General features: G+C 57.7%; 49 protein-coding genes and 2 pseudogenes (2 of these 51 cut by a window edge). 19 read left to right on the top strand and 32 right to left on the bottom strand.

All coding sequences use genetic code 11. The features are described 5' to 3' along the window. From CHY22_RS02780 to CHY22_RS02795, 4 genes are all read left to right on the top strand, one after another. A protein-coding gene (locus tag CHY22_RS02780; protein ID WP_089572333.1) for a carcinine hydrolase/isopenicillin-N N-acyltransferase family protein crosses the window boundary here: on the top strand, positions 1-213 show its final stretch. The gene continues 873 nt to the left of window position 1, outside the view; 213 of the gene's 1,086 nt are visible here — the last part of the coding sequence; its start codon lies beyond the left edge, outside the window; the stop codon is at positions 211-213. 141 nt (positions 214-354) lie between these two features. Next, entirely contained in the window at positions 355-1,434 is a 1,080-nt protein-coding gene (locus CHY22_RS02785; protein ID WP_089572334.1) for an ATP-dependent 6-phosphofructokinase, read from the top strand. 265 nt (positions 1,435-1,699) lie between these two features. Continuing rightward, positions 1,700-2,620: a helix-turn-helix transcriptional regulator gene (locus tag CHY22_RS02790; RefSeq protein ID WP_089572335.1), complete on the top strand. Its 921-nt coding sequence runs from the start codon at positions 1,700-1,702 to the stop codon at positions 2,618-2,620. 448 nt (positions 2,621-3,068) lie between these two features. Then, a complete protein-coding gene (locus CHY22_RS02795; RefSeq protein WP_089572336.1) occupies positions 3,069-3,389 on the top strand; it encodes a hypothetical protein in 321 nt (106 codons plus the stop codon). A gap of 54 nt (positions 3,390-3,443) precedes the next feature. Here CHY22_RS02795 and CHY22_RS02800 read toward each other — a convergent pair. From CHY22_RS02800 to CHY22_RS02810, 3 genes and pseudogenes are all read right to left on the bottom strand, one after another. Further along, a pseudogene (locus tag CHY22_RS02800) lies at positions 3,444-3,959 on the bottom strand (relaxase/mobilization nuclease domain-containing protein); the annotation flags it as partial. Beyond that, the gene (gene mobC / locus CHY22_RS02805) at positions 3,920-4,249 is read right to left on the bottom strand and encodes a plasmid mobilization relaxosome protein MobC (RefSeq protein WP_002569185.1); all 330 of its coding nucleotides are present in this window, start codon (positions 4,247-4,249) and stop codon (positions 3,920-3,922) included. The gene mobC and the pseudogene CHY22_RS02800, both read right to left, overlap by 40 nt. 269 nt (positions 4,250-4,518) lie before the next feature. Next, positions 4,519-4,872, bottom strand: a complete 354-nt coding sequence (locus CHY22_RS02810) for a helix-turn-helix transcriptional regulator (protein ID WP_089572337.1) — start codon at positions 4,870-4,872, stop codon at positions 4,519-4,521. Between the two features lie 381 nt (positions 4,873-5,253). Here CHY22_RS02810 and CHY22_RS02815 point away from each other — a divergent pair, with 381 nt between their 5' ends. From CHY22_RS02815 to CHY22_RS02835, 4 genes and pseudogenes are all read left to right on the top strand, one after another. After that, positions 5,254-5,439 (top strand): cysteine-rich KTR domain-containing protein, encoded by a 186-nt coding sequence (locus CHY22_RS02815; RefSeq protein WP_004607970.1) that lies wholly within the window; start codon positions 5,254-5,256, stop codon positions 5,437-5,439. After that, a complete protein-coding gene (rlmN, locus tag CHY22_RS02820) occupies positions 5,440-6,429 on the top strand; it encodes a 23S rRNA (adenine(2503)-C(2))-methyltransferase RlmN (protein WP_089572338.1) in 990 nt (329 codons plus the stop codon). Positions 6,430-6,966: 537 nt separating this feature from the next. Next, positions 6,967-7,407, top strand: coding sequence for a sigma-70 family RNA polymerase sigma factor (locus CHY22_RS02830; protein ID WP_089572339.1), 441 nt, complete (start codon positions 6,967-6,969; stop codon positions 7,405-7,407). Then, positions 7,388-7,465 (top strand): annotated as a pseudogene (locus tag CHY22_RS02835) (helix-turn-helix domain-containing protein); the annotation flags it as partial. The gene CHY22_RS02830 and the pseudogene CHY22_RS02835, both read left to right, overlap by 20 nt. A gap of 62 nt (positions 7,466-7,527) precedes the next feature. Here the strand turns inward: CHY22_RS02835 and CHY22_RS02840 are convergent. Both CHY22_RS02840 and CHY22_RS02845 read right to left on the bottom strand, forming a co-directional pair. Then, positions 7,528-10,293, bottom strand: a complete 2,766-nt coding sequence (locus CHY22_RS02840; RefSeq protein ID WP_233502816.1) for an FtsX-like permease family protein — start codon at positions 10,291-10,293, stop codon at positions 7,528-7,530. Positions 10,294-10,298: 5 nt separating this feature from the next. After that, the gene (locus CHY22_RS02845; protein WP_089572340.1) at positions 10,299-11,000 is read right to left on the bottom strand and encodes an ABC transporter ATP-binding protein; all 702 of its coding nucleotides are present in this window, start codon (positions 10,998-11,000) and stop codon (positions 10,299-10,301) included. A gap of 271 nt (positions 11,001-11,271) precedes the next feature. Between CHY22_RS02845 and CHY22_RS02850 the strand changes: the two genes are divergently transcribed. Beyond that, positions 11,272-11,910, top strand: coding sequence for a GyrI-like domain-containing protein (locus CHY22_RS02850; RefSeq protein ID WP_089572341.1), 639 nt, complete (start codon positions 11,272-11,274; stop codon positions 11,908-11,910). Positions 11,911-12,095: 185 nt separating this feature from the next. Next, on the top strand, positions 12,096-13,340 hold the full coding sequence (locus CHY22_RS02855; RefSeq protein ID WP_089572452.1) for a chloride channel protein: 1,245 nt from the start codon (positions 12,096-12,098) through the stop codon (positions 13,338-13,340). Between the two features lie 69 nt (positions 13,341-13,409). On the opposite strand, the gene CHY22_RS02860 is transcribed toward CHY22_RS02855, so the two are convergent. From CHY22_RS02860 to CHY22_RS02885, 6 genes are all read right to left on the bottom strand, one after another. After that, positions 13,410-14,084, bottom strand: a complete 675-nt coding sequence (locus tag CHY22_RS02860) for a TIGR00266 family protein (RefSeq protein WP_089572342.1) — start codon at positions 14,082-14,084, stop codon at positions 13,410-13,412. Positions 14,085-14,250: 166 nt separating this feature from the next. Further along, positions 14,251-15,618: an ATP-binding protein gene (locus CHY22_RS02865; protein ID WP_089572343.1), complete on the bottom strand. Its 1,368-nt coding sequence runs from the start codon at positions 15,616-15,618 to the stop codon at positions 14,251-14,253. Then, positions 15,615-16,304 carry a response regulator transcription factor gene (locus tag CHY22_RS02870; RefSeq protein ID WP_089572344.1) on the bottom strand — a complete coding sequence of 230 codons (690 nt, stop codon included), beginning with the start codon at positions 16,302-16,304 and terminating at the stop codon, positions 15,615-15,617. The genes CHY22_RS02865 and CHY22_RS02870 overlap by 4 nt, the downstream gene beginning before the upstream one ends. 228 nt (positions 16,305-16,532) lie before the next feature. Beyond that, positions 16,533-17,111 (bottom strand): methylated-DNA--[protein]-cysteine S-methyltransferase, encoded by a 579-nt coding sequence (locus CHY22_RS02875; RefSeq protein ID WP_233502817.1) that lies wholly within the window; start codon positions 17,109-17,111, stop codon positions 16,533-16,535. A gap of 454 nt (positions 17,112-17,565) precedes the next feature. Then, positions 17,566-18,591: an aspartate-semialdehyde dehydrogenase gene (locus tag CHY22_RS02880; RefSeq protein WP_089572346.1), complete on the bottom strand. Its 1,026-nt coding sequence runs from the start codon at positions 18,589-18,591 to the stop codon at positions 17,566-17,568. Between the two features lie 174 nt (positions 18,592-18,765). Further along, the gene (locus CHY22_RS02885) at positions 18,766-20,154 is read right to left on the bottom strand and encodes an aspartate kinase (RefSeq protein WP_089572347.1); all 1,389 of its coding nucleotides are present in this window, start codon (positions 20,152-20,154) and stop codon (positions 18,766-18,768) included. 104 nt (positions 20,155-20,258) lie between these two features. Between CHY22_RS02885 and thrC the strand changes: the two genes are divergently transcribed. Next, positions 20,259-21,776, top strand: coding sequence for a threonine synthase (gene thrC, locus CHY22_RS02890; RefSeq protein ID WP_089572348.1), 1,518 nt, complete (start codon positions 20,259-20,261; stop codon positions 21,774-21,776). A 201-nt stretch (positions 21,777-21,977) separates the two neighbouring features. Then, positions 21,978-22,859 carry a homoserine kinase gene (gene thrB / locus CHY22_RS02895; protein WP_089572349.1) on the top strand — a complete coding sequence of 294 codons (882 nt, stop codon included), beginning with the start codon at positions 21,978-21,980 and terminating at the stop codon, positions 22,857-22,859. 258 nt (positions 22,860-23,117) lie between these two features. Here the strand turns inward: thrB and yihA are convergent, their stop codons facing one another. The 9 genes from yihA to CHY22_RS02940 form a co-directional block, all read right to left on the bottom strand. Next, a complete protein-coding gene (gene yihA / locus CHY22_RS02900; RefSeq protein ID WP_089572350.1) occupies positions 23,118-23,708 on the bottom strand; it encodes a ribosome biogenesis GTP-binding protein YihA/YsxC in 591 nt (196 codons plus the stop codon). A gap of 38 nt (positions 23,709-23,746) precedes the next feature. Beyond that, the gene (gene mtnN, locus CHY22_RS02905) at positions 23,747-24,487 is read right to left on the bottom strand and encodes a 5'-methylthioadenosine/S-adenosylhomocysteine nucleosidase (RefSeq protein ID WP_089572351.1); all 741 of its coding nucleotides are present in this window, start codon (positions 24,485-24,487) and stop codon (positions 23,747-23,749) included. Positions 24,488-24,565: 78 nt separating this feature from the next. Then, positions 24,566-24,742, bottom strand: a complete 177-nt coding sequence (locus CHY22_RS10060) for a hypothetical protein (RefSeq protein WP_158551160.1) — start codon at positions 24,740-24,742, stop codon at positions 24,566-24,568. A gap of 43 nt (positions 24,743-24,785) precedes the next feature. Beyond that, on the bottom strand, positions 24,786-25,604 hold the full coding sequence (pflA, locus tag CHY22_RS02915) for a pyruvate formate-lyase-activating protein (RefSeq protein WP_089572353.1): 819 nt from the start codon (positions 25,602-25,604) through the stop codon (positions 24,786-24,788). A 187-nt stretch (positions 25,605-25,791) separates the two neighbouring features. Further along, entirely contained in the window at positions 25,792-26,646 is an 855-nt protein-coding gene (locus tag CHY22_RS02920; RefSeq protein WP_089572354.1) for a DegV family protein, read from the bottom strand. A 444-nt stretch (positions 26,647-27,090) separates the two neighbouring features. Then, positions 27,091-27,342 carry an autonomous glycyl radical cofactor GrcA3 gene (gene grcA3, locus CHY22_RS02925; RefSeq protein ID WP_055252439.1) on the bottom strand — a complete coding sequence of 84 codons (252 nt, stop codon included), beginning with the start codon at positions 27,340-27,342 and terminating at the stop codon, positions 27,091-27,093. Between the two features lie 85 nt (positions 27,343-27,427). Then, positions 27,428-29,479 carry a formate C-acetyltransferase gene (gene pflB / locus CHY22_RS02930; protein WP_089572355.1) on the bottom strand — a complete coding sequence of 684 codons (2,052 nt, stop codon included), beginning with the start codon at positions 29,477-29,479 and terminating at the stop codon, positions 27,428-27,430. A gap of 470 nt (positions 29,480-29,949) precedes the next feature. Continuing rightward, positions 29,950-30,963 (bottom strand): 2-keto-3-deoxygluconate permease, encoded by a 1,014-nt coding sequence (locus CHY22_RS02935; RefSeq protein WP_089572356.1) that lies wholly within the window; start codon positions 30,961-30,963, stop codon positions 29,950-29,952. Positions 30,964-31,071: 108 nt separating this feature from the next. Beyond that, on the bottom strand, positions 31,072-31,821 hold the full coding sequence (locus CHY22_RS02940) for an SDR family NAD(P)-dependent oxidoreductase (protein ID WP_089572357.1): 750 nt from the start codon (positions 31,819-31,821) through the stop codon (positions 31,072-31,074). A 249-nt stretch (positions 31,822-32,070) separates the two neighbouring features. Between CHY22_RS02940 and CHY22_RS02945 the strand changes: the two genes are divergently transcribed. The 3 genes from CHY22_RS02945 to CHY22_RS02955 are packed head-to-tail and all read left to right on the top strand — an operon-like array spanning position 32,071 to position 36,739. Next, the gene (locus CHY22_RS02945; RefSeq protein WP_089572358.1) at positions 32,071-32,520 is read left to right on the top strand and encodes a MarR family transcriptional regulator; all 450 of its coding nucleotides are present in this window, start codon (positions 32,071-32,073) and stop codon (positions 32,518-32,520) included. Then, positions 32,517-34,883 carry an ABC transporter ATP-binding protein gene (locus CHY22_RS02950; protein ID WP_089572359.1) on the top strand — a complete coding sequence of 789 codons (2,367 nt, stop codon included), beginning with the start codon at positions 32,517-32,519 and terminating at the stop codon, positions 34,881-34,883. The genes CHY22_RS02945 and CHY22_RS02950 overlap by 4 nt, the downstream gene beginning before the upstream one ends. Continuing rightward, positions 34,883-36,739, top strand: a complete 1,857-nt coding sequence (locus CHY22_RS02955) for an ABC transporter ATP-binding protein (protein ID WP_089572360.1) — start codon at positions 34,883-34,885, stop codon at positions 36,737-36,739. The genes CHY22_RS02950 and CHY22_RS02955 overlap by 1 nt, the downstream gene beginning before the upstream one ends. A 558-nt stretch (positions 36,740-37,297) precedes the next feature. Here CHY22_RS02955 and CHY22_RS02965 read toward each other — a convergent pair. Next, on the bottom strand, positions 37,298-38,329 hold the full coding sequence (locus CHY22_RS02965) for a 3-deoxy-7-phosphoheptulonate synthase (protein ID WP_089572362.1): 1,032 nt from the start codon (positions 38,327-38,329) through the stop codon (positions 37,298-37,300). A gap of 350 nt (positions 38,330-38,679) precedes the next feature. Here CHY22_RS02965 and CHY22_RS02970 point away from each other — a divergent pair, with 350 nt between their 5' ends. Continuing rightward, positions 38,680-39,330: a GNAT family N-acetyltransferase gene (locus CHY22_RS02970; RefSeq protein ID WP_089572363.1), complete on the top strand. Its 651-nt coding sequence runs from the start codon at positions 38,680-38,682 to the stop codon at positions 39,328-39,330. A gap of 374 nt (positions 39,331-39,704) precedes the next feature. Here the strand turns inward: CHY22_RS02970 and CHY22_RS02975 are convergent, their stop codons facing one another. From CHY22_RS02975 to CHY22_RS02990, 4 genes are all read right to left on the bottom strand, one after another. Beyond that, positions 39,705-40,874 carry an ATP-binding protein gene (locus CHY22_RS02975; RefSeq protein ID WP_199408734.1) on the bottom strand — a complete coding sequence of 390 codons (1,170 nt, stop codon included), beginning with the start codon at positions 40,872-40,874 and terminating at the stop codon, positions 39,705-39,707. A 251-nt stretch (positions 40,875-41,125) separates the two neighbouring features. Then, complete coding sequence (locus tag CHY22_RS02980; protein ID WP_089572364.1) at positions 41,126-42,502, bottom strand: MATE family efflux transporter; 1,377 nt, start codon at positions 42,500-42,502, stop codon at positions 41,126-41,128. A 96-nt stretch (positions 42,503-42,598) separates the two neighbouring features. Next, entirely contained in the window at positions 42,599-44,227 is a 1,629-nt protein-coding gene (locus tag CHY22_RS02985) for an amidohydrolase (RefSeq protein ID WP_158550994.1), read from the bottom strand. A 315-nt stretch (positions 44,228-44,542) separates the two neighbouring features. After that, positions 44,543-45,535 (bottom strand): helix-turn-helix transcriptional regulator, encoded by a 993-nt coding sequence (locus CHY22_RS02990; RefSeq protein WP_089572366.1) that lies wholly within the window; start codon positions 45,533-45,535, stop codon positions 44,543-44,545. 128 nt (positions 45,536-45,663) lie between these two features. On the opposite strand from CHY22_RS02990, the gene CHY22_RS02995 reads away from it, so the two are divergent. Beyond that, a complete protein-coding gene (locus tag CHY22_RS02995; RefSeq protein ID WP_089572367.1) occupies positions 45,664-45,855 on the top strand; it encodes a hypothetical protein in 192 nt (63 codons plus the stop codon). 35 nt (positions 45,856-45,890) lie between these two features. On the opposite strand, the gene CHY22_RS03000 is transcribed toward CHY22_RS02995, so the two are convergent. From CHY22_RS03000 to ptcA, 5 genes are all read right to left on the bottom strand, one after another. Continuing rightward, positions 45,891-47,300, bottom strand: a complete 1,410-nt coding sequence (locus CHY22_RS03000; RefSeq protein ID WP_089572368.1) for an APC family permease — start codon at positions 47,298-47,300, stop codon at positions 45,891-45,893. Then, entirely contained in the window at positions 47,290-47,472 is a 183-nt protein-coding gene (locus tag CHY22_RS09935; protein ID WP_143759205.1) for a hypothetical protein, read from the bottom strand. Before CHY22_RS09935 ends, CHY22_RS03000 begins: the two co-directional genes overlap by 11 nt. 499 nt (positions 47,473-47,971) lie before the next feature. After that, positions 47,972-49,177 (bottom strand): agmatine deiminase family protein, encoded by a 1,206-nt coding sequence (locus tag CHY22_RS03005; protein WP_089572369.1) that lies wholly within the window; start codon positions 49,175-49,177, stop codon positions 47,972-47,974. Between the two features lie 367 nt (positions 49,178-49,544). Beyond that, positions 49,545-50,984 (bottom strand): APC family permease, encoded by a 1,440-nt coding sequence (locus tag CHY22_RS03015; protein ID WP_089572371.1) that lies wholly within the window; start codon positions 50,982-50,984, stop codon positions 49,545-49,547. A gap of 132 nt (positions 50,985-51,116) precedes the next feature. Then, positions 51,117-52,190, bottom strand: a complete 1,074-nt coding sequence (gene ptcA / locus CHY22_RS03020) for a putrescine carbamoyltransferase (protein WP_089572372.1) — start codon at positions 52,188-52,190, stop codon at positions 51,117-51,119. A 329-nt stretch (positions 52,191-52,519) separates the two neighbouring features. Here ptcA and CHY22_RS03025 point away from each other — a divergent pair, with 329 nt between their 5' ends. Beyond that, positions 52,520-53,485: a LuxR C-terminal-related transcriptional regulator gene (locus CHY22_RS03025; protein ID WP_158551161.1), complete on the top strand. Its 966-nt coding sequence runs from the start codon at positions 52,520-52,522 to the stop codon at positions 53,483-53,485. A 328-nt stretch (positions 53,486-53,813) separates the two neighbouring features. Here the strand turns inward: CHY22_RS03025 and CHY22_RS03030 are convergent, their stop codons facing one another. Together CHY22_RS03030 and CHY22_RS03035 are read right to left on the bottom strand one after the other, a co-directional pair. Next, on the bottom strand, positions 53,814-56,015 hold the full coding sequence (locus tag CHY22_RS03030; RefSeq protein WP_089572374.1) for an ABC transporter permease: 2,202 nt from the start codon (positions 56,013-56,015) through the stop codon (positions 53,814-53,816). Then, positions 56,005-56,790 carry an ABC transporter ATP-binding protein gene (locus CHY22_RS03035; RefSeq protein ID WP_089572375.1) on the bottom strand — a complete coding sequence of 262 codons (786 nt, stop codon included), beginning with the start codon at positions 56,788-56,790 and terminating at the stop codon, positions 56,005-56,007. Before CHY22_RS03035 ends, CHY22_RS03030 begins: the two co-directional genes overlap by 11 nt. A 144-nt stretch (positions 56,791-56,934) precedes the next feature. On the opposite strand from CHY22_RS03035, the gene vsr reads away from it, so the two are divergent. After that, on the top strand, positions 56,935-57,671 hold the 5' portion of the coding sequence (gene vsr, locus CHY22_RS10175; RefSeq protein ID WP_233502818.1) for a DNA mismatch endonuclease Vsr. It continues 250 nt past the right edge of the window; only the first 737 of its 987 coding nucleotides appear in the window; it begins with the start codon at positions 56,935-56,937; its stop codon lies beyond the right edge, outside the window.

Raw genomic sequence — 57,671 nt, forward strand, 5'->3', positions numbered from 1 at the left:
CGCGCCGTCGCAATCGCCGATGTCCTCGACGCCCATGCCGGCGCCCAAGACGAGGCAGTCGCTTGGAAGGCCCTACGCGCTGCAGCGCAAGAGCCCAATCCGGAAGACATCACCAGCAACACGCAGTGGTCGGTTGTCTTCGACAACACTGAGCCCGCTGCCGCCATCACGCTGCGCCGCCACTGGGGCGACGTCGACGCCTTTGCGCTGTAAGGAGCCAGGCCCGTTGACCTTACGCTCGCCTGACGCTGCTTACATTTCTATACATTTGAGCTAACACGTTTTACCCCTGTATCAACAGTGTGCGGGGGGTAAACTTATGCGCATGTTATAACTTGCCCGGAAGGATTCATCATGCTCAGGATCGGTCTTCTTACCAGTGGCGGCGACTGCCAGGCGCTCAACGCCACCATGCGCGGCATCGTCAAAACACTCATGACCAATAGCGAAGAGCCTATCGAGATCTACGGTTTTGAGGACGGCTACCAGGGCCTTATCTACAGCAGGTTCCGCGTCATGACGCCCGCCGATTTTAGCGGTATCCTCACCCGCGGCGGCACCATCCTGGGCACGAGCCGTACGCCGTTCAAGCGCCTGGATACTCCCGAGGCCGACGGCGTCGAGAAGGTGCCCGCGATGGTCCACACCTATCACAAGTTGCAGCTCGACTGCCTGTTTATGCTGGGCGGCAACGGCTCCACCAAGACCGCCAACCGCCTGCGCGAAGAGGGCCTCAACGTTATCGCCCTGCCCAAGACCATCGATAACGACACCTGGGGCACCGAGTTGACGTTTGGCTTTACGAGCGCCATCGACGTCGCCACCAAGTGCATCGACGACATCCACACCACCGCTTCGAGCCACGGTCGCGTGTTTGTCATCGAAATCATGGGCCACAAGGTTGGCTGGATTCCGCTGTATGCCGGCGTCGCGGGCGGCGCGGACGTCATCCTGATTCCCGAGATCCCCTACGACATGGATAACGTCATCAAGACCATCGAGCATCGCATGGAGACCGGCAGCCGCTTTACCATCGTAGCCGTCGCCGAGGGTGCTATCTCCAAGGAGGACGCGGCGCTGTCCAAGAAGGAGTACAAGAAGAAGCTCGCCGAGCGTACGAGCCCGTCAATCGTGTACGACATCGCCAAGGAGATCGAGGCCAAGACCGGTCGCGAGACCCGCGTCGCCATCCCCGGCCACACGCAGCGCGGCGGCCAGCCCGACGCCCAGGACCGCATCTTTGCGACCCAGTGCGGCGTCGAGGCAGCGCTTGGCTGCCTACGCGGCGAGTTTGGCTACATGATTGCCCTGCGTGACGGCAAGATGTGCCACATGCCGCTCGAGGAGGTCGCCGGCAAGCTCAAATATGTCGACCCCCAGAGCGATCTGGTGCGCGAGGCCAAGGCGTTGGGCATCAGCTTCGGCGACGAATAACCTCGGCCGAAATTAAGTTGCGGCGAAATAGTTCCTGCTTAGCCCGCAAATGGCTGAATTTAGGAACTATTCCACCGCAACTTTTGAGCCGGGCTCTTAGCTGTTGCGCGCACTGACATTTGTCACATAATTGCTGGTCATGATGGTTGCTACCGGTAGTTGCGGTAGGGTTGGGGCAGATTCTAACTAGAAATGGTGGTCGCTACCGGTTGTTCTCGGCATACTCGCCTCATTCGATTATGGTCACCACACGAAAGGAACCACCATGGATCTTGCGATGGCGCAGCGACTCGTCGATCGCCGCAAGGCTGCCGGGCTTTCTCAGGAGGCGCTTGCTGTCCAGCTGGGCGTAAGCCGCCAGGCTGTGAGCAAATGGGAGCGCAGCGAGTCCTCACCCGATACCGATAACCTCATTGCGCTCGCCGCGCTGTATGACGTGTCGTTGGACGAGCTGCTATATGGGGAGGCGGCCAACGATGCCGTCGACCTGAAGGACGGTAGCGCCGACACCGAGACGGCGGATGTGGCTGACGAGGCTGAGGATTCTGCCGAGCACGCCGATTGCGGCGACAAACCACTTATCGATATTTCCCTCGCGCGCGGTATCCACGTCATTGATCCCAATAAAGGCGAGGAAGTCCATGTTGGTTGGAGCGGCATCCATGTGACCAACAAGCGCAAGGGCGAAGAGGTGCATGTGGGGCCGGGCGGCGTGCATATCGATACGCTTGAGGACGATGGACATAGCGTGCGTACCAATGACGACGGCACCGTCACCATCGACGGCGAGACGTTCTCCAGCTGGAAGGAAGCACACGACAAGCTCGACCATCATGGCAAGTATTTCCACACCAAGGTCGGACGTGCATGGAACAAGTTTCCCTTCCCCGCACTTGTCACTCTCGCCTATCTGGCGCTCGGCATTGTCTACGGCACATGGGGCATGGGGCTTTTCCTCGTCTTTTTGGTTCCCGTCTACTACGCAATTGGTGACTTTATCGATCGACGCCATTTGTCAAAGCTCATTGAATGCGTCTATCCAGCAGCCGCCATTGCATGGTTTCTCTATATGTGGCTTTGCCTGGGGCAGCCCCATCCCGCATGGGCCATCCTCATCACGATTCCCATCGTAAAGGCGCTCATGCGCTGGTGTCGCAAACAATGGAAGTGCCGCAAACAGGCCTAAACCACCCCAACCAGCCAGCGCCACTCATCCGACACCGCCCGCCCCTTTCAAGTTGCGGTGATATAGGGACTGTTTTGAGGCTCCAAAGCGCCAAAACAGTCCGTATATCACCGCAACTTACAAACAACTGGGTCAGTTCCGGCACGGAGATTAGCATTGAGCTGACCGCGCGCCAAGAAAAGGGCCTATTTACTACGTTTAACTCGAGAGGGCCGACCATACCCGCTTTTTTGAAAATTGACAAGCCCTCTACCTGCGGTTTTAATTTCATAATCTTTGTCATGGTCGAGGGTGTGGTAGCAAACGTAGTAGATAGGCCCATTTTGTGGCATACCACCCATTCAAGCCCAATCTCGAAGGCTAAAGGGAGCCTCTCATCCACGCCTGCGAGCGAAAACCAAATAGAATGAAAGGCAACTGGAAAGCCCGTTTGACGAGCGGAGGACATATGCGCGACGTAGCCGAAAGCGACTGGAAGCTGTTTAAGAAAATGCTTCCTCAATGGCAAGAACGTTATATGGAAAAGCTCATCGGCCAGTACGTTGAGATGCTGAACGGCGACAGCGAAGCGTCCAGTAGATTTTGGGCACTAGAAGAGCGCCTCAATAGAGACAAGCTGTCCTCAGGCGTAATTGCAAACGACATTCGCCGCAGCACAATGCACCGCGAGATAGCCAATTTGCTTATCGACAGTGTGATCACCCCTGATGACCTTGACGGTTTTACCGAGGACATTAAGAGCTATGCGCAACACTGGATTGGCCAGTAAGAGCACTGAACGACAGACATCCCCAGCAAAACGGGGCAAACGCCGGGCCACCTAACTTGTGCCCGTCTTTTCTGCTTGGTACTCTGCATAACTCTTTCCCTTGCTGCCCTTGCCGGGAACGACGACGGACAAGCCATTCTCCCGGCACAACTTGTCGCTCATGTTCCGTATGCCGTAATAGCTCCTTTTGTTGGAATTGTATTTGTGGTGGTCTACGAAGTTTACGGCGCAGAAAAAAATGTGATTGTGGACGTGTCCTTTGTCAATGTGCGTCGTGAGTACATACTCATGCTGCCCCTTTGTTACCGCGTCGGCAAGCTGCTTCCCGATTTCGTGGGCTTTCTGATAATCGACTTCCCCCGGCTCAAAGGACTGTATCAGATGAAAGGCTAAATTGTTCCCCTTTTGGAGTGCTTGCGACAGGGTATATTCAAACTCAATATCTGCCGTTTCATAGGAGCAGCCGAAAGATGACACAAGCATTTTCCCGTCCGTCTTGTCCGGGTTTTCGATATAGTCAAGGGCTTTGCTTAGAGTGCTTTTAATAGGCTTAATCTTTGTAACCGCCATATCTCCGCAAGCACCCCCTTTATTTCCTCTATGTCCTCTTGGTATGCGTTCCCCGTCGCGTTTACGCGGCGTGCTATCTGGTTGACGTTGACACCGATTTTCTGTATCTCTGCGGTCATTGCCTTTATGTCGGCGTGGTCTATCTGAATGATATACCCGTCAATGGCAATCTTCCGCAGATATGCCGCCATGTTCCGGGTGGGTACGAGCTTCATTTTTTCCAGTATTAAATCCCGTTCCGCTTCCGTCACTCTGAATTTGATTTGCACCGTCCTTTTGCGTCCGTCCATGTGTTCGCTCCTTTCCTTTCCGTTCCGAGGGTTTGGGACACTTCCCAACAAGCAATTTTCAACCGACGCGCCGCAGCGCGGGAGGGCGAAAATACGGAAGTGGGTACCCGCTTCCTATGCTTGCTACGAATGTTTTTATCTTTTAGGCTCTTATCCCTTACTACGGAGAAAAAGCGATTTTGCCAAACTTCCGCAAAAGAAAAACGCTGCAATCTCAAAAAAAGATTACAACGCTTTCTAAATCCTGTTCAGTTTTAAGCCGGACATTCCTATTCGCCCTCTTTTTCGACTTCGGAAATCTCTTTTGCCGTTGCGGTCACAATCCGTATGCCCGTATCGCTCATATCGTCAAGGAGCGCGTCAAGCTGCCGCCGCTGCGTGTCCTTTGCGGCGGGCGTGTCTAACAGGAATTGGTCTACGGATATATGGTAACGCTGTATCAGCTCAAAGAATATCTGTAAACTTGGGTGCTGCCCCTTGTTCTCAATGTTCGCAAGGTAACGCGGCGAGATAAACATTTCGTCGCCTACTTTCTTGCGGCTCTCTTTGCGTCCTTCACGCGCTGCCTTTATCGCTGCCCCAAAAGCCTTGAAGTCGTATCGTGGTACTGGTCTTTTTGCCATAGTTATTCACCCTCTTACATTTTACTGTTCCCCTTTCTTCTTGGATATGTCTACACAATTCAATCAGTTAGCCAAAATAATTCATATGTATATGTTGACAATTAGCCGCTTTTTTTGTATAGTATTATTAAAAGGGGGAAATGTTTATGTTACATAGCATGCGTATTCGATAAGCATTGAAATCAAAAAAGATTTTTCCCATTTTCAATATGGGCTTTTTTGTCATGCTTATTTTGCGTATGCTATACAACAAAACTAACGATGTATAGACATAGTATAAAAACTATGCCTTAATTTTGTTGTAGTGTTATATGTATAAATGCAGGTCAATGCTCATGTTGAGAATTGACCTGTATTTTTTTGCACAAAAGGAGAAATAATATGCTTGAAAAATATTGGATAAAATGTCCAATTTGTAACGGAAAGACGAGGGTTCAAGTATTTTATAATACGGTATTAAGAAATTTTCCTCTTTTCTGCCCTAAATGTAAATTAACACATATCATTGATGTTGAAAAATTAGAAATCATAATCAAAAACTCTGAAAAACAAAAGGAAGGATATTAAATGAAACACTTACCTAAAAGTACACCTACGGAAATATTGAATGACCCATACGGATTTACTTACAAAGAAATGTCGGAAGTAATTGGAGAGGATAAAGCAAGAGCCTTATATGCGGAATTGTATAAACAGCCATTTCACAAAAAAAATCTATCAATATCAACAAAAAAAGTCTATAAAAGTAGCGATACTGAAAAGTATGTTTATGAATTGAAAGACAACAGGTATATCGAAACGGTTTTTATTAAACGGCGAGATGGTGGGACTGTTTGCGTAAGTACGCAAGTTGGTTGTTCTGTTGGTTGTATTTTTTGTGAGTCCGGACGCAATGGTTTCGTTCGTAATCTAACACCATCTGAAATTGTGCAGCAGGTCATATTGATACGTCAAAAAGTAAATCGTATCGTTTTTATGGGAATGGGAGAACCTTTATTCAATTACGACAACTTGATTGCAGCAATCCATATTCTTCGAGATAGAAATGGACTTAACTTTCCAACCGACGGCATTACCGTATCAACAGTTGGTCCAGTTAATCAATTAAAAAAATTGCGCGAAGAACATCTAAAAATTCAGTTGACAATATCTTTACATGCAGCAACACAGGCTGCGAGAAACTGCATCATTCCTCATATGCACATGTACGCTATTGAAGATGTTGTTAAGCAAGCATTGTCCTATTCACAAAGGCATAATCGAAAAGTGGTATTTGCGTATTTGCTTTTACCAGGTATAAATGACCGTTCCTCAGATATAAGGCAACTTGCAAAATGGTTTAAGGGCAAAAATGTTATGATTAACGTGCTGCAATACAACCCGACGAGTAATTCAAAAATTAGAGCACCACAAAAACAAGAAATGGTTGCGTTCAAACATCAATTAGAGCAAACAGGACTTGAAGTTACCATGAGAGTTTCTCATGGTAGAAAGATTAAAGCAGCTTGTGGACAGTTAGCTAATACATATAATAAAGCCAAAAAACAACAAAAATAATTTAATTAAAAGAGCCAGACGCACAGACGCAGAGCCGATAATATGCAGTTTGAAATACTGCTGTTATCGGCTCTTTTTTGATTTAATTTGTGCCCCCAATAACCATATTGGAGCAAAATCAGAACTGTTGCTTGTCGTTCTTTGATTTCCGCAGCAGCTTTGAAAAACCAAAGCCGCCGTTTCTTTTTATCTTCTAATGAAATGACGCGGTATCACTGTTAAAAGCGGCGGCTAAAAGGAGGTAGCCGCCATGAAGCACATACCCTATCGACAAAATCCGACGGTCATTGACATATCAAAAAAAGCCCGACCACCGCCGGGAACCTCTCTACCCTTGACTATGAACTGTCTAATCATCTAAATACTGCTTATAATACCCATACGCCTGTCCGGGCTTTTCGGACAGGCGTATTTTGCTGCTCAAAAAATCTTTTTGAAAAAATTTCAAAAAATCTTCGGCGTTTTTCAAAAACGCCGTATTGCCCCGCGAAAAGGGGGAAGCACCACCAACTTTCCAACGAGAAAGGAGGTGAGAATGTGGAACCTAATAGCAGGGAGTTTTACAAACAATGTGCTTTTCAGAAGTTTTGTAATACGGTGCTGCACAATGAAGCGTGTGACGCTCACAGGGAGCTGCACAGGCATAAGGCAAGGGAAGTCACCTTTTCCGATTTGCCCTTAGACGAAGCGCGGCAGCTTCATACCTTTGATGAATATTTCAAACGGGAAACCGCCGAAACCGTCTTTGAGAAAACCGGGAAGAAAATCACGCCGAAGCTGCTTCTTGAAGCAATCCGTACTTTGCCGGAAGAAAAGCGCAAAGCCGTACTCCTGTACTATTTCGAGGGAATGAACGACACCGAGATTGCGGAGCTGTTCAACACGTCGAGAAGCACGATACAGTACAGGCGGACAAGCTCTTTTGAGAAATTAAGAAAATATCTGGAGGAAAATGCTGATGAATGGGACGAATGGTAACGAACCCGGCTACCCGGAAAATGCCCTTGTTCCCTATCCTGTCATTGTGGCAGCGACAATGGTTGTCCGGCGTTTGCCCAGATAAAACCTGCCAAAATAAACCTGTCCCTTTTTGGCAGGTTACTCGGCGCTCTTGAGGGCGCCGACCATGTCGATCTTGTTGAGCGTTCGGTTGGTGGCGAGGTTGACGATGATCGTAAAGCCAAAGGAAAGCACCACGGCAAGCGCGTAGCTCAGCGGCTCGACTTCGACGTCAAAGTACAGCGACGGCATCTGCAGGATGTACGTAAAGCTCTCGGCAAGCAGGCCACCCAGCGGCACGCCCAGCGCGGCGCCAATCGCCGTGAGGATCAGCGTCTCCTTGTTAACGTAGTGGTGTACCTCACCACGACGGAAGCCCAGCACCTTGATGGTCGCCAGCTCGCGTTCGCGCTCCGAAATATTCGTATTAGACAGCGTAAACACCACCACAAACGACAGGCACGCCGCCATAAAGGTCACGAGCACCACGACCGAATTGATAATCGTAAAGTTCGCCTCATAGTTTTCCCAATGCTCGGCCGTACTCGAAATCGTAAGCCAACCGTCACTCTTAAGATTCTTGCTAAACGCAATCTGGTCGGCCGACGAACCCTTAAGCAGCACAAAGACGCCGTTAAGGCGTGCACTTCGACCGAACGCGCGCTCATAGGTGCCCTGCGTCATGTAAAGCGTGTTGCCCAGATAGTTGAGCGAGATGTCGCTGACTTTGACCTTGGCAACATTGAGCGACGAATCCTGGACGTGAGCCGTGTCACCCGGCTTGATCCCCAGCACCAGCTGAGAGCTCTTGCTCAAATACACATCCCCGTCACGCAGGGCGAGTGGTTCTTTGGACTCGTCCTCGAGACACACGTAGTCGTCCAGGTCGTTCGTGCGGTCATCGGGCACCACGATCAGTTGCACGGTCTCGCTCTTGCCGCCAAATGTAAAGGAAACGTTGTCGGTCATAATCGGCAACGTCGCGGTCACGGTCACGTCGGAATCCTTGGCTGCGCTGCGCTCATCCAATGCCGCGCACGTCTTCGAAAAATCGTCGGGATTGGCGACCGCCAGGAGGTCATAGCGCGTGATATGCCCGTACTGCTTGGGCGAAAGCGCCACCGACGTGTCACGGATGCCCATACCGCAGATCACGAGCGCTGTGCAGCCGGCAATTCCGAAGATGGTCATAAAGGCGCGCTTTTTATAGCGGAATAGGTTGCGTGCAGCGACCTTGTTCAAAAAGCCCATACGGTGCCAGATAAAGCCGATGCGCTCGAGCAAGATGCGCGAGCCGGCGCGCGGAGCCTTGGGGCGCATGAGCGAGGCTGGGGTCTCGGCCATCTCGTGGCGGCAGGCGATAATCGTGGCGCCCACCACGCCCACGGCAAACAGCGCCACCGAGACGATTGAGGACACAATGTCGTACGAAAGCAGCATCTGGGGCAGCGAGTACATGTCGTCGAACACCGTAAACAGGAACAGCGGCAGGCCCACAAATCCGATGACGTTGCCCAGCACGCCACCGATCAGGCACGCCCACAGCGCATAGTCCACGTATTTGGACAGGATGCGCCCGCGTGAATAGCCGAGTGCCTTGTACAGACCGATGAGTGTGCGCTCCTCCTCGACCATGCGCGTGGCAGTGGTAAGGCTAATGAGCACAGCGACGATAAAGAAGATAAACGGGAAGACCGTGGCGATGGCCTCGATCGAGGAGCTGTCGCTCTCGACGCTCGAGTAGCTCGCGATGTTGCCACGGTCCTGGATGTACCAGGTGCATTCGCCAAGGTCGGAAATCTCGGCGCGGGCATCGGCGAATTGCTGGTCGGCGGCGGCGCGGCGCTGGTCCAAATCGGCCTGAGCCTGGGCGCGCTCCTCGCTGCCCTCGGCCATACGGTTGATGTTGTCCTGTTCAATCCCAAAGACCATGTTCGCTTGACGCTCGGCCGCGTCCAAGCTCGCCGGCGTATCGGCCGTCAGTTCCTGGGCACGCGCTTTTTCGCGCTCGTCACGAATCTTCTCGATATTGCCCTTGACCTCGTTAATCCTTGCCGTATAGGCATCGGAATAGGAGTTGAGGTCCTTGGCTCCCTCGACGATCACGTGGATCGCGGAATAGGACGACGACGTCGCGGCATCCTCACTCACGTAGAACTTGTAGTCCGCGGCCGAGGCGGCACGGAAGGCGTTGACTGTCGAGTCGGAGCTCACATCAGTGGGATCGAGGACCTCAGCCGTAATGGTGTAGTCCCCATCGGCAAACTGGTCCTTGGCGCTTTGGTTCGACGAGCTCGCGTCATTGGCGGCAAAACTCACCGTATCGCCGATTTTCTTGCCCGAAGCCTTCAAAAAACGTGAGGTCACTGCCACTTCGCCCGAAGTCTCGGGCAGCTCGCCGCGTACTAGCACCGGTTGGTCAATATTCTCTTTGGAGAGGCTCTGTACGACGACACGCTCGCGCGTCGTACCCACGGCGGTATAGGCGGTCTCGGTATAGATGCCCTCGGCCGTCTCGACGCCGTCGACCTCCTGAATGGCCGCAAGATCGTCATCGGTCAGACCATAGGTCGACTGCACGTTGATGTCATAAACATTCTGATGGTCAAAATAGGCATCGACCGAATCGCACAGATCCTCGCAACCCGCCTTGAGGCCGCACATCACGCTCACGCCGAGCGCCGTGATTACGACGATGGATAAGAAGCGCTTAAGACTGCCTCGGATTGTGCGGTAGATGCCACGGCGAAAAACCATCGGCACCATATCGTTTGAGCTTTGGGCAGTGCGGTAGGTCGTAAAATCCTGCTCGCGCTCCGTGTTCTGCGCATCGCGGCGTTGGCTGTTGTGGCGGTCCTGGTCCATGGGCGCTACCACTCGATCGTCTCGATCGGCACGGGATTTTGCTGGACCGTCTCGCTCTCCACGCAGCCATTCTTAAAGCGAATCAGGCGATCGGCCATGGGCGCGAGCGCGGAGTTGTGGGTGATGATAATGACCGTAATGCCCTGCTTGCGGCAGGTATCCTGCAGCAGCTGCAAGATCTGCTTGCCAGTTTTGTAGTCAAGCGCGCCCGTGGGCTCGTCGCACAGAAGCAGCTTGGGGTTCTTTGCCAGTGCGCGGGCGATGGACACGCGCTGCTGCTCGCCGCCCGAAAGCTGCGCCGGAAAGTTAGCGAGGCGGTCGCCCAGGCCAACCTGGCGAAGCGTTTGCTCGGCATCGAGCGAATCGGGGCAGATCTGCGCCGCGAGTTCGACGTTCTCAAGCGCCGTCAGGTTGGGGACCAGATTGTAGAACTGGAAGACAAAGCCGACGTCGGCGCGGCGGTATTCCACGAGCTGTGCCTCGTTGGCGGAGCTCACGTCACGCCCGTCCACCGTCACGGTGCCGGAAGTTGCCGTGTCCATGCCGCCCAAGATATTGAGCGCCGTGGTTTTACCGGCGCCCGAAGCGCCCAGGATAATGGCAAGCTCGCCACGCTCAACGGTAAAGCTCGCGCCGTCGAGCGCATGAATGCGGGCATCGCCCTCGCCGTATGCTTTGATGACGTCTTTGAATTCGATATAGGCCATCGATTAATTCCCATCTGGTCGGATAACTCTTTAGTATTACCCATTTCCCACCTACCAAAAAGGGACAGGTTTATTTTGGCAGGTTTTATATGGGGAAACGGCAGCTATAGATAGGGCGCCGGGGAGGCCGAGAAATCATCAACGGGGTCAGGCCGACCGCCAAACACAACGCACGCATCTCAATCTGTCAGCCAAATCATTCGAACAGTTGTTCGTTTCTATGATATGATTCAACTATCTAAGCAGGCCAATACGCAGAAAGGCGGCCAACATGGCGTTCGACTTTAAGAAGGAATGCAAGGAGCTCTACAAACCTGCAAGCAAGCCGAGTATCGTAACTGTCCCGCCTATGAGCTACGTTGCCGTTCGCGGAAAGGGTGACCCAAATACCGAAGGTGGCGAGTATCAAAACGCCCTGCCGCTACTTTACGGCATCGCCTATACCGTCAAGATGTCGAAGAAAGGCTCAAGGAGTATCGAGGGCTATTTCGACTTTGTGGTACCGCCGCTCGAGGGTTTCTGGTGGCAAGAGTCCCCGAGCGGCGACATCGATTATGTACGCAAGGACAATTTCAACTTTATCTCGTGCATCCGCCTGCCCGATTTCGTCACCCGAGATGACTTTGGCTGGGCAGTCGCGGAAGCCACGACCAAAAAGAAACTGGACTTTTCCGCCGTCGAACTGCTTAAAGTTGACGAGGGTCTCTGCGTTCAATGTATGCACACCGGGCCCTACGACAACGAACCGGCGACCGTAGACGCTATGCATGAATACACGACCGAGCTGGGCTATGTTCCCGACTTCTCAGACACCCGTTTACATCACGAAATCTATCTCTCCGATCCACGCAAATGCGCACCGGAGAAACTTAAGACCGTGGTTCGTCATCCTATCAAGCGCGCTGAATAGCGTGGGGCGTCATTTCACGCGCTAGGTTTTAAGCCAGCCAACCAGCCGCCTCCTAGGCCGTCCGGTAATTATCTTGACGCGGCCCGTCGCATCTTATAAGTTTGTTTTGCTAAAGCTGGAAAGCCTCTCAACGATGCGCAACTCCAGCTCTTTTTCTATCAAGAGAGCAAGTGTCGGAAAGCAAAATGTCAGAAAGCAGCGCATCGAGCAGGATTAAACGCCTGGTCAACACCTATAGCGGTCTCGTGCTCATGGGCGCCGTCGGAATCCCTATCGGCGTTATCGTTGGCGCCATCTGTGCCCTTTTTGGTCGTGTGCTCCTGGCAATTGGCGCCTTCCGGGACTCGCACGTCGCGTTGCTGCTCCCCTTTCTCGCTCTTGCGGGCCTTGCCATCGTGTTTGCCTACCGCACCTGGGGCAAGGGCACCGACCGCGGCATGAGTCTGGTGTTCGACGTAGGCCACGGACACGAGGACGCCATCTCCCCACGTTTGGTGCCGCTCATTATGCTGAGCACGTGGGCCACGCATCTCTTTGGCGGCAGCGCGGGACGAGAAGGCGTAGCCGTGCAGATCGGCGCAACCGTCTCGCATTGGATCGGCCGACGTCTACCTTTCCGAGACCCCGGCAACACGTTTTTGCTTATCGGCATGGCCGCCGGCTTTGCCGGACTCTTCCGAACGCCCCTCGCCGCCACGGTCTTTGCGATCGAAGTACTGGTCGCAGGACGCATGGAATACCGCGCGCTGTTTCCCGCGCTTACGGCTTCGCTTGCCGCAAGCATGACCTCCGGCGCTCTGGGACTCGAGAAGTTCGAGGTCGCCATTACCGCCTCGTATGCGCTCGACCTCCCCGGTCTTGGACGACTGGCGCTGTTGGGTATCGCGTTTGGTATGGTAGGTGGAGCTTTTGCCTGGTGCCTTGCCCATGCCAAGACCCTTGCAGCGCGGCTGCTCCCCAGCCCTTACATACGCGTTGCCGTTATGGGCCTTGCGCTGTCGGCGATTCTGTTCGCGCTGTGGCAGGGGCGATACTGCGGCCTTGGCACCAACCTGATATCCGCGGCACTGGGTGACAACGGCGAGGCGTCGATCATGCCTTGGGACTGGGCGCTCAAATTCGTACTCACCATCGCCACGCTTTCCGCAGGATATCAGGGTGGCGAGGTGACGCCGCTGTTCTCCATCGGAGCCAGCCTGGGTGTCGTACTCGCCGGGATTCTCGGCATGCCCGTCGAGCTCTGCGCCGCGCTGGGATACGCCGCCGTCTTTGGCAGCGCCACCAACACGCTACTCGCGCCGATCCTCATTGGCTGCGAGGTCTTCGGTTTCGGTAATCTGCCGATGTTCTTCATCGTCTGCGTTGTGGCTTATCTGTTCAACATGGACAAATCGATCTACGCCCTGCAGGAGCACAGCCGCACCCGATAAACAGGGCGTTTGCCACCAAAAAACGCGCACGACAGGCCGGGCCCGCCGCGCGCGTCATCCTATACACGATTAGTTATTGTTGTTGGTCATCGAAGCCACTGCTGCCGCAAGATTGGAAATGGGCATTGTCTGCAGCCAGATGCGCCCCGGACCGGTGAGCACAGTGTTGAACACGCCTTCACCGCCAAACATGATGTTTTTGACGCCCTTGACCATCTGCGCGTCGATGCTCACCGTCTCCTCAAAGCCGGCCACGTTGCCGGTATCTACAATCATTTGCTGGCCAGCAGCAAGCTCGTACTCAACTAGGTCGCCGTCGATCTCGGCAAAGGCAATACCCGAGCCCGTGAGCTTTTGCATGATAAAACCCTCGCCGCCAAAGACGCCGGTCTTTGCCTTCTTGTTAAAGTGGATGCTCAGCTCAACACCACTTTCCGCGGCAAGGAACGAACGCTTCTGCAAAATCCAGCTCTTACCAGGGCCAATCTCGATCGGTATAATGCGGCCGGGGAAGCAAGAGCCAAACGCAATCATGCCATCGCCGTGCGCGGTCCAAATGTTTTGGAACAACGCCTCACCCGAAAAAGCCTTAGAGAACATCTTGCCTATACCACCGCCCGAGGTGGACATCTCCATGTTGGGGGTCATCCAGACCATGGCACCGCTTTCGGTGATCATGGATTCGCCGTCGCTAAGGTTGCACGTAACAACCGGGAAAGCCCCTCCGCCGATCTCGTACTGCATGACCGTCTCCTTTCCTTCGGGAGCCGAACAACGATGTCCATATTTTAGCAGTTAGAGGTGCGTTTATTTGGGTCGGTGGCGTTCATGGCGCCGATCACCGCCAGCCTCCGCTGCCGTCTGCACAGATAAAACCTGCCAAAATAAACCTGTCCCTTTTTGGCAGGTCTTAGAGGCGGACGGTGAAGGTGATCTGATGATCGTGGCCGGATACGGTGGCTGATCCGCCATGGGCTTCGGCGATGGCGCGCACGACGGACAGCCCCACGCCCGAGCCACCTGTCTTGGAGCTGCGCGACACGTCCGCACGATAGAAGCGGTCGAACAGCCGGTCCAGGTCGCCCTCGGGCAGCTCATCAACAGCATTCGATACGACAAGCTCGGCCGAGCCTTTGCCCGCACCGCGCGAAACGGCACGCAGGCTCAGCTCGATCACGCTGTCCTCGCTTGCGTAGCGTGTGGCGTTGTCCAGCAGCAGCTCAACAACCTGCGCCACTGCCGCGGCATCGGCATGGGCCCGCACACCGCTCGCGATCGACGTCGACAGCCGCTTTCCGCGCGAAACCGCCACCGATTCAAATGGCGTCGCAGCCGTGTCCACGGCCTCCGAAAGATCAATCGTCGCCATAGTAAAGCCGGCCGAACCCTCGTCCATACGCGCCAGGAACACCAGACGCTCCGTGAGCGCCGTCAGCCGCGCGACCTGCTCGTGAATGCTCTGCGTCCACTCGCTCTCGCCGCTCTCGATCTCTTGGACCTCGTTGGCGGCGTCAATCACGGCCAGCGGCGTTTTGATCTCGTGGCTTGCATCGGTAATGAAGCGCTTCTGTTTGCTATAACTCTCGACCATCGGCCGAATCACCGCACCCGAGGCACCCGCCACAATTGCCAGCACCGCCAGCCAGCCAATGCAACTGATCGCCACGCTCGCGCTCAAAAACGAATGAAAGCTTGCAAGCTCGCGCGAGCAGTCCACGAACACATAGGTGATCTCGTCGTCCTGGACGTCGGTCGTATAACGATAATTGCCAGAGAAGCCCGAGGTCCAGCCCTTGGCATGCAGCCTTGCGGCAATACTGGCGGCGCGCTTGGCACCAACCGCGGCAATGCGGGCCGTATTGACATCGGCAACCTGTCCGGCGTCAATCGTCACCGTAAAGTAGCGCGTGTCGAAGGGAGACTCCGCCGTCATGCCTTCGAAGTGTCTGATGCGAACGCCCGCTTGGCTATCGCCGGCATCCTTGCCATTAGCGGGCTCGGCTTTAGGCTCGTCCCCCCAATCGATACCGTCCTTGCCCGCCAGAATATAGTCCAGGCGAGCGTCGGCCATCTTGCAAACATGCGAATAATTGACAATGTTGATGCCAGCGATGATGAGCGTGAGCACCACGGTCACAGCGCCCATGGCAACGAGGATGAACTTACGACGCAGGCGACGGCCCATTGCACTGGCAGCATCGGCGCGCTCCGGATTACCCGAGCCCACACCCATGCCGAGCTTCGCCGCCATGCGCTTGCACCACGTGCGCACGCTCACGCCCGTTCTCCTTCCTCGACAACCTCGAGCGAATATCCCTGGTTGCGCGACGCGCGGATGGCCACGTCGGCACCCAGCGCCGTCAGCTTTTTGCGCAGGTACGAGATATAGACCCACACTACATTGGCACCTTCGGGCGCGTCCTCGCCCCAAACCTCAAGCATTAGGCGCTCGGTGGGCATGCGCGTGCCGGCGTTGCGCATAAAGAGTTCCATAAGCTGAAACTCGCGATTGGCCAGGTGCTCCTCGCCCAAAGGTCCCACAAGCGTGCAAGCCGCCGTGTCGAGGCGCACGTTACCCACGCTGAGCGTCGTGGCGTCAATTGCCGTCGCGGCACGCGTCATGGCACGAATACGCGCAAGCAGTTCCTTGGCGGCAAACGGCTTGGTCAGGTAATCGTTGGCACCGGCATCCAGGCCCTCGACCTTATCGGACACCTCGCTTTTTGCCGTGAGCATGATGATGGGCAGTCGCTTTCCGGCGGCGCGTGTACGCTTGAGCACCTCGATGCCGTCCATGCCGGGCATCATGATGTCCAGGATTGCGGCGTCGTAATCGTTGGTGAGTAGATTCTCGAGCGCCGTCAAGCCGTCGAGGGCGGTGTCGACCTCGTAGTCGCTATGTTGAAGAATCGCGGTGAGGGCGCGGGAGAGACCAGGTTCGTCCTCGGCAAGCATCAGCTTCATAGTTGCTCCTTTGGCGCATGGCTCTACAGGTTTCGATACTGCCGATGATAGCGTACCGTCAACCGCCTTAGCGCAGCCTTAGCGGCTCAACCTGCGCGTTTTCAAATACGCAGGATGTGACTTAGCCAAACTTAAGCCGCCGATGCCGAGCGCCCGGACGCATACCGGCCGCGGAAGGACGGAGGCTCGTCCTTTTGCGGCGTCCTAGTTATGCAAAGCGTTCGAGCGTTATTCCTCGTACGCGCCCTCAAGCCGAAGCAGCCACTCCTTGCGATCAAGCCCGCCGGCATATCCGTTGAGCGATCCGTCGGCCGCGACCACGCGATGGCACGGCACGATTATCGAAATGGGATTACGCGCAACCGCAGCCCCCACCGCACGAGGAGACACAGCGGGCGCTTCATTTCCCGGCACACGATGTCGAGCCGCTACACGCTGGGCGATCTCGCCATACGTAGCGACCTCGCCACGCGGAATAGAAAGCAGCTCAAACCAAACCTCGCGCTGAAACGCCGTACCAATCAAATGCAACGGCGGCGTAAACCGAGGCTCCTGCCCTGCAAAATAAGCATTCAACCAAGCCCAAGAACGCTCGAGCACCGAGGAGGCCACACCATTTGCCGGACTCACCGACGACATGCCACCGGTACCGGAAACCGCGTCGGCGCCTTCAACATGTTCGGAGTCTTCCCGGAGAAGCGTGGAACCAAAGTGCTCCTGCCCCTCAAACCAAAGCCCCGTCAGACCGCGGCCATCAGCGGCAAGCAAGATTTCGCCCAAAGGCGAGGCAAATGTCGTCGTGACCACCAGCGGCTCCTTTCAAAACTCCGCAACATAATACCGCGAATTGTGCAGACAACCCCAATCGACCCCAAAGTCACCCAAGGCAGCAGGCGCGACAGCGCCGCAGCTGCCGCACGACCCCAAAGTCCCCGCAGGTAGCAGGCGCAACGCGCCGCAGCTGCCGGCCGCGCTCCGCAGTCCCCCAAGACGGCAGGCGCGAAGCGCCGGGGCCGCCGCCGGGACCAGGGCCTGCAACGGCCACGTGCCCCCACATCAGCCCAGCGGCCCCAACCAGCAGCGGCCCCATCGCAGGCCGCTCGCAGCCGAGTCACCGCAGGCAGGGGCCGGGCTTAGTTTTCAGAACACTCCGCAGACCAGTGTGGCGCCTTGTCCGCGGCTCCGAAGGAGCAGGACAAGGCGCCACACATGGTCGAGGACGTTCTGAAAACTAAGCCCGGCCCCCGCCGGACAGGTCGCACTACTCGCAGAGCAGCTTAGCAATCTGGACGGCGTTGGTTGCCGCGCCCTTACGGATTTGGTCGCCGCAGCACCAGAAGGTGATGCCACGCGCGGCCTCGGGGTTCGAGATGTCGCGACGCACACGACCGACCCAGATCAGGTCCTGGTCGGACGTATCCATCGGCATGGGGAAGCGATCGTGCGCATCCTCGGCGCTCATGTCGTCAACCAGCTTGACGCCGGGAGCGGCAGCCAGCGCAGCACGAGCCTCCTCAACCGTAATATCGCGCTCAAACTCGAGCGTAATGCTCTCGGAGTGCGAGCGCAGCACGGGCACGCGCACGCAGGTGCAGTTCACGCGCAGCTCGGGCAGATGCATAATCTTGCGACCCTCGTTTTGCAGCTTCATCTCCTCGGAGGTAAAGCCCTCCTCCTTGACGCCGCCAATCTGCGGAATCAGGTTGCTCGCCAGCTGGGCGGCAAAGGCGCGCGGCTCGGGAATCTCCTCGCCGCGGCCCAGGGCGGCCAGCTGAGCCTCGAGCTCAGCCATACCGGGAGCGCCAGCGCCCGAAGCCGCCTGGTACGTCGAGACGATCATGCGCTTCACGCCGGCGAGCTGATGCAGCGGCCACGTAGGAACCAGGCCGATGATGGTCGCGCAGTTGGGGTTGGCGATAAGGCCGTGATGCCACTTGATGTCGTCGGCATTGATTTCAGGCACAACCAGCGGCACCTCGGGATCCATGCGGAAGGCGTGGCTGTTGTCGACCACGACGGCGCCGCGCTTGACGGCCTCGGGCAGCAGCTCCTTCGCAATATCGTCGCCGGCGGCGCCGAGCACGATGTCGCAGCCCTCAAAGGCCTCGGGGCAAGCCTCCTCAATCACAACCTGCTCGCCGCGGAACTCGACGGTCTTGCCCGCAGAGCGCGCGCTCGCTAGCAGCTTGAGCTTGCCGACCGGAAACTCCTGCTCGTTGAGGCACTCGAGCATCTGGGTACCCACGGCTCCCGTCGCGCCCAAAATAGCAACCGTGTACTGTTTCATGCTTCCCCCTTTAGAGGCTGTGGCTTTTGCCCGCACGCCGAGCAGGCCGATTATTGTTGCCAGTGTATACAAGAACAGGGCGGGCACGAAACCCGCCCCGTCGAAACGAAACCGAAACGAAACGCCCCGCCGTAGATTTTTGAGGCAAGTCCCAAAAATCTACTGGGATAGCAGCTACTTGTGGAGCGCGGCCGGGGCGGGATCGACCGGCGCGGGAGCCTCCAGGTCGGAGACCTTCACAATGCCGTTCTCGTCGGAGAAGGCGCGGTAAATGGTCCGAATCGCCAGGTCGAAGTCCTTCTCCTCGACACCGATGATGATGTTGATCTCGTCACAGCTCTGCGAAATCATACGCACGCTCACGCCAGCCTGGCCGAGCATGCCAAACAGGTGGCCCGAGATACCTGCGCGGCCGCGCAGGTTACGGCCGACGGTCGCGATGAGCGCCAAGCCCTCAACGACCTCGATCTCGAGCGGCTCGACCTCCTGCTGAATGTCGCCCACGAGCGAGTACAGCGAGTCGTGCACGTCCTGCTCCTGCACCACGGCGCCAAAGCGGTCGACACCGGTGGGCATGTGCTCGACGGAAACGTCATAGCGCTCGAAGACCGAAAGCGCGCGGCGCATAAAGCCGACACGCGGCTTGGTGCGGTCGCGGGCAACGTTGATGGCGACAAAGCCGCGCTTGCCGGTCACGCCGGTAATGATGGGCTCCGCCTCACCCTCGTCAGCCGTCTCGCTAATGATGGTGCCGGGGTCCTGCGGCGCATTGGTGTTCTTGATGACCAGCGGAATGCCCGCCTCGCGCACGGGGAACACGGCCTCCTCGTGCAAGACGCTCGCGCCCATGTACGAAAGCTCTCGCAGCTCCTCGTAGGTAACGCGGGCGATGGGCTGAGCCTCGGGCACAATGCGAGGATCGGCAGAATAGAAGCCCGAAACGTCGGTCCAGTTCTCGTACAGATCGGCGCCCAGGCACTTGGCCAGAATCGAGCCGGAAATATCGCCGCCGCCACGATCGAGCAGCTTGATCTGGCCCTCACGCGTCGCACCGTAGAAACCGGGCATAACAAAGCCGCCCTGCTGACCGTACTCCTGCACCAGCTCGGAGGTGCGGTTCATACTGAGCGTACCGTCGTGATGGAACGCCACAACTGTCGCGGCGTCCAGGAACGGCAGGCCCAGGTACTCGGCCATCAGGCGAGCGGTAAAGTACTCGCCGCGGCTTACGAGCTCCTCAGTAGAGTAGCCACCGGAGCGAGCACGCTCGGCAAAGGCCGCAAACTCTTCGCGGATGGGATAGGTGAGCCCCAGCTCGTCAGCGATATCAAAATAGCGCTGACCGATGTCCTCGAGCAGCTCCTCACACGACACGTGGTACTTAACGTGCGCGTTAACCAGGTAGAGCAGGTCAGTCACCTTGGTGTCGCCCTTAAAACGGCGACCGCAGGCAGAAACCACCACAAAACGGCGGGCCGGATCGGCATCGACGATGGCCTTGATCTTCTTAAAGTGTTCGGCGTCGGCGACCGACGAGCCGCCAAACTTGGCAATCTTAATCATGGGCTGGAGGTTACCTTTCTAAAAAGCCTCTGCGAACCTATTTTGCGCGCTCTGATACCATGGTTTCACCGATTGGGACCAAGGCATCCGAGGAGCAGTGTTATATGGGAACTTATCATAGTACACGAGGACGCACTTTATCGTGCTCAAGTAAGGTGGCAATCCGCACCGGCATCGCTCCCGACGGGGGTTTGTTTGTCTCGGACGAGCTCGGCACCCAGCAGGTCGATATCAGCTCGCTTGCAGATAAATCGTACTTTGAAATCGCTCAAGATGTGTTGGGAATGTTACTGAATGATTACACGACCGAAGAAATTTCGGCCTGTGTGAATGAGGCATACCGCGGCACGTTCGCGAGCGAAGAGGTCACGCCGCTCGTCAAACTCGACGCCGCACCGGGCGCTGACGTCCCTCAGACCTATGTGATGGAGCTCTTTGGCGGCCCCACAAGCGCCTTCAAGGACGTCGCCCTGCAGATGCTCCCCCGTCTGATGGCCCGCACTTCCGCCAAGGACGGCGGCGCCGAGCGCATCATGATCGTCACCGCCACGTCGGGCGACACGGGCAAGGCAGCACTCGCCGGCTTTGCCGACGCCCCGGGCACGGGCATCACCGTCTTTTATCCCGAAGGCAAAGTCAGCCGCGTGCAGAATCTGCAGATGTCCACGCAGGAGGGCGATAACGTCGCCGTCTGCGGCATCCGCGGCAACTTCGACGATGCCCAGAGTGCCGTCAAGCGCATCTTTGCCGATAAGGAGCTTGCCGAGCGCCTGGAGGCCGCTGGCACTGTGCTTTCGAGTGCCAACTCCATCAACGTCGGCCGCCTGGTGCCGCAGGTTGTCTACTACTTTGCCGCCTATGCGCAGCTGCTGCGCGCCGGCGCCATTGTGGCCGGCGACACCGTGGAGTTCTACGTACCGACCGGCAACTTTGGCGACATCCTGGCCGGCTACTATGCCAAGCGCATGGGTCTGCCCGTCGCCAAACTCGTCGTGGCCAGCGACAAGAACAACGTGCTCGCCGACTTCCTGACCACCGGCGTCTACGACCGCAACCGTCCGTTCTTCACGACCATCTCGCCGTCGATGGACATCCTCATCAGCTCTAACCTGGAGCGCATGCTGTACTTCCTGTCCGATGGCGACTGCGAGCTCGTTGCTGGCCTTATGGAGCAGCTGGCACAGACTGGTCGCTACGAGGTTCCCGCCGACCTGCTGGCAAAGATTCAGAGCGTCTTTGGCTGCGGTTGGGCCAGCGAGGACGAGGTCCGCGCTGCCATCAAGAACTGCTGGGATGCAAACGGCTATGTGATCGACCCGCACACCGCCTGCGGCTATCACGTCTTTGAAAAAGTCACCCCCGCCGAGGGCGCCAAGGCCCGCGTGCTGCTTTCGACCGCCAGCCCCTACAAGTTCCCGCGCGCCTGCTGCGACGCTCTGGGCCTCGACGTTCCCGAGGATGATTTTGAGGCTATGCGTGTGCTCGAGCAGGCCACCGATACGGTCGCCCCGGCACAACTTGCCGAGCTCGAGTCCAAGCCCGTCCGCTTTGAAGACGTCTGCGACGTCGATGAGATGGCAAGCTACGTCGAGTCTGCAGCAAAACGAATGAGCACCAACTAAACCCCTTATTAAGCGCCGGCGAAAGCCGGCGCACCTTCTTTTATCAGAAACCCACCGGGATGATGACGAACTGACATGCGGGTCTGCCTGTTTAGTTCGTCGCGAGTTCCGCACGAGCCGGAAAGCACTTAATGTGCTTTCCGAGCGAGCCAGGACTGCCCGAGCAGCGAACTAAACAGGCAGACCGCCCAGGAGATTCCCATGATCAAGATCACCGTCCCCGCCACCAGCGCAAACCTAGGCATCGGCTACGACACCCTCGGCATGGCCGTCAGCCTCTACTCGCACTTCACCTTTGAGCGCGCCGACAAGCTCACCATCACGGGTTGCCCCGAGGAGTTCCAAAACGAGAACAACCTAGTCTACGTGAGCTTTGTGGATGCACTGGCCGCGTGGGGCGAGCCGGCTTTTCCCGTTGCCATCGACATTCAAACCGATGTGCCCGTCGCTCGCGGCCTGGGCTCCAGCTCCACCTGCGTCGTCGCCGGCATTATGGCCGCCGCCGCGCTGACGGGCCACACCGTCGACCGTGCCGAGCTCGTCCGCATTGCCACCGAGGTCGAGGGCCATCCCGATAACGTCGCCCCTGCCATCCTGGGTGGTGCCGTTTGCTCCTTTACGCCGACTGATTCGCTCCCCCAGTGTCTGCGCTACGAGGTGAGCGATCGCTTGCGTTTTATTACCGTGATTCCGCCCTACGAGGTGCATACGAGTGAGGCGCGCAAGGTCGTGCCGCAGGAGATTCCACTCTCCACCGCCGTATGGCAAATGGGCCGCATCGCCGGCATGACGCGCGGCCTGGAGACCGGCAACCTTGACCTGATTGCCGCCGCCAACGACGACCGCATCCAGGAGCCCTATCGCCGCCGCCTGATTCCCGATTACAACGCCGTGCGCGACACCTGCCTTAACGGCGGCGCCAAGACCATCTGGATCAGCGGTTCGGGCTCGACCCTCATGGCTGTGACCGACGACACCATCGTGGCAAAGTTCCTACAGGTCAAGCTGCGCGAGCAGTTCCCCAAGTGCGATACGCATATTCTGACGTGCGACACGGAAGGCGCTCAAATCGAGTACCTGTAGACATCCTCCTCATATACCTGTCCGGGACGGTCGGGATGTTCCCTCAAAATCGTCCTCGCACATGAAGGCCCCTTGTCCTGCTCCTACGGAGCGACGGACAAGGGGCCTTCGCGCTGCGGAATGATTTTGAGGGAACATCCCGACCGTCCCTGCGCCTACCTTGCTGAGGATGTCTACAGGGACCCACGCTTTGAAGGGGCGCCGGGCTGATAGTTTGGCTTTTTATTGGTAGGGGCTCTTGCTAGACTGAAGCACTTATTAGAGGCACGCCTCGGCAATGCGGCGCTTGAGCTCGTCGATGCCCACACCGGTCTGGGAGCTCGTGATGATCACGTTTTCGGCCGGGACGTTGAGCTGCTTTTTGATGGCTGCTGCCTGGCGGGCCTGCTGGGTGCGGCTGAGCTTGTCGGCTTTGGTGAGGCAGACGATAAAGTTGAACTCGTTGCCCTGCAGGTAGTCGATCATGTCATGATCGAGCTTGCTGGGGTCGTGACGAATGTCAACCAGCGATACGACCAGGTTAAAGCTGCGCTCGGAGTCAAAGAAGTCGCCAATAAGCTCGGCCCAGCGGTCGCGCTCGGCCTTGGAGCGACGGGCGAAACCGTAACCCGGCAGGTCCACGAAATGCACGTCGTCGGCCTCAAAGAAGTTGATGTTGCTCGTCTTGCCCGGCGTACTGGAAACCTTGACCAGGTTCTTGCGGCCAAAGAGCTTGTTCATAATCGACGACTTGCCCACGTTGGAGCGGCCGACAAAGCTCACCTCGGGGCAGGTGGACTCGGGAATCTGCGAAACCTTGCCGTAGCTGGCGACGAACTTGGCAAGCTGGTAGTTAATGGAATCGGCCATGGACACTCCTTGGTCGTAGGTTCTTACAAAAGAGCGCGCTATTGCGCGGCGGCAATGCGGCGGACGATATCGAGCGTGATATCACTTGCGACACGCGCGTACTCGAACAGATCGAACTCTCGGTCGCAAATTGCATCGTACGCCTCGTCACAATTATCGCTGATAGCGCGCAACACCAGGCAATCGACACCATTTTTGGTTGCGACATGGGCAATTGCCGCGCCCTCCATGCCGACACAATCGGCATGCGTCGCCTCGATAGCGTCGTTGCGCATGGCGGTGCCCGTCACAAAGCGGTTACCCGTGGCAATCGTGCCGACCAGGAATTGTTTGGCTCCCTCGTTCGAAGCGGCTGCATTTGTCGAAGCATCAACAAACCCACGCTCAGCAAGCACGTCGACGGCAATATCGACCAGCGCGGGTGTCGAGCCAAACTCCTCGAGCCCCGGTGCGGACTCGGCGATAAGCGCGGTATCGGTATCCAGATAGCGCAGGCGTTTGCCAATGACCACGTCGTCGATACGGAGCTTGGGGTTCAAACCGCCCGCAATGCCCGAAAACACAACAGCCTGCGGAGCATACTTGCTAATGAGGTGCTGTGTCGCAGCGGCGGCGTTCACCGTGCCCATGCCCGCCGTTGTGGCGACAACTGTCAGGCCGTCGAGCCCACCGCTCACAACGGTCAAGCCTGCCTCCCGTGCCTCGCAAACGTCGCTCAGCTCTTCCTTAATCTGCATGATCTCTTTTTCGAGCGCACCGATAATCGCGATGGTAGCCATACCATTCCCCAAACCTATACGAAATTCTCAACCACGGTATGGTACCAGCATTTTGTTTGACCTCGCCAAACGAACACGCTAAGCCAGTGCAGCGCGGGTATCATAGAGCGCCTTGGCGATGGCGGCCACGACCTCGCTCGAGCGGTCGCTCCACGGCATCGATGTCATGATGCTCATGACATAGGTACGGCCATCGATGTCGATAAGGCCCGCATCGCATGTCGAATAGCAACCATCCTCGCTGACCCAACCCACCTTGTTGCACATCTTAAAGGGTAGTCAATTTGGGACGGGCTTGTTAGCCAATGGCCGACCTGAGCTCCGCACGGCGCTTTTTCATGCCGGCCATGACGGCGTTGCGCAGCTCGGGCATGCGCGCGGTATCCATCTGGGGCACGCCCTCGAGCTTATAGGGAATACCCAGTTGCTCGTACTTGACGACACCCATCGTGTGATACGGCAGCATTTCCAGGCCCACCACGTTGTGCCATGGAGCGATCAGGCGACCGAGCTTCTCGCATTCCTCCGCCGTGTCGGTGATACCCGGCACCACCACATGGCGAATAACAACCTTAATCTTGCGACGGGCAAGCTCATCGCCAAACGCCAGGATGCGCGCAGGATCGCAACCGGTCAGCTTTTTATGCTCAACCGGATCGGCATGCTTGATGTCGAGCAGCACCATATCGGTCTCGTTGAGAACAGCATCGAACTTCTCCGGATGCTTGGGATCAAATGCATAGCCACAGCTGTCTAGGCAGGTGTGTACGCGGCCATCGGGGTTGTTGTGCATCACGCGGAACAGGTCGGCCAAAAACTCGGGCTGCAGGAGCGGTTCGCCGCCCGAAACGGTAATGCCGCCGCTACGGTAGAACTCATGGTTGCTCTGGAACTCGTCCATGAGATGCTCGACGGTCACCATCGTGCCGCCGTTAACAGACCAGGTATCGGGATTGTGGCAATACGCGCAGCGCATGGGACAGCCCTGAACAAACACCACAAAGCGGATGCCGGGTCCGTCGACCGTTCCCATCGTCTCGATCGAATGCACGCGACCCAGGGCATACGCAGAGTCCTCGGGATGAGCATCCACACCCTCAAGCGTCATCTCAGCCATTCCCGCAACCTTGCCTCTCTTTGGTTTTTGTCAATTAAAATGCCAGAGCCATTCTAGCCCATACGCCTGATGGCGAAACGGTTTAGCGGTCAATTTGATCGTCCTATTTGACTCCACGCAAAAGCGGCGGGAAGGTTGTCACAACCCGCTCGCCGCCGAAGCAATAGAAATCGATAGACGCCAGGCCCTACGCCTTAAGCGTAAGCACCGCGCCAAAGGCGGTCGGGCCGCAGTGGCTCGAGATGACGCCGCCGACCTGAGTCCAGGTAACGTCCTTAAAGCCCAGGTCGTGCGCATAGACTTCCATATCGTCGCGCAGCTCCTCGGAAAGGCCCACCGAATACGCCAGGCCAATATGCGAGTAGTCGATCTCGCCCTTCGCTACCATGTGGTCAAGAAAGGCACGGGCGCACTTGAGCATAGAACCGCGGAACTTCTTGGTCGCCACGAACTTGCCGCCCGTCACCTCGATGCAGGGCTTAATCTTGAGCAGATGGGCGCCTAGGAACGCGACGTTGGACAAGCGACCGCCGGCCTTAAGGAAGGCGAGATCGGTTGGGACAAAGCCCAACAGCACGCGGTCCATCACCGAATTGGTGAAGGCGAAAATTTCGTCAACGGTGGCATCGGGATGAGCCTCGATGTATTTGGCAGTCTCAACGACAACGAGTGACTGGCCCACCGAGACAAAGCGCGTGTCCATGGAGAACACGTAGTCGCGCCCCTGGGCCGCAATCTTCGAGGACTGATGCGAGCAGGTCGTGGCCTCGGAATACGCAAGATGCAAAATGGTCGCATCGGGCTGCTCGGCATGAATGCGGTCGTACACGTGAGCAAAATCCGCAGGCGAGCAGCCACTGGTCTTGGGCATAACGCCAAACTCGTTACAGCGCGAGTAAATCTCGAGCGGATCGATCGAGCCGTCCTCGACGGTCTCGTCACCAATCGTGACATGCATAGGCACGCGCACGATGCCGTAGCGCTCGCAGAGCTCCGGCGTCACATCCGACCCAGACTCAACCACGATTACGTACTTGCCCATTCTTATCACGACCCATCTCGACGTTGGCTTTTCACTACATGACACACGCCCGGCGCACTGTTGCACAACGGCGTCCAAGCGCCAAAGAGACGCCGCCCTTTGCACATAACAAAGGACAGCGTCTCCCTGGAAAACTCCGTGCTTAACTGAGATTCTACACGGTTTATTGCTAAGTGTTACTTACTCCGCAAACGGTAGCTATACGCGATAAACGGTAGCGCAACTAAGAAAGTATCCCCAACGATCAATCTATTAGGAGAGTTCCGCCTAAAGAGTAACTACACAGGACCCCGCCGGGGCTGTTTGGGCTACCTCCCAAAACTTTCCACAGGACGCAAGAAGCCCTCGCCGCACGAAGTGCGCAGCGAGGGCTTCTTGCATGTCCGAGGACGTTTTGGGAGGTAGCCCAAACAGCCCCAGCGATCCTGCGGGAGTTAAACCCCTTTAGAACTTGTTGTGGAAGGTACGCGAAATGACCTCGTCCTGCTGCTCCTTGGTGAGCGTGTGGAAGTTCACGGCGTAGCCGGAAACGCGAATGGTCAGCTGCGGGTACTTCTCGGGGTGAGCCTGAGCGTCGAGCAGCGTCTCACGGTTGAAGACGTTGATGTTCAGGTGGTGGCCACCCTTCTCGGCGTAAGCGTCGAGCATGTGGACCAGGTTATCGGCCTGAGTCTCGGAAACTTCAGAAACCTTCATAATGTGTCTCCTTCGATCGATAGGCGCCGGCCGAAACCGGCGCACTAATCAGTAATCGTTATTGTTAGTATAGCACTAACAATAGTTACTCGCCCAGCTGATCAAGGTCGATATCACCAAAGAACACCTGGTCCTCCTTGCCGAGCGCGCCCGGGATGATGGAGAAGGTGTTGGAGATGCCGTCCTGAGCATCGCGGAACGGGAGCTTGGAAACCGAAGACAGCGAAGCGATGGCGCCGTGGCTATCGCGCTTGTGCATGGGGTTAGCACCCGGGGCGAAGGGCTGGCCAGCCTTGCGGCCATCAGGCGTAGAACCGGTCTTCTTGCCGTACACGACGTTGGAGGTGATGGTCAGAACCGAGGTCGTGGGCACGGAGTTGCGGTAGGTGTCGTTCATGCGGATGTACTCCATGAACTGGTGCACAACGTCGTGAGCGATCTGGTCGACGCGGTCGTCGTCGTTACCGTACTTGGGGAACTCGCCCTCGGTCTCGAAGTCGACGATGATGCCGTTCTCGTCACGGACGGGGTGGACCTTGGCGTACTTGATGGCGGACAGGGAGTCAGCCACGACGGAAAGGCCAGCGATGCCCGTAGCGAACCAGCGATGCACGTGCTTGTCGTGCAGAGCCATCTGGATGCGCTCGTAGCAATACTTGTCGTGCATGTAGTGAATGATGTTCAGCGAGTTGACGTACACGCCAGCGAGCCACTTCATCATGTCGTTGTACTTTGCCACAACGTCGTCGTAATCGAGCGTATCGCCCTCGACGGCGCGGTACTTGGGGCCGACCTGCTTCTTGGAGACCTCGTCAACACCGCCGTTGAGTGCGTACAGCAGGCACTTGGCCAGGTTGGCGCGAGCGCCGAAGAACTGCATCTCCTTGCCGATGCGCATGGAGGACACGCAGCAGGCGATGCCGTAGTCGTCGCCGTGGTAAACGCGCATGAGGTCGTCGTTCTCGTACTGGATCGAGGAGCTGGCGACAGAAGTCTTGGCGCAGAACTTCTTGAAGTTCTCGGGCAGACGGGTCGACCACAGAACGGTCATGTTGGGCTCGGGGCTGGTGCCCATGTTCTCGAGCGTGTGCAGGTAGCGGTAGCTCATCTTGGTAACGAGCGTACGGCCGTCGACACCCATGCCGCCGATGGACTCGGTGACCCACTGCGGATCGCCGGTAAACAGGGCCTGGTACTCGGGGGTGCGGGCAAACTTGACCATGCGGAGCTTCATGATGAAGTGATCCACGAACTCCTGGATCTGCTCCTCGGTGAAGGTACCGTTGGCAAGGTCACGCTCAGCGTAGATGTCGATGAACGTGGAGGTACGGCCGATGGACATAGCGGCGCCGTTCTGCTCCTTGACGGAAGCGAGGTAGGCGAAGTACATCCACTGGATGGCCTCCTGCGTGTTGGTAGCAGGGTTGGAAATGTCGAAACCATAGGTCTCGGCCATCATCTTGAGCTCGCCGAGGGCGCGGATCTGCTCCTGCAGCTCCTCACGATCGCGGATGTTGTCGGCGGTCATGACCGTCGGGGTGGAAGCCTTCTGGGCCTCCTTGTCCTTGATCAGGTAGTCGACGCCGTACAGAGCGACACGACGGTAGTCGCCGATGATGCGGCCGCGGCCATAGCCATCGGGCAGACCGGTGATGATGTGGGCCGAACGGCAGGCACGCATCTCGGGGGTGTAGACATCGAAGACGCCGGCGTTGTGAGTCTTGCGCTCGAAGGTGTAGCGCTCGACAACGTTCTCGTCGATCTTGTAGCCGTGCTGGCTGGCAGCCTGGCAAGCGATGCGGATACCGCCGTTGACGTGCAGCGCGCGCTTGAGCGGCTTGTCGGTCTGGAGGCCGACGATGGTCTCCATCTCGCGGTGGGCGTTATCGATGTAGCCAGCGGGGTGGCTCACGATACCTGTGACGGTCTTGGTGTCCATATCGAGGACGCCGCCCTGCTCGCGCTCCTTGAGCAGCAGGTCGAGAACCTCGCCCCACAGCTCCTTGGTACGCTCGGTCGGGCCGGCGAGGAACGACTCGTCGCCCTCGTAGGGGGTGTAGTTCTTCTGGATGAAGTCTCGGACGTCAACCTCTCCCGTCCAGATGCCTTCCTTGAAGCCTTCCCATGCCTCCTGCATTGTGTAACCACGCTCCTAGTTACGTGTAATGCGGCGCTCTCTCACACCGCTGCTTATTGAATTCTTGAATTATCGGCTTGCACTACCGGCTTCTTCCGTTCTTCACCACACGTTGGTACAGGGAAAAACGTTTGTCCACCTTGGAACTGCAACCCAAAACCCAAGATTTCACCCGTTTGAGAAGGATAACATAGCCACCCCCTTCATCAGGGCTGTTATATGTTTCTTTTTTTATACCATAAGGTTGTTTTTAACAAATCCGCAGGAAACGCTCCCACCATCAGCTACCGTTCACCGATTCGCTTGATATTTCCCCTTGCCTTTATACGTCCTTCACTCTAGCTGTTATGCCAGCTTTAGCAGAGTAAAGTGCCCCAGAGACCCCACAGAAACTACAGGGCGGCCACGGGATTTCCCCCGGGGCCGCCCTGTGGCATGGCTAGTTATTTAGCTTTGATTGCCGCTTGGCATTAGGCGGCTGCGGCGGCCTTGTCGGTCGTTGCCTTGCTGTGGCCCTGGCCCTCAAAATGCTTGTAGCACCAGCTGGTGACCAGCGGGGTCAAAATGGCCGTCACGATAGCACATGCTGCGACCTGCGCCGTAGCCGTCGCGAGCACCGCGCGGCCGTACATGGCCTCGTTGACGCTTGCCATGGCAGCAGGCGTGGCCACATTGGCTCCGGCGCAGCTCGAAATGGCCGCACCTGCGACACCCGTACCGCCCGTGAGCTTATCGACCGCGATGACGGGAATTGCAAAGACCACCGAGCAGATCACGCCGAGCAGGATGCCGGGAAGACCACCGTTGATAAGCTGGCCAAAGGTCATGGTCGATCCCATGGCAAAGAAGACGAGCACGATGATGGCGGAAAGTGCCGGTGCCATCATCTTCTTAAAGCTGGGGAAGAGGTTACCCAGGATAATGCCGACGACGATCGGCAGGATGGCGCCCACGAGCGACCAGCCGATCGGAGCCTGACCGGCAGCGCCGAGCACGATCATCGTGACCGGAGGGCCGACAACCAGCGTGGTGATTGCGACGGCACCACGTTCGGCCTCATTGCCCATGGTGCCCATCAGTCCAGCGTACATAGCGTTGTTCGCACCCGTGCAAGCGGCCAGCATCACCATGGCCGAGATACCAAACAGGTTGTCGTTGAACACATAAAGGATGAGCAGCGACACGGCAACGACCACGATCTGCTTGACGGCGATGATGATGGCGCCGCGGGCAGCGGCGGCAGGAGCGCTCTTAAACGAAATCGTCGTACCGACGATGAGCAAAAAAGCGCCAACAAGCGGGCCTGCGCCCTGCTGGGTCATGCCGAGCGTAAAGCTGCCGAGCGTTTTGAACAGGTCGGGGAACAGCGTGTTGAGCAGGCAGCCCAACAAAAGCGGCACCAAAATATTGGCACCCGGGATGGAGGACATCTTAAAGAACGGCTCCTTTGCCGCCGGCGCCTCCACCGCAGTCGATTCACTCATTTATATCTCCTTTTGATGCGTGCGACACGCGGTCACACGCTCCTGTGCCAGAAAGAAGGCGACGGTCCCGAGTCGCAGGAGCCGTCGCCGAATTAACGTCGCGGGGTATTACCCGTCCAGAACGATGCCACCGTCGCAGTCACCGATCTCGCCGTTCACGAAGCTGGCAAGGTCGGAGGCAAAGAAGAGCACCATCTGCGCGGGCTCGCTTGCCTGGGCGGCACGGCCCAGAGGAATACCGTTGATGATGCGCTGAGAGTTCTCGTCAGAGAGAATCGAGGTCATATCGGTAAGGGTGAGCGACGGGCACACGGCGTTGCAGCGGACGCCAAACTTGCCGCCTTCCTTGGCGACTGCCTTGGTTAGACCGTTAACACCGGCCTTGGAGCTCGCGTAAGCCGCGGTGCCGAGCAGGCCGCCACCGATCTTGCCCGCAACGGAACTCACGTTGACGATAGTGCCGGCATGGGCCGCCTTAAAGTGCGGGTACACAGCATTCATCATAGTGAAGGTACCGTTGAGGTTGATGTCGATGGTACGACGCCACTCGGTGTCATCGATCTCGTCGAACTTCTTGGTGCTGATGACGCCAGCACAGTTGATCAGGATGTTGGTTTGCGGCAGGTCCGTAAAAATCTGCTCGACGGTCTCACGCGCCTTGGGCGCATCGGCAACATCGAGCTGATAGAACTTGTTGCCCTCGCCAAGCTCGACCACAGCGGCCTCGCCCTTGGCAGCGTTCCTTGCGATGAGCGCGACGTGTCCGCCGCCCGCGACGATGCCCTTGGCGATCTCGAGGCCAATGCCCTGAGTGCCGCCGGTAACGATCGCGGTTTTGCCCGTGAAGTCAAATGCCATGACTCCAACCCCCTTGATTCAGGTGTCTCCTTGCGGGAAGTTGGAGCATCGCACGTGGCGATAAATGAGTCCCAGTCGTCATGGTGGTGACAACCCCTCGCCTAACCGCGGGCATAGTAGTTCTTTGAAACGCTTCAGCAATTGAATTTTTTAACTCTTTATGCGCTCTTTATATTGCCCACTGCATGAGGCCCGAATATGCGGGTATCATCTTTCACCGAAAATAGTTTCTAGTGTTAGGGGTTTTCGGTGGAAGATACCGATTTCCATGAGCTTGGACGTCAGCTCTTAACTGAGTTTGGCAGCATGCATCATCGCATTTCACGCTCTGCGGACAAAGCTCTCGGCGGCGAGATGGCTGTCATGCGCGCCCTCATGCTCGCTGGCGGTTCGCTCACGCCGAGCGAACTCGCAAATCGCGCCTGGGTCTCGAGTGCCCGCATCGCCAATATCTTACGCACTCTCGAAGCCAAGGGCTGGGTCGAGCGCGAGCACTCAAAGACCGACCGTCGTCGTGTACACGTCACGATGACCGACAAGGGATTCCAGAATCTCGAAATCAAACGTCGGGAATTCGAGGAGCGCACCGCGGCCTTCCTCGAGCAGCTCGGCGAAACAGATACCCAAGAGATGGTGCGCCTTCTAAGGCGTCTCAACGAAATTATCGACTGCAATCAAGAAAGGAGAAATGCCAAGTGAGGATTCTCAAGCTTTTTAAAAAGCATGTCCCATCACTGTTCGCAGCTATCGTACTTATCGTAATCAGCTGTAACGCCGATCTGGCACTGCCTACCTATATGAGCGACATCGTCGACGTGGGCGTGCAGCAAGGCGGCATCGCCTCGCCCGTGCCCGACACCATTCGTGCCGAATCGCTCGACGACCTCGAACTCTTTATGAGCGCCAAGGACGCCAAGACAGTAGAAGCTGCGTTTGGCAAGGCAGACAAAAACGGCATTCGCACGTACAGGGGAACCGAGGATGAGCGCGCCGACGGCGGCAAGATTGCCGATATCATGAGCCTGCCCGAGACCGTCGTCCTTTCGCTCAACCAAGGCATCGACGCCAGCTCCATGGGCGACATGATGGGCGCGTCCAGCGAGAAAGGCAACAGCGACGCCCAAGCCATGCCCACGCCCGAGCAAATGGCAGCGATGACGCCCGACCAGCTCGCCGAGATGCAGCAAAAGGCCGCAGCGGCGCAGAATATGCAAAAGCAGATTGATGCCGACGGCGGCAAGATCACCATGAAGAGCCTGCGTCTAGGCGTTGAAGGCGGCCTAATCGACCAGGGCAAGCTCGTCGAGGGCGCCAACGGTATGGCGGACAAAATGGGCTCCATGTCGGGCTCCATCGTGACCCAACGCGCCGTGAGCTACGTGCAGGACGAGTACAAGGCACAGGGTATCGACCCCGCCGACGTGCAGAACGCCTACCTGGGCCGCATGGCGACCACGATGTTTGGCCTGTGCCTGGTGTCGCTTGTCGCCACCATCCTGACCGGCGCCGTGGCTTCGCGCACCGCCTGCTCCATCGCCCGCGACCTGCGCCGCGAGACCTTCAACAAGGTTATGCACTTCTCGCCGGCCGAGGTGGGCAAGTTTAGCCAGGCTTCGCTCATCACCCGCTGCACCAACGACATTCAGCAGATCCAGATGGCCGCAACCCTGTTTATCCGCATGTGCCTGATGGCCCCCGTCATGGGCGTCGTCGCTGTCATGCGTGTCCTGGCCAACCACACCGGTCTGGAGTGGACCATCGCCGTGGCCATCATCGCGGTCTCGGCCGTCGTCGGCGTGCTTATGGGCCTCACCATGCCCAAGTTCAAAAAGATGCAGAGCTTTGTGGACCGCGTGAACCTTACCGCCCGCGAGCTGCTCGACGGCCTTATGCCCATCCGCTCGTTCAACCGCGAGGAGCATGAGCTCGAGCGCTTTGACAAGGCTTCGCTCGACCTTATGACCACGCAGCTCTACACCAACCGAGCCATGAGCTTTATGATGCCGCTCATGATGCTCGTTATGAACTGCATCACCGTGCTTATCGTCTGGTTTGGCGCGCAGGGCGTGTCTGACGGCGTGATGCAGGTCGGCAACATGATGGCGTTTATCTCCTACACTATGCAGATCGTCATGGCGTTTATGATCCTCACCATGGTGTCGGTCATCCTGCCCCGCGCCGAAGTCGCAGCCGAGCGCGTGGAAGAGGTCATCACCTGTCCCACGAGCATCAACGACCCCGTCTCGCCCAAACTGCCCGCGGCCAACGCGCCGCGCGGTGAGCTCGCCTTCCACGACGTGAGCTTCCAGTATCCCGATGCCCGCGCCGATGTCATCAGCGGTGTGAACTTCACCACGCACGCCGGCCAGATGCTCGGCATCATCGGCTCCACGGGTTCGGGCAAGTCCACGCTTGTGCAGCTCATCCCGCGCCTGTACGACGTCACCGGCGGCAGCATTTCGCTCGACGGCATCGACGTGCGCGATATGACCCTTTCCGAGCTTCGCCGCCGCATTGGTTACATCCCGCAGCAGGGTCGCCTGTTCTCGGGCACCGTCGAGAGCAACCTCAAGTTTGCCGGCGACATGGTGGGCGATGACGACATGCACCAGGCCGCACGCATCGCCCAGGCCGAGGACTTTATCGCCGAGCGCGAGGGCGGCTACGACTCCCCCATCAGCCAGGGCGGCTCCAACGTCTCGGGCGGCCAGCGTCAGCGTTTGGCCATCGCCCGCGCCCTGGCCAAAAAGCCTGAGATCGTGGTGTTCGACGACTCGTTTAGCGCCCTCGACTACAAAACCGACGCGCGCCTGCGCGAGGAGCTGGCCAAAAACGTCACTGACGCTGCGCTCGTGGTCGTGGCCCAGCGCATCGCGACCATCATGCACGCCGACCAGATCATCGTGCTCGACGACGGCCACGTGGTGGGCACCGGTACGCACGAGGAGCTGCTGCGCAGCTGCCCGGCGTACCTGGAGATCGCACAGTCGCAGCTTTCCGCCGAGGAGCTGGGGCTTACCCAAGAAGAAATTGCAGCCGTCATGGAAGGAGGCGAGCACTAATGGCCGACGAGACCAAGACTCAGATTCCCAAGCCCACCCGCCGGCGCGGTCCCATGGGCCGCATGGGTGGCATGGGCCGCGGCGAAAAGGCCAAGGACTTTAAGGGCACCATGAGGCAGCTACTCGGCTATATCGGTCAGCACAAGATTGCCGTGTTTGCCGCCGTCGCCTTTGCCGTGTGCTCGGTCATCTTTAACATTGTGGGACCCAAGGTGCTCGGCCAGGTTACGACCAAACTGTTCGAAGGCCTGGTCTCCAAGGTCAACGGTACCGGCGATGTCAACTTTGCCTGGATCGCCAAGACGCTCGGCTTTTTGCTCTGCCTGTATCTGGCAAGCTCTGTCTGCAGCCTCATCCAGGGTTGGCTCATGACCGGCGTCACGCAAAAGATTTGCTACCGCATGCGCAAGGAGATCGCCGCCAAGATTGCCGTCGTGCCGATGAGCTACTTCAACGGCCACAGCAAGGGCGACGTGCTCAGCCGCATCACTAACGATGTCGATACGCTCGGCCAGTCGCTCAACCAGAGCGTGACGCAGCTCATCACGTCGGTGACGCAGATTATCGGCGTGCTCGTCATGATGCTGTCGATCAGCCTGCCGCTCACCGGCGTTACCGTGCTCACGCTGCCGGCAGCCGCGATTATCCTGACCGTGATGATTCACTTCTCGCAGCCGTACTTCCGCGAGCAACAGCAAGTCCTGGGCGCCGTCAACGGCATTATCGAGGAGGACTTTGCCGGCCAGAACGTTATTCAGGTGTTCGACCGCGCCGAGGCCTCAATCGAGGAGTTCGACCGTCAAAACGACCGTCTCTTTATTAGTGGCTGGCGCTCGCAGTTCCTATCGGGCCTGATGATGCCGCTTATGAGCTTGGTGGGCAACATGGGCTACGTGGGCGTTGTCGTGGTGGGCGCACAGCTCGCGCTGACCGGCAATGCCACGCCCGGCGACATCCAGAGCTTTATCCAGTACGTGCGCAACTTTACGCAACCCGTGCAGCAGCTGGGCAACGTGAGCAACACGATGCAGTCGATGGCCGCTGCCACCGAGCGCGTCTTTGAGTTCCTCGCCGCGCCCGAGGAGGAGCAGAAGGCCGACGCCCAGATTCCCGAGAAGCGCCCCGGCCACGTTGAGTTCGACCACGTCAAGTTTGGCTACACGCCCGACAAGACCATCATCCACGACTTTAGCTGCGAGGCGCAGCCCGGTCAGACCATCGCCATCGTCGGCCCCACCGGCGCTGGCAAGACCACGCTCATTAAGCTGCTGCAGCGCTTCTACGACGTGGACGGCGGCTCGCTGCGTGTCGAGGGCGTCGACGTGCGCGACTGGGATCGCGCGGCGCTGCGCGGCGAGTTTGCCATGGTGCTGCAGGATACCTGGCTGTTTAACGGCACCATCCGCGAGAACATCCGCTACGGACGTCCCGATGCGACTGACGCCGAGGTCGAGGCCGCTGCACGCGCCGCACGCTGCGACCACTTTATCCATACGCTCGCCGGCGGCTACGACTTTATGATCAATGAGGAGGGCACCAACCTCTCACAGGGCCAGCGCCAACTCGTGACCATCGCCCGCGCCATTTTGGCCGACCGTCCGGCGCTGATTTTGGACGAGGCGACTTCCAACGTCGATACCCGTACCGAGGAGCTTATTCAGCGCGCCATGGATGCGCTGATGCAGGGCCGCACGAGCTTTGTCATCGCGCATCGCCTGTCCACGATCCGCAACGCCGACGTGATCTTGGTGATTCGCGACGGCGACATCGTCGAGAAGGGCACGCACGACGAGCTGCTCGCCCAAGGCGGCTTCTACGCCGACCTGTACAATTCGCAGTTCGACGAAGCGGCGTAACAACCGGCGGCAAACAACCGCAATACCCAAAGAATGGGGGCGCAGGACAACCAGCGCCCCCATTTTTCGTTCTGCGGCCCTTGGACCGCATCCCCTGGAGCCGAATTGACGGTCCTTTCCAGCCCCTGTGGGCAAAAAATGGCAAATATGAGTACTGTTACCTTTTTAGTAACAGCCAAAACAGCCCCATATGCTGCCCGCACGGCTTGCAAGCGCCCCTAAATTACTCAAATAGTTCTATAGCGGGCTTATATGTGTTAAGGTTAATGAACATATTTTCTGTTATGTCTATTATCTTATGCCGGCAATATGACACTACGATAGCAACAGTACTCATATTTGCCATTTTTTGTCCACAGGGCCTGGAAAAGGCCAACAGGGTAGTCATTGGGGACGTTCTTAAACGACCAGTCAAACAAGAACGTCCCCAACGACTACTTAAAAACGGGAGATTATCCACTCTCATTCTGCGAGCACTCATTTAAGTCTGTCCCCAATGAGTGCCCGGCAGCAACGGGACCGCCGATGTCTTGGCAGAGTCAGTGAAAACCCGCGTAACTAAACCCGCTCCGCGATCTCGTGAATGAGATAGTCGGTCTTTTCCCAGCCCAGGCACGGATCGGTGATCGACTTGCCAAAGACACCGCCGTCGACCGGCTGGTTGCCGTCCTCAAGGTAGGACTCGATCATAAAGCCCTTGACCAGCCTTGAAATGGCTTCGTTGCGGCGGCAGCTGTCGAGCACCTCCTTGCAAATGCGGTACTGCTCCAGCGGGCGCTTGCCCGAGTTGTCGTGGTTGCAGTCGATGACCGCCGCCGGGTTGGCGTAACCGGCATGCTCGGTGTAGCGCTCGGCCAGGCGCTCCAGGTGCTCGTAGTGGTAATTGGGGTAGGTACGACCGTCGAGACCGATGTAGCCACGCATAACGGCGTGCGCGAGCGGGTTGCCGTCGCACTCGACCTCCCAGTTGCGGAAGATAAAGCTCTGATGTGCCTGGGCGGCGTAGATGGAGTTGAGCATGACGGTGGTGGAACCGGCAGTGGGGTTCTTCATACCCACCGGCACCGAAATGCCACTCGACACCAGGCGATGCTCCTGGTTTTCGACCGAGCGCGCACCCACGGCGACGTAGCTCAACAGGTCGACGAGGTACTGGTAGTTGGACGGGTAGAGCATCTCGTCGGCAGTGAAGAAGCCAGTCTCCTCGATGACGCGCAGGTGCATGTGGCGGATGGCCTTAACGCCCTCGAGCAGGTCATCGGGCGCCTCGGGGTCGGGGTTGTGCAGCAGGCCCTTGTAGCCAGTGCCCTTAGTACGCGGCTTGTTGGTGTAGACGCGCGGAATGATGATGAGCTTGTCCTTGACCTCCTCGGCGGTTTTGGCCAGGCGGTTCATGTACTCGAGGACCGAGTCCTCGCGGTCGGCAGAGCACGGTCCGATGATGAGCACCTTGCGCGCGTCCTCGCCGGTAAAGACCTTGGCGACCTCGGCGTCGAATGCCTGCTTCTTAGCGGTAAGCTCGGCGGAAAGCGGCATTTCCTCGCGGATCTCCATGGGGATCGGCAGCCTGCGTTTAAATTCCATGGCCATGCGGGGCCTCCTCAATCAATTGATGGCAACGAGAACATTGTCGAATGCTCGGCATTATCCGCTGTCGCACGCTAAAGTGCAAGCACAACCAGCCAAAAAGGGAATGGATAACGAGCGAGGATTTTCGGGCGCTTCCAACGAGAGTGGATAATCTCCCGTTTTTGACCTATGTTCGCGCTAAAAGTGGGAGATTATCCACTCTCGTCGAGCAAGCGTCCGAAAATCCTCGCTCGTGGCCCCTTTTCCTCCGTCCCCGAGAGATCGAAGCTCGTCTACCGAATGGTTGATGCGGCAGCGGTGCGCCCATGTCACACTCAGAGGTGGCCTGACCCACCTTGGAAGGAGCCTCCATGAGCCTTGACAACGTAACCCTGCGCGCCGCCACGCTCGACGACCTGGCTGGCATCGCCGCCATCTACAACCAGCTGTGGTGCAACACGCTGCGCAACCGCGGCGACGTCGAAGCTGCCGATTTCTGCGCGCGCTTCAACATTGCCATGCAGCTGCAGCGCTCCCCCATCGCGCTCGTCGCCGAGGCAGAGGGCCGCATTATCGCCGCCTGCTGCATCGGTATCTTCGAGGACGGCAAGCCGCGTACCAACCCCACGTGGGTACCCTGCTACGACGAGATGTTCGCCCAGGCAACCGAGATGGCAAAGACCGCCGATGCCAAACTCGAGGGCTCGCTCTTTGGCGACAGTCGCGAAAAGGCCACGGCCGATCGCTTTGCCGCCACGGGCGACGAGTATGCCCAGGGCCAGCTCAACCTGATCATCATTGTGCCCGAGTGGCAGGGCAAGGGACTCGGCCGCGAGCTCATCGACCTTGCGCGCGCCGAACTCGCCAAAGCCGGGTGCACCAAGTTCTTCCTGATGAGCGACTGCAACTCTGACTGGCAGTTCTACGAGCACCTCAACATGAAACGCATCCTGGAGGATCACAGCCAAGACACCGGCGACGGCTTTATCGTCTACATGTACGGAGGCGACACGCAGGATTAGCCTGAGTGCCGCCTCATGGGCTTTCTCCAAAACAGCCCAAACCAATCAGCCGCGCCAAAAGGGACATGCCAAAAAGGGACAGGTTTATTTTGGCAGGTTTTATCTGGGCAAACGCCAACCGCCGTGAGGAGAGCTGCTTGCCCTTGCGGCGGCCTTCTCGCCGAAAAACCAAGTGAGTAGACCTTTTGCAGGAGGCCGAGCACACTCCAAAACGCCACAGCTCTGACCTGCGGTTTTATTTAGCGTTTGTCGCGGTGTGCTCGACAGATCCAAAAAAGCCTACTCACTTGCATCTGAGGCGCACCGGATCGGCAAAAAACCGCCGCGAAAGGGGTCCGATCCTCTTCGCGGCAGTTGTTAATACGCCGAACTTGTTATCGCAAAAGCCAATCACGCGCCGAGACCACGCTACAGTCTTTCGACTCATACGTTGAATCCACGCGGGCCACAACATAGCGCGCATCTTTTGCAATGTCGATCTCATCGCATACAGCCTGTAAATGGCGGGCGTACTTATCGTGATACGTTCTGGATGATTTTATTTCGATAGCCTTGGGACTCCCTGAGTTTGTGCAGTCGAGCAAATCGATTTCTCGCTTGCCGTCGTCCCTATAGAAATACAACTCGGGATTCTCGCCCACGTTGAGATGGCTCTTCGCCGTTTCGGAAACGATGAGGTTTTCGAAAACTGCCCCCAGATAAGAGCTCTCCAAAAGTTGCTCCAGTGATCCAATTTTGAGCAAGTAGCAGAGCAGCCCCGTGTCGTAAAAATAAAGCTTGGGCGTTTTAGTCAAACGTTTCCTGGCATTTGCATAATAGGGCTGCAGTGAAAACGTCAGGTAGCTCTGCTCCAGGATAGACAACCAGCTTTTAATGGTCGATACGTTCACACCCGTATCTCGAGAAAGCGAAGATATATTAATGAGAGCACCGGCGCTCTGGGCAATTATGGACAGAAACTTATGAAACTCCGCTTTATTGCGCACGTCAAGCAAGCCCACAACATCGCGCTCAACATAGGTATCAATATAGCTGGGGAAATAAACCGAGGACGGCATTCCGGCGGAACGCAGGCGAGGGTATCCCCCTTCGAGCGCAAACAAATCCACTTCCAACTGCCCCTGCTGGCCCCTCTCCGCTTCTCGAAACGAAAATGGCAGCAATTTTAAGATCCCGACTCGCCCGGCAAGAGACTGGCCGATGCTTTTCATCATCAAAAAGTTTTGCGATCCCGTAAGGATGTATTGACCGGCGTCTCCCCGCTCATCCGAAACAACCTGAATCATCGAGAACAAATCCGGGGCGTATTGCGCCTCGTCGATGATGAGTCCGCCCTTTCGGTTGCGGATAAAACTCACCGGATCCTCCAAGGCCGCGCGCCTCGTTTGGGGGTCCTCAAGCGTAACATAGGAATAGTCGGGAAAGGCATGCCGAACCAGCGTAGACTTACCGCTCTGCCTAGGCCCCGTCAACGACACAACAGGAAACCAACCCGCCATGCGAATGAGCAACTCATGCAAATCCCTGTTAATGTACTCGGCCATATCAACGCCCCTTATAACGCTGTTACCATAATCGTATAGTATCATTTGCCATAATCTTGCAGTAGCGTTTTCCATAATCTTGTAGTAGTGTTTTCCACAATCTTTTAGTAGCCCAGTTCAAAAACGTTATTTATAGAGCCGAAATCTCAGACCCTAAATAACAATAGCCACCACAATGGGAACTGTCCCCATTGTGGTGGCTTGCAGGCGAGTTGACTTATTCGACTATCGCGGGCCGGCCGTGTCCGAGTCTAGAGCGTGGCAAGTCGCTTGGATTCGCGGACGGCGAGGGCGATGGAGATAAGACCAGTGATGGCGTCAGCCGCCACCAAGGCAAACCAGACACCCTGAACGCCCATCATGTTGCCAAGCAGGTACATAAGCGGCACGGAGCAGATCACGTAGCGGAGCAGACCGGTGAACGTGGCGATACCCACCTTCTCAACCGCCTGGAAGTACATCGACATGGTCATGGCAAGATAGCCCAGGGCCACGGCCAGGATAACGATGCGCGTGGCGTTGGCGGCAACCTCGACGAGCGCCGGGTCGCTACCAGCAAAAAAGGCGCAGACCGGCGTTGCGGCCACCCATAGCACAGCAGACACCGCAGCAAGCGTCACGACCTGGTACTTAAGCGTGCAGGAGAGCGTTTCCTTGAGGCGCGCCCACGCCTTGGCGCCGGCGTTGAAGGCGGCAATGGGCTGCAGGCCGTACGAGAAGCACTGGGCGACCATCATGGTAATGTAGAGGATGTAGCCGTTGATCACACCAAAGGCCGCGATGTAGAGCGAACCCATGTCGCCGCCGAGCTGGCCAAGCAACGAGTTGGCAACGGTGTTGAAGATGAACGTGGCAGCTTGCACCAAAAAGAACGGGAAACCAATCTTGATGATCTGGCCGCAGATGGCCATGTCGAGTTTGAGGTCGGCGGCGCTGATCTGGAGCTGCGACTTCTTACCGCCGATGAACCAGAAGATACCGATGGCCCAGATACCGATGGAAAGACCGTAGTACACGCCAGCTCCCATAACGCCAAGCTTGAGCACAAACGTGGAAAGCGCAAGCCAGCAGATAGCGACGATGGCAGACACGGTCATGAGGTTGGCCTGGATCTGAACCTTCTCGTCCACACGCATGACGGCGGTGACCATCTGACCAATGACCGTGAGCGGCAGCAGCACGGAGAAGGTGCGCACGCCGGCAACGGTATCGGCCATGATGTCGGGCGTGGCGCCGAAGAATGCGCAGATGGGCTCGGTAAACACAGCCATCACCACAGCAAGCAGCACACTCACAATCGTGGTAAGCCAAAAACCCTGGCTAAACGCCTTGCTGGCGCCCTTAATGTCGCCGGCACCCAAAAGGTTGCCCACCACGGCGGGCACGCCGGTGCCAAACAGGTTGCCAAAGGCCAGGTTAATGTACTCGACCGACATGATGATCGAAACACAGGCCAGGCCGTGTGCACCCAGGCCCCAACCCATCACGAGGCCCTCAAGGACCACCATGATAATCTGGGCGAGCATACCCTGGCCGGTGATGATGGTGTACTTGCGCACCAGGCCGGGAATCGGCTGCGAGGCAAGCTCACGCTCCTCCTCAACAGCGGCGGTCGTTTCTTCTGCCATTGTTCTCCCCTTTCCATGAGAGATTGATGAATGGATGCATGAATGGATGGGCGGCACGCACAGGCTGCGGCACCGCCTAGCGATGCAGCAGCCCCGCTAGGCCTCGTAGACCACCTTGCCGGCAATCATCGTGAGAGACGCCGTGGCCTCGAGGACCTCAGCCGGTTCGCAGTCAAAGAGGTTACGGTCGAGCACACAGATATCAGCCTGTTTGCCGCATGCGAGCGTACCGATGCGATCCTCGGCATGCATGGCGTAGGCGCTGCCGTAGGTGTAGGCGCGCAGGGCCTCGGCCATGGTGATGCGCTCCTGCGGGAACCACCCTTCTGGGTTGGAGCCGTCCTCGAGCATGCGGAAGACCGCGCCGTACACCTCCTCCATGGGCTCCAAGCCCACAACGGGGAAGTCACTGCCCAGGTGCACCACGGCACCGCTGGCAAGCAGGCTATGCAGGGGCCACGAAAGCGCAGCACGCTCGGGGCCCACGGCATCGTCCTTGGCAAGGTCAGCCATATCGAGCAGCATGTGCCACGGCTGCATACCAGGGCATATACCCAGCTCGGCATAGCGCGGCAGATCCTCGGGCTGAACCGTCTCGTTGTGCTCCATGGAGTGGCGGCAACCCCGCTTACCATGCAAGCGCTCGCCCTCCTCAAAGCAATCAAGCACAAAACGCACCGAGCGATCGCCGATCGTATGGACGCGCGTGTCAACGCCCCATTCCTGCGCCCTGACAATGGCGGCACGGATGCGCTCTGGATCCTCCGCGGGCTCACCGCAGGTATCGGGCGCGTTGGAATAGGGTTCAAGCATCCAAGCGGTGTGGTCGGAGCACACGCCATCAAGAAACTGCTTAAAGCCGTGCCACTCGACCTGCGTACCCGAGAAGGCGTATTTCTCCTTGATCTGCTCGAGCGTTAAGGACTCGTTTTCGAACAGATCGGTGTACAGGAACACGCGCAGTGGCAAGTCGCCCTTGGCATTAAGACCTGCCAACACCGCATACGGGTTTTCCATGCTCACAAACGTAGGATTGACCATGCCGACCGTAGTGATTCCCAGGGCATTGGCGCGCCGGGCGGTTTTTGCAAACGACGCGTCAACAACCTCGGGCGCTGGGTCGTAGACCTCGTCCATAAAGAAGACGCCGGCGTTGTTGGAAAACACGCCCGTCAGATTGCCCTCGGCATCCTTAAGGATCTTGCCGCCTGCGGGATCGGGCGTCTGCGAAGTTACTCCCACCTTGTTGATGGCGCAGGTATTGGCACTAAAGGTATGCAGGTCAACCTGCTGCAGAAAGACCGGGCGGTCCGAGATGTACTCATCGATCATCGCGGCTGTGGGCATCTCGGGGACATCCCACTGGAACTGGATAATCTGGCAGCCCAGAATCCACTCGTTATCGGGATGGTCGGCCGCAAACGCCACGACACGTTCCATCGCCATCTCAAAACTGGTGCAGTCGATGAGGTTGACGGCAAAATCGGGGTCGGTCATAAACGCGCCCTGGGCAAAATGCGTGTGCGAGTCGATCAGGCCGGGCATGACGAGCTGGTCGCCAAAGTCGCGCACCTCGGTATCGGGACCGATAAACGGTGCCAGGTGAGCATCGTCACCGCAGGCAACAATCTTATCACCGCGCACGGCAACGCCGCCCTTAAACGGCTCGAGCCCATCGCCGGTAAAGACGGCGTTGCTCTTGATAACTACATCAGCCTTGTCCATGTGAGCCTCCTCAGGCATCTTTGGTTGCAACGCGGACGCACCGCCCGCGTGGGCACTCGGTTGGGAGCGTAGCGCTCCCGCATCGGCGCGTGCCTACAAGCCGTGCTCGGACGTCTGTCCCACGTCCGCGGCTTCGCGCTACACCCATTGATACACAGGGGCAAATCCGTGCCAAGGCCAGGGATCGCAAACGGTCAGTTTAAGCAGGTTTACACGCTTTACCTGCAGGTTTATTGTCTGAGATTATTACCGCGTCATTACGCCCAACGGCGTGCCCGCCCACACGGCAAGACCCGCATGCAAGGAAGAATAGGACTAGGAACGCCAAAAGGCATCTATGAGGTCATCTCGGTTGGAGACACCGCTTTTAACGTAGATGCGATGCAAGTGCGCCTTGACAGTGCCAGGGCTGATGACCAACTCGCTGGCGATGTTTTGGGCGTCGTTGCCCTTCAGCACCAGCGTGAGCACCTCCTGCTCGCGCCGCGACAGCTTATGGGCATCGGCATAGATCACAACGCGTGATGCTAGATCGTCCCCAGAGCGTGCGCTCTCGGCCGCCACGTCCTCATCGGCACGCGGATGACGGGCATACACGCGCAGGATATGGCTAAACTGGCAAAAGAGTTGGACCGCGCATGCCACGAGCAGCACGTTTTCGGAGATATTGCGCTCGGACAGATACCACAAAAAGAGGCTGATGACGGGGTTTTGAGAGTCGGGGCGGCAGAGCAAAATCATGTAGGTGTCCTCGGCGATTACGCAAAACGCAAGAACGAGTGCCACCTTCCAAAAGAGCTTTGAGCGGTCGAGGTCGAGTTTCTCAACACGCGTGGCCCTGTGCCGGTAATGCCAGGCGGCATAGGCAAGACATCCTACATTGCCCAGGTCACGCGTGAGCCAAAAGAGATACTGCTGCATCTCTCCGGCAGCACCGCTGCGAGGCACCAGCACCAATTGCAAGATTGAAAACGGCACGATAGCAAGTCCGAGCATGCGCGACGTCGGCCTTTTGCGCAAGCGCGCAAACATCCACAGTACCACGCAGGCATAGATGGCAATACCGAGCACGCAGCGCAGCAAGGGGTGCTGCAACGGCTCGCTAAAGGTAACAGCGTAGTCGTATTTGAGCCGATTGTACTCGTCAAAAAAAATGACCGACATATCGAGCATGTAGAGCAAAAAGCCCGCCGCGGCCACCAGGCTGTCGCGACGGCGCGTCATGAGCCAAACCACCAATGCCACGGCACTGGTCACCAGAGCCACACCCATGATAATCGTGGTGTAGATATAGAACGCGAAACTCATGCCCGCCTCCCCTGTCTAGATGCCGTGAGGATGTTGACAGATTCTTTGCCGCAAGATTAGACTCACCGATTAAACGTACTGTATCGTTTAGATAAACAAGCTGTGTCTCACCGATGAAAGGAGATGCCATGGCGCCTATCGCACCGCTCAAAATACTCGTCGCCCCTGTCGCCAAGGCCATCGTCCACCTGAGCGACTCACTTACCTACAATGACGTCCCCTGTGTCGTCGAGGCGCGTTCGGACAGCTGCCCCTACCTGGGCCACGTTCCCTACTTTGCGCCTAAGCTCGCTTCTGATCCCGAGCACTGCGAGCAGTAATCCAAGACACAGCAAGCGCTGCGCAACTCGCGGCGCTACTGTTTTGGTGCAAAGAAACCTGATTCCCTTGCACCAACGCCGGGATTGTCGACGCTGCGGCCGCGGCGCGATATGAGGCGCGAAACCTCGCCCAGCAACACGACGATCACCACACCCATGAGAATGGGCAACTTTGCCATTTCGGCGGGCGAGCCGTTGAGCGGCACAATCGTAGCGACAATCGAAAGCACAAGCTCCACCACGGGAATCGCAAGTGCCACCGCAAGCACCTTGCCCTCGAAGGGTGCACGGAACACGCGCGGGCGATCGTCATATTTACGCAGGCGCCAAAACGCTGGGAACATCGGGATATAGCTCATGAGCAGAAAGACGACGTTCATCGAAAAGAATACCCAAAAAACGTCGGAACCCTCGCCCAGCGGAATCTGAAGTAGCAGCACCAAGCTGGCAAAACAACCGTTAATGATTGCCGAGCCATTGGGCATGCCGGTCTTCTTGGACACCAGCGCAAAGGGGCGCGGCATGTTGCCATGGCGCGCGGCATAGCTCGCCACGTTGTTGACGCCAAAGCTCCAGCAGATCATGTTGGCGAACAGCGTCACCAAAAAGGCCACGCCAACGACCATCGTCAGCGGGTGAGCGCGCCCCACCATAGCGGCGACTGCGTCCACAATGCCCGAATCGAGTGAAAGCTGCTCGGTGGGAACCGCGGCTCCAATGCCAATGCCGCAAATGATGTAAATTGCCGCAATGGCCACGCCACCGGCAATAACCGCCTTGGGGATATCGCACGACGGGTTCTTCATCGTGCTGGCAAAAGTCGCGACCACCTCAAAGCCCATAAAGTTGAATAGGATGATCGATAGGTACGTCAACGAATTGGTGTCGCCCAGATCTGGAATGAAGGTCTTAAACGACATGTCGTTGGCAAAGCCGTTATTGCAGGCAAACCAGATGCCGACGATTCCCACCACAGCGGTAATGAGCACCTTGATGACGGCGCCGCCGTCCATGACCCAATCGGCCTCGGCAACCGGCTGCATTGCCATGACCGTGACGCCCCACACAAAGGCAATCTCGATGGCAATTCGGATCCCGAGTGAAAACTCGATACCCCACACCGCATTAATGACACTGGGGAACATGCAGGCGATACTTGCCACCCACAGCGGAAAGTTAACCCAGTAGCACCAAGAGCAACGGGCGCCCCAACGGTCGCCCAGGCCCAAGCGAACCCAATCGTACAGGCCGCCCTCGGAATCAAACGCCGTACCCAGCTCGGCCACCACCAGACCATAGGGAAGCAAAAACGTAATGATAAGGAAGATCCACCAGAAGAACTGCACGTTGCCCATGGCAGATGCCGGAGCCGCCGCCTCGATGGTAAACACGACGCAGATAACCGAAAGGATGACCTCGATCAGGGAGAACTTTTTACCTGCCATGGCACGCTCCCCCTACAGCAAAAAGGATGGCATCTGTACCGAAGGCGCAGCCCAAGGTAGGGTTGCAGGCCGCGTCACCGGTGCAGGTGCCATCCCAAAGAGAAGAGAGGATGCAATCGTTGGACCAACGCTCGCGGAACAGGCGCGTGTAGATAACGATACGCTGGTACATAGATACTCCGATCAAAACGGCCGCGATTGCGACCGGAATCTTTTGGCAATTGCAGACGCGTCTGACCTGGGAAATTCAAGCGAACAATTGGCCTAACCCGCAATAAATCCCAGATCAGACGCGTACTCAATCAAAGAGGCGGACACTCCGAAGTGGAGGCAACGGAGTGCCCGTTCCACGCCGCTGCGCCAGGTAACCCAAAAACCAACGCAGCAGACAAAGAGGGGGAAAGCAAATCTGCTTCAACAGAAAACCCAGCCGACCAAGACATCGAGCAACCAGACCATCAATGCCCCAAGATGGTTCGATTCGCCGATTGTCCGATTGATCGGCTGGGTTCCCGAAGCATCACGGCTCAGGAAGCCAAACGATTAAGCGTCTGCGTGATCGGCTGGGTTTCCGAGGTGCGGCAGATTGCCCTGAAAGAGGAGGGCATAGACCTTAAGGGTCATGCCCGACGATTGAAGGGCAAGGTGCCGTGCCTCGGGAAGCCAGACAATTACGCGGACGGCTCCTGCTGCGTAATGCAGTGGATATTGCCGCCGCCGAAGACGACCTGCTCGGACTGGACGCCGACGCACTTGTAGACGCCCTCGCCCCAGACCTCGTCGTAAATCTTCTGGAGCGTGTCAACGGCCAGCTGGTCGTTCTCGTCGCCGTACTGCGGGACGATAACGCCGTGGTTGGTGACCAGGTAGTTCATGTAAGAGGCGATCAGCGGCTCGTCGGGGACGCGCGGCTCGGCGTTCTCGTCGGCGTCGATGGTGTCGCAGGAAGCCTGGTCCATGAACAGCGGGTTCACGGGCATGCAGAGCTTGTAGACCTTCATCTTGCGGCCCTTAGCGTCAACGGCGTTGGAGAGGGTCTCGTAGGCAGCGTGGCACTGCTCGTAGAACGGATACTCGGGATCGTCGGTCCAGATGCAGGCCATGACGCCCGGAGCGATGAACGTGGCGACGTCATCGATGTGGCCGTTGGTCTCCTCGGGGTCGATGCCCTCCTTGACCCAGATGACCTTCTCGACACCCAGGTAATCCTTGAGGTGCTCGTCCATATAGGCGCGAAGCTCCTCGCTCCAGGGCTCAAACTTCTTGTGGAACTTGGGCCAGATGGACTCGGGATCCTCTTCCTCCTCCAGAACCGCAGAGCAGGTGCGGCCCGGGGAAAGCAGGCACTGGTCGGTCACGACAAGGGTGCCCTCGCCGTCGACGGTGATGGAGCCGCCCTCGAGGATCATGTCATCGGGACGATAGCGACGGCAGCCGGAGAGCTCAGCCATCTTAAGGGCGATCTGCTCGTCCTTGTCCCACGGGAAATAGAGGCCATCCACAAGGCCACCGTAAGCGTTGAAGTGCCAGTGGTTGGCGCGCTTCTCGCCCTTGCCGTTGATGACGTAGGTGGCGGCGGTGTCGCGGAACCAGGCATCGTCGGTGGTCATCTCGATGACGGTGACGTTCTCGTCCTCCTCGAAGACGGCCTTGCAGTTGGCATAGTCGACCTGGTTGGCGCACATGGTAACCGGGGTGAACTCGGCGATGGCGCGGGCGATGGCGGCATACTGCTTCTGAGCCGGCTTGGCGCCGTGGGCCCAGGTGTCGGTGCGGTGGGGCCAACCCATCCACACGCGATCCTGCGGGGCGAACTCAGCGGGCATAAAGAAGCCGTCGGCCTTGGGGGTGGACTCGGACTCGGTGATCGTACGCATAAGATTTCCTCCAAATCGAACGATCGCTTGCCGCGGGCGGGTTGCCCGCAGCCTAAAACCAAGAGATGGTAGGCGCCCGTTCCTCGGCAAAGGTCGGGGCGCCCGACGCCGGTTTTCACGGAATCGCACCGGCAAGCGACGACGTAACCAAGTGCGCGGAGACAAAACGCACGAAGGATACGGAAGAGAGATTGGGGTGGGCGGTGGTTACCGGAGCTATCGCTCACACCCACCCCGGGGAATGGTTAGCAAACCTGTCGCTTGGGCACGTCTCCGAAGAGGCTAGAGTGCCCGGAGTCGGGAGCGACAAGCCCGACGAAGCGCACGTTGGTACGCGAGGAGGGTTGGAGCCCCAGAACCGGGTGCTCTAGTTCTCCTCGGCCTCGGCGGCCTCCTCAGCGAGACGCTGAGCTGCCAGCTCGGGAGTGAGGCCCTTGTACTCGGTCTCGCGGCTCTTGGCGCTGACGACGCGGACAACCTCGCCGATGAGCAGAAGCACGATGAAGATAACGATCATCGGGAGCTTGTCGCCAATTTCAGCGGCAGAGAGCGGCACCAGCGTTGCAACGATGGCCAGGATCAGCTCGATGCAAGGGATGGCCAGCATGACCTTCATCATGGCGCCCTTAAACGGGAACGTGAAGATACGCTCGCGGTTGGGGTCGTTCTTGCGAAGGTTGAGGAACGCCGGGAACATCGGGATGTAGGTCAGCAGCAGGAAGACGACGGAGGTGCCGAAGAGCATCCAGAAGACACCGTTGGAGATGGCGTCGATGGGTACGAGCTGCAGGCACAGCACCAGGGAGGCAACGATGGCGTTGACCAGGTTGGCGCCGTTGGGCATGTCGTCATCCGAGATCATCGAGGCGAAGACCTTGGGCATGTTGCCGTGCTCGGCAGCGTAGCGGGCGACGGAGTTGACGCCGAAGGACCAGGCGGCCATGTTGGCGAACAGGGTGATCAGGAAGGCGATGCAGATGACCTTGAAGATCATGGAGTCGCCCACCATGGTCTGGACTGCGACAATCATGCCATAGTCGGGGTCGATGGAATCGGCCGGCACAGCAGCACCGATGCCAAAGCCAGCGAACAGGTAGATCACGGCGATGGACAGGCCACCGACGATGATAGCCTTGGGGATATCGCGAGCGGGATCGGCCATGTCGTCGGTCATGGTGCAGATGACCTCGAAGCCCATGAAGTTAAAGATGATGATCGACAGGTAGCCGAGAGCGTTGGTGTTGGTGAGCTCGGGCAGGAAGGTGGCAGCGGACATGTCGTTCGCAAAACCGTTCTCCATGGCATACCAAATGCCCAAAGCGCCAACGATAACGGCGACGGCGACCTTGATGATGGCGCCACCGTTAAGGACCCACTCGGAGTCGGCCGCCTTGGAGCGGCCCATGAGATAGACGATCCACACAAAGGCAAGATCGATACCCATCTTGGCGATCAAGTTGAACTCGACGCCAAAGACCATGCCCAAAATGTCGGGGAACATGGTAGCCAGCGAGGCGATCCACAGCGGGTAGTTGACCCAGTAGTAGTACGAGATGCGGGCGCCCCATTTGTCGCCCAGGCCATCGCGTACCCAGTCGTAAATGCCGCCCTCGCCGTCATAGGTGGTACCGAGCTCGGCAACAACCATGCCGTAGGGAAGCAGGAAGGTCAGGATCAGGAAGATCCACCAGAAGAACTGCTGGTTGCCAATGGCAGCAGCAGGAGCGGCGGCCTCGCAAACGAAGACGACGCAGATGATGGTCGAAATGACCGTCAAAAAGGAAAGCTTTTTCTTTCCGTCGCTCATGATGAGCTCCTTCGCTCAGTCTTGGACAGATCCGAGGCCCAAGGTACTAAGGCAATTGCCTGAGCCTCGGTGAGCGGGCGACAGGAGACGAGCATCCGCCGCCCGCAAACGTGCGTTTAGAAGCCTTGAGGCTTAGAGCTGCTCGAGAGCCTCGAGAGCGGCGTGGAGCTCAGCCTTGGCGGAGTACTCGACACCCTCGTCGTTGAGCGGGGTGCGCTTGCCCAGGGCGGCAAGGAGAGCACGGATGGAGTGCTTGCGGTTCTCGGCCTCGACCCAGCACAGGGAGCGCTCGGGATCGTCCATGACCTCGTCGACGACCTCCTCGTTGCGGGTGGCCGGCAGGCAGTGCATGAACTTGGAGTTGGGGCCGGCGAAGTTCATCATGTCCATGGTGACCTGATACTTGGGATAGAACACGTCCATGTAGTTCTCGCCCGAGACCTCCTCGTCGTACAGGCCATACCACACGTCGGTGTAGATGAAGTCGGCGCCCTTGATGCACTCGATGTCGTCGGAGATGACGACAGAGCCGCCGGAGACCTTGCAGTTCTCCTCGGCGATGGCCATCATCTGCTTGCCGAACTCGGCGCGCTCCTCGACGGTGCCAACGTGCAGGCCGCCGTCGGGGATCTGGTGGCCCTTAGGTCCAAACTGGACAAACTTCATGCCGACCTTGGAAGCGATGAACATGAGGGAGACGCAGACCTGGGTGGCGTCGCCGATGAAGGCCAGGGTGCAGTCCTCGATCTTCTTGCCCTCGGGGAGGTTCTCGAGCATGGTCATGAGGTCGCCCATCTCCTGCGTGGGATGGTTGAACTCGGACATGCCGTTGATGACGGGCACAGCGGAGCCCTCGGCGAGGCCGACGACGTCCTTGTGACGGTCAACGCGAGCCATCATGATGTCGAGCAGGTCGCCCATGACGCGAGCGGTGTCGCCCAGGGACTCGTGGCCACCGAGCTGAATGGTGCCAGGGCCATAGAACTGAGCATGGCCGCCGAGGTCGCACATGGCGGTCTCGAAGGAAAGACGGGTGCGGGTGGAAACCTGCTGGAAGATCATGCCAAGGCTCTGGTTGCGGAGCAGGTGCGGATAATAACCGTCAACCTTGATGGCCTTCTTCATTGCCAGGCCAAGATCCTCGATAGCCAGGATCTGCTCTTTGGTGAAGTCGTTGGTGTCGATGAAATCCTTAGGCAGCGCCATGTCGATTCCTTTCCGCCGGTCGTGCCGACTATTGCTATGAGGCGCTCGAACATCACGCCTCGTGTTGACAAGACCATCATTCACCCGTATGCAATTTTTACCTAGTTTATTCGGGATTAAAGACCGTTCACGGAGTTACACCCCCTCTAAACCAATATAAACCCGCAGGTAGCCAGCTTGCAGGGGGTTTACTACCTAGAACCGCGAACGGTATACGGCTATGCTGTATCTCGGCGCCTAATCCGCAATGGAACGAAGGGTTGAGACGTCTATATCCCACAAGGTATACAGGGCTCGGCCATAGATGAAATGAGATGGGACGGTGGCAGATGAACACCCTGATGTTCTTCTATACCCTAGCAATACTCGTGATCTGTATTGTGACGGCAGTGCTTTCGCTTGCCGCCTATGCCTCGTCTCGTCGACGCTTCTTTGTCTATGGCAGCGGCGTATTTATCTGCTATGCCATCGAGATGACCGAGATTTTCTTTTTTGAATACACGCTGCAAAACCAGAGTTTTCCGGCCAACGACTATTACTCCATTACCATGCCTGTGTTGCGGACCCTTGTGGCGACCGCTTCACAAGCTTTTATCTGGCTCATTGCCATGGACTTGCTCGACAAACATTCAAAAAAGCAGTTTGTTATTCCCGTCGCAACGTTCTTCCTGAGCGAGCTGCTGATCATTGTCGCTGTCCCCTACGGCCCCATGCATCAATGGCTCTACTACACGATGCGTCAGGTATTCCTTGTATTTGTGGGACTATATATCTTTTGGACGGCGCATAAAAGCACGCAGGTCGAGCTTAAGGCGCGCGTCAACAATCAACGAAAGCACCTCATTATCGGCGCCATTCTGGTCGGGTGCATCGTTGCCGAGGATTTCTACAACATCCTTGTTGTTCCCATGAGCCTGGCACCCTCTTGGCTGCAGCTGTACCTGTCCGAGCGCAACTTTAGCGAGAATATCTTTGCGTGCTACTTTGCGATTCTGCTGATCATCTATGCCTATCACGTGCTTTCGATTCGCATGCAGGAGGCGCCCGAGGAAAAGAACGTCAGCGATCTTGATCGACACATCGAAGAGCAGATGCCCTTCTATCGCAACGCCTACAAACTCTCCAACCGCGAGACCGAAGTCATGCGCCTGGTTGTGCTGGGCAAATCGAACCAAGAGATCGCCGACGAGCTATTCCTTGCCGTGGGCACCGTCAAGACCCACATCCACAACATCCTGGTCAAAACCGAACAGCAAAACCGCACGACGCTCATCCTCCACTTTTGGAAACGATAACCTACCAAAAAGGGACAGGTTTATTTTGGCAGGTTTTATCTGGGCAAATGCCAAAACCGCCGCGAGGGAGCTACTTTCCCTCGCGGCGGTTTTCTAGCAGTAAAACCAAGTGAGTAGGCTTTTGGCGGGATGCCGAGCACGCCCCAAAACACCACCGCCCTGACCTGCGGTTTTGTTGAGCGTTTGTCGCAATGTGCTCGGCAGATCCAAAAAAGTCTACTCACTTAGTTTTGAGATGCATCAGGCGGGCAAAAAACCGCCGCGAAGGGGGCCCGGCTCCCTTCGCGGCGTTTGTTCGCTGTGGTTATGCGACGGTTTTGCCCGCTTGCTACTCGCTGTAGCGGGTGGCGATGGCAGCTCGCACCATGCCGGTGCTCATGAGGTACGTTACCAGGAAGTAGCCGCCGTAGGCTGCCAGGAAAATCGCACAGGTGAGGCCCACCGTGCCGCCGATGCTCATGTTGCCAAACGTGCTCACCAGCTCGATGATCACCTTGAGCGCCACAAAGGAGTGCGCCAGACCCACTGCCAGCGGGAACAGGAAGAACACCGCTTGCTGTGCCATCACCGAATGGCGAATCTGGCGGTCGTCACAGCCGATCTGCGCCAGCACGCGATAGCTGCGGCTGCCATCTGCCACGTTGGAGAGCTGCTGGATCGACAGAATTGCCGCGCATGCAACGACCAGTACAAAGCCGATGTAGATAGCCAGATAGCTAATCATGCCGTTCATCTGCGCTGCCTGCGTATATAGCTCGGAGCGTGTCATGAAGACTCCCCACGAACCCGGCTCCTTGCCGTCAACGAGCAGGTTGTCGAGCATAGTGTATTTAATGAGCTCATCGGCCTCGGCAACATCCATCCCTCGCTTGTAGTTAACGAGCAGGTTGCTGGCATACGGCTGCAGATTAAGCTGGGACAGCAGCTCATCGGCAACGACCACGGTACCGGGATTGCTACCGAGCCCCGAGTTGGCGATGGCCGCCGTGTCCTTGTCCGACTTATCGGTTGCGGGCTTGAGCTCATGCCCACCCAAGGTGAGGGTATGGCCGCCGGCCATATATTTGGTGTACAGGTCGCCCAGCTCACCGCCCATATCACACGTAAGCACGTACTGGTCGCGGCCAATGCTCACCGGCTCCTCGCCCATCATCTGGCGCAGCTTGTTGTACTGGCTCGCCGGCGTCACAAACAGGCCCATATCATCGGCATTGCTACCCTCGAGCACCTTGGGGAGCTTTTCGCCCATGGCCTTGCACATCTCGCCTGCAGCTACCGAGGGACCCGAGCCGCCAAGCGGGTAACTCAGATACGAATCGATCTGCACATGCTCACCGGCAACATCGGCGATATTGACCTTTTTGCCGGTCTCGTCGTTGTTGTCCGCCGACTTGCGCTCGCCATGCCATGCAGCGTACAAATCGACCGTTGCATCGGCCAGCACCATGCGATCGGCCTCAGACGGATTGACATACTCCTTGTAGTAGTCGAGCGTTTCGGGCGTGTAATAGACATACGTCTGAGACACGTCAACAGGGTTATAGCGCTCCAGGTTTTCGTTCATCACGTTGGCGATCGACATACCGCACGTCACCGAGGTGATGGCCAAAAACAGGATCATCGCGATGACGCCCATCGAAAAGCACACCGTATTGACCTTGGCCGCAAGCTGGCGTACGGTAAACATATTGAGGCCGCGCCAATAGACGCTGCGCAGGCCCTGCAGCAGCTTGATAAGCATGCCCGAAAGGCCCCAGAACAGGGCAAAGGTACCCACCGTAACCATGGCCGTGGTGATACCAAACTGGTTCATGGCCTCCTGCAGCTTGGTATCGGTCGCGGTGAGCGGGAACCCGTCGCGCAGCAGACGGTAATAGGCCACGCCCACAAGCACCGCGCCCACAGCAAAGATGGCAATCGCGATCCAGGGGTTGCGTGTCTTGATACTCTCGTTGCGACGCTCGGCACCCATAAGCTCGATGAGTTTGGTACGACGCACGGCGCGAAGGTTCAGCAGCAGCGTGAGCACAAACATTGCGAGCATGCAGGCAAGGGTCAGGTTGAACGCATGCACCGAGAAGAAGAAGTGGAAATTGGCGATCTGCGTCTTGAAGAGTGAAGCCGTAAAGAACGTCATGAGCTGGGAAAGCCCCACGCCCAGCACAATGCCGGCGACAAAGGCGCCGACCGAAACGATCACCGTCTCGAGCGCCATGATCGTGGCGACGCGCCCGCGCCCCATGCCGAGCACCTGGTACAGGCCAAACTCCTTCTTGCGGCGTTTCATGATGAAGTTATTGGCATACACCATCAAAAAGGCCATGACACCGGCCAAAAAGTACGTCAGGTAACCGAGCATGCTGCCCATGAGCTCGGACAGTCCCTCCTCCTTGATGCCGGCAATGTCGACCTGCATCGAGACGGTATTGAAGGCATAGAAGACCGTGACACCCAGGGTGAGCGTCAGCAAGTAGACAAGGTAGTCGCGGCCGGCGCGGCGGACGTTGCCCCAAGCGAGTTTACAGAGCATCGGAGCCCTCACCGCCCATCATGGCAACGACCTCCATAATGCGGTCGAAGAACTCTCGGCGGTCGGTGTCGCCGCGGCGCAGCTCGGTGAAGATCTTGCCGTCGCGAATAAACAGCACACGGCTCGTGTAGCTGGCGGCAAAACTGTCGTGCGTAACCATGAGCACGGTGGCGCGCAGGCGGCGGTTAAGGGCCTCCAGGCTCTCGAGCAGCAGGCGGGCGCTCTTGGAATCGAGGGCGCCGGTGGGCTCGTCGGCCATGATCATAGTGGGGTCGGTGACGAGCGCGCGAGCCGCGGCAACGCGCTGCTGCTGGCCGCCGGACATCTGGTAGGGATACTTGTCGAGCACCTGGCTAATGGACAGGCGCGCGGCCACGTCCTGCACGCGGGTCGAGATCTCTGCCGAGTTTGTGCGGGCGATGGTGAGCGGCAGGGCGATGTTCTCGCGCGCCGTGAGCGTATCGAGCAAGTTGGAGTCCTGGAAGATAAAGCCCAGCTCCTCGCGGCGGAACTGCGAAAGCTTGGCCTGCTTCATGCGCGTCACGTCCTGGCCGTTGATGCGGATGGTGCCACTCGTGGCGCTATCGATGGTCGACACGCAGTTGAGCAACGTCGACTTGCCCGAGCCCGAGGCGCCCATGATGCCGACGAATTCGCCGCGGTTGACGGTAAAGCTGACATCGTTGAGCGCGCGGGTCACGTTGCCCAGTGCTCCATATACCTTTTCGAGATGCGCGACCTCCAGTACCGGGGTCGCCGTTTGCGTGGTTTGCATACCGAGTCCTTTCTTGCGATTAGTCTACGGCATCTATAGTCGCAAGGAGCCGAGTCGGCTACCATCGATATGGCTTACGCTTGCCTTACCGTTGCGTAAGGTAAGCGTAGTCTGCCATGTGTTGATGTTGAGAGAGGGCTCCTGTTGAAGACTGTTCATGTTGCCGCTGGGATCATTCGCAAGGAAGGATCTGACGAGCTGCTTGCCGTGCAGCGCGGCTACGGCAACATGCAGGGACTATGGGAGTTCCCGGGCGGCAAACTTCTGCGCGGCGAGACACCCGAAGACGCCGTGCGCCGCGAGCTTATGGAAGAGCTACAGGTAAAAGTCACCAACCTGCGTGATTTCTACACCGTTGAGTATGACTACCCCGATTTTCATCTCTCCATGGAGTGTTACTACTGCTCGCTCGCCGATGAATCCGATGAGCCCCAGAAACACGACCGCCAGCTTGATATCCGCTGGATTCCACGCACCTCGCTTGCCACGGTGGAATGGATGCCCGCCGACAAGGGGCTCATTGATGCTCTGATTGAGTTAAAGGAAGATCGGCTTGAGGCAAGCTCCGCCGATGACACCGCGCCCAACACAACCGACAAACCCGCCACCAAACCCAAGCGCGCACCTAAACGCCGCAGCAAAAAGCGTCCCAAGCCCGGTCTGCTCGACGGCATCGATACCTCGGACCTCTCCGCTGACGAGCGCGAACTGGTCCGCCGTCGCGCCGCCATCAAAAAGTCCATGAAGGGCAACAAGCGCGCCAACACCAAGCCCGAGCTGCTCGTACGTCAGCGCCTACGGGCCGCGGGCCTTACGGGCTATCGTTTGGAATGGAAGGTACCCGGCAAGCCCGACATCGCCTTCCCCGGCCGCAAGATCGC

It is taken from the genome of Collinsella sp. TF06-26, from assembly GCF_002232035.1.
Classification (GTDB): domain Bacteria; phylum Actinomycetota; class Coriobacteriia; order Coriobacteriales; family Coriobacteriaceae; genus Collinsella.

Bases quoted from the DNA above. Each gene is read 5' to 3' on its own strand.
- CHY22_RS02980 (WP_089572364.1), bottom strand. From the start codon at position 42,502: ATGGCAGAAGAAACGACCGCCGCTGTTGAGGAGGAGCGTGAGCTTGCC.
- CHY22_RS02970 (WP_089572363.1), top strand. From the start codon at position 38,680: ATGAGCCTTGACAACGTAACCCTGCGCGCCGCCACGCTCGACGACCTG.
- CHY22_RS02815 (WP_004607970.1), top strand. From the start codon at position 5,254: ATGCTTGAAAAATATTGGATAAAATGTCCAATTTGTAACGGAAAGACG.
- CHY22_RS02995 (WP_089572367.1), top strand. From the start codon at position 45,664: ATGGCGCCTATCGCACCGCTCAAAATACTCGTCGCCCCTGTCGCCAAG.
- CHY22_RS02850 (WP_089572341.1), top strand. From the start codon at position 11,272: ATGGCGTTCGACTTTAAGAAGGAATGCAAGGAGCTCTACAAACCTGCA.
- CHY22_RS02940 (WP_089572357.1), bottom strand. From the start codon at position 31,821: ATGGCATTTGACTTCACGGGCAAAACCGCGATCGTTACCGGCGGCACT.
- CHY22_RS02860 (WP_089572342.1), bottom strand. From the start codon at position 14,084: ATGCAGTACGAGATCGGCGGAGGGGCTTTCCCGGTTGTTACGTGCAAC.
- CHY22_RS02810 (WP_089572337.1), bottom strand. From the start codon at position 4,872: ATGGCAAAAAGACCAGTACCACGATACGACTTCAAGGCTTTTGGGGCA.
- CHY22_RS02990 (WP_089572366.1), bottom strand. From the start codon at position 45,535: ATGAGTTTCGCGTTCTATATCTACACCACGATTATCATGGGTGTGGCT.
- CHY22_RS03005 (WP_089572369.1), bottom strand. From the start codon at position 49,177: ATGCGTACGATCACCGAGTCCGAGTCCACCCCCAAGGCCGACGGCTTC.
- CHY22_RS03025 (WP_158551161.1), top strand. From the start codon at position 52,520: ATGAACACCCTGATGTTCTTCTATACCCTAGCAATACTCGTGATCTGT.
- pflA (WP_089572353.1), bottom strand. From the start codon at position 25,604: ATGGCTGAGATGACGCTTGAGGGTGTGGATGCTCATCCCGAGGACTCT.
- CHY22_RS03030 (WP_089572374.1), bottom strand. From the start codon at position 56,015: ATGCTCTGTAAACTCGCTTGGGGCAACGTCCGCCGCGCCGGCCGCGAC.
- CHY22_RS02965 (WP_089572362.1), bottom strand. From the start codon at position 38,329: ATGGCCATGGAATTTAAACGCAGGCTGCCGATCCCCATGGAGATCCGC.
- pflB (WP_089572355.1), bottom strand. From the start codon at position 29,479: ATGCAGGAGGCATGGGAAGGCTTCAAGGAAGGCATCTGGACGGGAGAG.
- CHY22_RS02935 (WP_089572356.1), bottom strand. From the start codon at position 30,963: ATGAGTGAATCGACTGCGGTGGAGGCGCCGGCGGCAAAGGAGCCGTTC.
- CHY22_RS09935 (WP_143759205.1), bottom strand. From the start codon at position 47,472: ATGTACCAGCGTATCGTTATCTACACGCGCCTGTTCCGCGAGCGTTGG.
- CHY22_RS02920 (WP_089572354.1), bottom strand. From the start codon at position 26,646: ATGGGCAAGTACGTAATCGTGGTTGAGTCTGGGTCGGATGTGACGCCG.
- CHY22_RS02785 (WP_089572334.1), top strand. From the start codon at position 355: ATGCTCAGGATCGGTCTTCTTACCAGTGGCGGCGACTGCCAGGCGCTC.
- CHY22_RS02845 (WP_089572340.1), bottom strand. From the start codon at position 11,000: ATGGCCTATATCGAATTCAAAGACGTCATCAAAGCATACGGCGAGGGC.
- thrB (WP_089572349.1), top strand. From the start codon at position 21,978: ATGATCAAGATCACCGTCCCCGCCACCAGCGCAAACCTAGGCATCGGC.
- CHY22_RS02985 (WP_158550994.1), bottom strand. From the start codon at position 44,227: ATGGACAAGGCTGATGTAGTTATCAAGAGCAACGCCGTCTTTACCGGC.
- rlmN (WP_089572338.1), top strand. From the start codon at position 5,440: ATGAAACACTTACCTAAAAGTACACCTACGGAAATATTGAATGACCCA.
- CHY22_RS02790 (WP_089572335.1), top strand. From the start codon at position 1,700: ATGGATCTTGCGATGGCGCAGCGACTCGTCGATCGCCGCAAGGCTGCC.
- mtnN (WP_089572351.1), bottom strand. From the start codon at position 24,487: ATGGCTACCATCGCGATTATCGGTGCGCTCGAAAAAGAGATCATGCAG.
- CHY22_RS02840 (WP_233502816.1), bottom strand. From the start codon at position 10,293: ATGGACCAGGACCGCCACAACAGCCAACGCCGCGATGCGCAGAACACG.
- CHY22_RS02795 (WP_089572336.1), top strand. From the start codon at position 3,069: ATGCGCGACGTAGCCGAAAGCGACTGGAAGCTGTTTAAGAAAATGCTT.
- CHY22_RS02855 (WP_089572452.1), top strand. From the start codon at position 12,096: ATGTCAGAAAGCAGCGCATCGAGCAGGATTAAACGCCTGGTCAACACC.
- CHY22_RS03015 (WP_089572371.1), bottom strand. From the start codon at position 50,984: ATGAGCGACGGAAAGAAAAAGCTTTCCTTTTTGACGGTCATTTCGACC.
- CHY22_RS03000 (WP_089572368.1), bottom strand. From the start codon at position 47,300: ATGGCAGGTAAAAAGTTCTCCCTGATCGAGGTCATCCTTTCGGTTATC.
- grcA3 (WP_055252439.1), bottom strand. From the start codon at position 27,342: ATGAAGGTTTCTGAAGTTTCCGAGACTCAGGCCGATAACCTGGTCCAC.
- mobC (WP_002569185.1), bottom strand. From the start codon at position 4,249: ATGGACGGACGCAAAAGGACGGTGCAAATCAAATTCAGAGTGACGGAA.
- CHY22_RS03035 (WP_089572375.1), bottom strand. From the start codon at position 56,790: ATGCAAACCACGCAAACGGCGACCCCGGTACTGGAGGTCGCGCATCTC.
- CHY22_RS02870 (WP_089572344.1), bottom strand. From the start codon at position 16,304: ATGAAGCTGATGCTTGCCGAGGACGAACCTGGTCTCTCCCGCGCCCTC.
- CHY22_RS02885 (WP_089572347.1), bottom strand. From the start codon at position 20,154: ATGATTAAGATTGCCAAGTTTGGCGGCTCGTCGGTCGCCGACGCCGAA.
- ptcA (WP_089572372.1), bottom strand. From the start codon at position 52,190: ATGGCGCTGCCTAAGGATTTCATCGACACCAACGACTTCACCAAAGAG.
- thrC (WP_089572348.1), top strand. From the start codon at position 20,259: ATGGGAACTTATCATAGTACACGAGGACGCACTTTATCGTGCTCAAGT.
- CHY22_RS02955 (WP_089572360.1), top strand. From the start codon at position 34,883: ATGGCCGACGAGACCAAGACTCAGATTCCCAAGCCCACCCGCCGGCGC.
- yihA (WP_089572350.1), bottom strand. From the start codon at position 23,708: ATGGCCGATTCCATTAACTACCAGCTTGCCAAGTTCGTCGCCAGCTAC.
- CHY22_RS02880 (WP_089572346.1), bottom strand. From the start codon at position 18,591: ATGAAACAGTACACGGTTGCTATTTTGGGCGCGACGGGAGCCGTGGGT.
- CHY22_RS02975 (WP_199408734.1), bottom strand. From the start codon at position 40,874: ATGGCCGAGTACATTAACAGGGATTTGCATGAGTTGCTCATTCGCATG.